At 71.8% G+C, this 55,399-nt stretch carries 54 protein-coding genes and 4 pseudogenes (1 of these 58 cut by a window edge); 35 read left to right on the top strand and 23 right to left on the bottom strand.

The window, feature by feature from the left end; all coding sequences use genetic code 11:
- The 3 genes from polX to ACWDX7_RS25365 all read right to left on the bottom strand — a co-directional run.
- On the bottom strand, positions 1-888 hold the 5' portion of the coding sequence (gene polX, locus ACWDX7_RS25375) for a DNA polymerase/3'-5' exonuclease PolX (RefSeq protein WP_451492091.1). 840 nt of this gene lie to the left of the window's left edge; the window shows 888 of its 1,728 coding nt (coding positions 1-888); it begins with the start codon at positions 886-888; the stop codon falls past the left edge of the window.
- A gap of 115 nt (positions 889-1,003) precedes the next feature.
- A complete protein-coding gene (locus ACWDX7_RS25370) occupies positions 1,004-2,137 on the bottom strand; it encodes an amidinotransferase (protein ID WP_451492090.1) in 1,134 nt (377 codons plus the stop codon).
- Positions 2,138-2,375: 238 nt separating this feature from the next.
- Entirely contained in the window at positions 2,376-3,053 is a 678-nt protein-coding gene (locus ACWDX7_RS25365; protein WP_451492089.1) for an adenosylcobinamide amidohydrolase, read from the bottom strand.
- 221 nt (positions 3,054-3,274) lie between these two features.
- On the opposite strand from ACWDX7_RS25365, the gene ACWDX7_RS25360 reads away from it, so the two are divergent.
- The 3 genes from ACWDX7_RS25360 to ACWDX7_RS25350 all read left to right on the top strand — a co-directional run bounded on the left by ACWDX7_RS25360 (position 3,275) and on the right by ACWDX7_RS25350 (position 5,564).
- Positions 3,275-4,219, top strand: a complete 945-nt coding sequence (locus ACWDX7_RS25360; RefSeq protein ID WP_451492088.1) for a hypothetical protein — start codon at positions 3,275-3,277, stop codon at positions 4,217-4,219.
- 163 nt (positions 4,220-4,382) lie between these two features.
- On the top strand, positions 4,383-5,204 hold the full coding sequence (locus tag ACWDX7_RS25355; protein ID WP_451492087.1) for a rhomboid family intramembrane serine protease: 822 nt from the start codon (positions 4,383-4,385) through the stop codon (positions 5,202-5,204).
- Positions 5,205-5,348: 144 nt separating this feature from the next.
- Entirely contained in the window at positions 5,349-5,564 is a 216-nt protein-coding gene (locus ACWDX7_RS25350) for a hypothetical protein (protein WP_451492086.1), read from the top strand.
- A gap of 107 nt (positions 5,565-5,671) precedes the next feature.
- Here the strand turns inward: ACWDX7_RS25350 and ACWDX7_RS25345 are convergent, their stop codons facing one another.
- Both ACWDX7_RS25345 and ACWDX7_RS25340 read right to left on the bottom strand, forming a co-directional pair.
- Positions 5,672-6,880: a PP2C family protein-serine/threonine phosphatase gene (locus tag ACWDX7_RS25345; RefSeq protein ID WP_451492085.1), complete on the bottom strand. Its 1,209-nt coding sequence runs from the start codon at positions 6,878-6,880 to the stop codon at positions 5,672-5,674.
- An 80-nt stretch (positions 6,881-6,960) separates the two neighbouring features.
- Positions 6,961-7,332, bottom strand: a complete 372-nt coding sequence (locus ACWDX7_RS25340; protein WP_451492084.1) for an STAS domain-containing protein — start codon at positions 7,330-7,332, stop codon at positions 6,961-6,963.
- A gap of 242 nt (positions 7,333-7,574) precedes the next feature.
- Between ACWDX7_RS25340 and ACWDX7_RS25335 the strand changes: the two genes are divergently transcribed.
- Positions 7,575-7,961, top strand: coding sequence for a hypothetical protein (locus ACWDX7_RS25335; protein ID WP_451492083.1), 387 nt, complete (start codon positions 7,575-7,577; stop codon positions 7,959-7,961).
- Positions 7,962-8,134: 173 nt separating this feature from the next.
- A complete protein-coding gene (locus ACWDX7_RS25330; RefSeq protein ID WP_451492082.1) occupies positions 8,135-8,500 on the top strand; it encodes a hypothetical protein in 366 nt (121 codons plus the stop codon).
- Between the two features lie 248 nt (positions 8,501-8,748).
- Here ACWDX7_RS25330 and ACWDX7_RS25325 read toward each other — a convergent pair whose 3' ends face one another.
- A complete protein-coding gene (locus ACWDX7_RS25325) occupies positions 8,749-9,024 on the bottom strand; it encodes a DUF3072 domain-containing protein (protein WP_451492081.1) in 276 nt (91 codons plus the stop codon).
- Positions 9,025-9,130: 106 nt separating this feature from the next.
- Between ACWDX7_RS25325 and ACWDX7_RS25320 the strand changes: the two genes are divergently transcribed.
- From ACWDX7_RS25320 to ctaD, 4 genes are all read left to right on the top strand, one after another.
- Positions 9,131-11,035, top strand: coding sequence for a glycoside hydrolase family 15 protein (locus tag ACWDX7_RS25320; RefSeq protein WP_451492080.1), 1,905 nt, complete (start codon positions 9,131-9,133; stop codon positions 11,033-11,035).
- 48 nt (positions 11,036-11,083) lie between these two features.
- Complete coding sequence (locus ACWDX7_RS25315) at positions 11,084-11,695, top strand: hypothetical protein (protein ID WP_451492079.1); 612 nt, start codon at positions 11,084-11,086, stop codon at positions 11,693-11,695.
- Between the two features lie 152 nt (positions 11,696-11,847).
- Positions 11,848-12,687 (top strand): class I SAM-dependent methyltransferase, encoded by an 840-nt coding sequence (locus tag ACWDX7_RS25310; RefSeq protein ID WP_451492078.1) that lies wholly within the window; start codon positions 11,848-11,850, stop codon positions 12,685-12,687.
- Between the two features lie 227 nt (positions 12,688-12,914).
- The gene (gene ctaD, locus ACWDX7_RS25305) at positions 12,915-14,672 is read left to right on the top strand and encodes an aa3-type cytochrome oxidase subunit I (protein ID WP_451492077.1); all 1,758 of its coding nucleotides are present in this window, start codon (positions 12,915-12,917) and stop codon (positions 14,670-14,672) included.
- A gap of 22 nt (positions 14,673-14,694) precedes the next feature.
- Here the strand turns inward: ctaD and ACWDX7_RS25300 are convergent, their stop codons facing one another.
- The 3 genes from ACWDX7_RS25300 to ACWDX7_RS25290 form a co-directional block, all read right to left on the bottom strand.
- Complete coding sequence (locus ACWDX7_RS25300; RefSeq protein WP_451492076.1) at positions 14,695-14,889, bottom strand: hypothetical protein; 195 nt, start codon at positions 14,887-14,889, stop codon at positions 14,695-14,697.
- 92 nt (positions 14,890-14,981) lie between these two features.
- The gene (locus tag ACWDX7_RS25295) at positions 14,982-17,171 is read right to left on the bottom strand and encodes a S9 family peptidase (RefSeq protein WP_451492075.1); all 2,190 of its coding nucleotides are present in this window, start codon (positions 17,169-17,171) and stop codon (positions 14,982-14,984) included.
- Between the two features lie 49 nt (positions 17,172-17,220).
- Positions 17,221-19,002, bottom strand: a complete 1,782-nt coding sequence (locus ACWDX7_RS25290) for an N-acetylglutaminylglutamine amidotransferase (protein ID WP_451492074.1) — start codon at positions 19,000-19,002, stop codon at positions 17,221-17,223.
- 398 nt (positions 19,003-19,400) lie between these two features.
- Between ACWDX7_RS25290 and ACWDX7_RS25285 the strand changes: the two genes are divergently transcribed.
- The 6 genes from ACWDX7_RS25285 (at position 19,401) to ACWDX7_RS25260 (ending at position 29,945) form a co-directional block, all read left to right on the top strand.
- Entirely contained in the window at positions 19,401-20,495 is a 1,095-nt protein-coding gene (locus ACWDX7_RS25285) for a carboxylate-amine ligase (protein ID WP_451492096.1), read from the top strand.
- 148 nt (positions 20,496-20,643) lie between these two features.
- Positions 20,644-21,114: a DUF1360 domain-containing protein gene (locus tag ACWDX7_RS25280; RefSeq protein WP_451492073.1), complete on the top strand. Its 471-nt coding sequence runs from the start codon at positions 20,644-20,646 to the stop codon at positions 21,112-21,114.
- Between the two features lie 172 nt (positions 21,115-21,286).
- Complete coding sequence (locus ACWDX7_RS25275; RefSeq protein WP_451492072.1) at positions 21,287-22,126, top strand: Rieske 2Fe-2S domain-containing protein; 840 nt, start codon at positions 21,287-21,289, stop codon at positions 22,124-22,126.
- 317 nt (positions 22,127-22,443) lie between these two features.
- Positions 22,444-25,074: a SpoIIE family protein phosphatase gene (locus ACWDX7_RS25270; RefSeq protein ID WP_451492071.1), complete on the top strand. Its 2,631-nt coding sequence runs from the start codon at positions 22,444-22,446 to the stop codon at positions 25,072-25,074.
- A gap of 240 nt (positions 25,075-25,314) precedes the next feature.
- Positions 25,315-25,716, top strand: coding sequence for a CU044_2847 family protein (locus ACWDX7_RS25265; protein WP_451492070.1), 402 nt, complete (start codon positions 25,315-25,317; stop codon positions 25,714-25,716).
- On the top strand, positions 25,713-29,945 hold the full coding sequence (locus ACWDX7_RS25260) for an nSTAND1 domain-containing NTPase (RefSeq protein WP_451492069.1): 4,233 nt from the start codon (positions 25,713-25,715) through the stop codon (positions 29,943-29,945). The genes ACWDX7_RS25265 and ACWDX7_RS25260 overlap by 4 nt, the downstream gene beginning before the upstream one ends.
- A 21-nt stretch (positions 29,946-29,966) precedes the next feature.
- Here ACWDX7_RS25260 and ACWDX7_RS25255 read toward each other — a convergent pair whose 3' ends face one another.
- Entirely contained in the window at positions 29,967-32,039 is a 2,073-nt protein-coding gene (locus ACWDX7_RS25255) for a discoidin domain-containing protein (protein WP_451492068.1), read from the bottom strand.
- Positions 32,040-32,449: 410 nt separating this feature from the next.
- Between ACWDX7_RS25255 and ACWDX7_RS25250 the strand changes: the two genes are divergently transcribed.
- Both ACWDX7_RS25250 and nadE read left to right on the top strand, forming a co-directional pair.
- A complete protein-coding gene (locus ACWDX7_RS25250; RefSeq protein WP_451492095.1) occupies positions 32,450-33,076 on the top strand; it encodes an endonuclease in 627 nt (208 codons plus the stop codon).
- 94 nt (positions 33,077-33,170) lie between these two features.
- Positions 33,171-34,001, top strand: a complete 831-nt coding sequence (gene nadE / locus ACWDX7_RS25245) for an ammonia-dependent NAD(+) synthetase (protein ID WP_451492067.1) — start codon at positions 33,171-33,173, stop codon at positions 33,999-34,001.
- Positions 34,002-34,007: 6 nt separating this feature from the next.
- On the opposite strand, the gene ACWDX7_RS25240 is transcribed toward nadE, so the two are convergent.
- The 4 genes from ACWDX7_RS25240 to ACWDX7_RS25225 form a co-directional block, all read right to left on the bottom strand.
- Complete coding sequence (locus ACWDX7_RS25240; protein WP_451492066.1) at positions 34,008-34,769, bottom strand: VOC family protein; 762 nt, start codon at positions 34,767-34,769, stop codon at positions 34,008-34,010.
- A gap of 157 nt (positions 34,770-34,926) precedes the next feature.
- Entirely contained in the window at positions 34,927-35,166 is a 240-nt protein-coding gene (locus ACWDX7_RS25235) for a DUF6213 family protein (protein ID WP_451492065.1), read from the bottom strand.
- A 187-nt stretch (positions 35,167-35,353) separates the two neighbouring features.
- Positions 35,354-36,892 carry an FAD-dependent oxidoreductase gene (locus ACWDX7_RS25230; protein ID WP_451492064.1) on the bottom strand — a complete coding sequence of 513 codons (1,539 nt, stop codon included), beginning with the start codon at positions 36,890-36,892 and terminating at the stop codon, positions 35,354-35,356.
- A gap of 75 nt (positions 36,893-36,967) precedes the next feature.
- Positions 36,968-37,891, bottom strand: coding sequence for an SDR family oxidoreductase (locus ACWDX7_RS25225; RefSeq protein ID WP_451492063.1), 924 nt, complete (start codon positions 37,889-37,891; stop codon positions 36,968-36,970).
- A gap of 218 nt (positions 37,892-38,109) precedes the next feature.
- Here ACWDX7_RS25225 and ACWDX7_RS25220 point away from each other — a divergent pair, with 218 nt between their 5' ends.
- Both ACWDX7_RS25220 and ACWDX7_RS25215 read left to right on the top strand, forming a co-directional pair.
- Positions 38,110-38,706 carry a DUF6328 family protein gene (locus tag ACWDX7_RS25220; protein ID WP_451492062.1) on the top strand — a complete coding sequence of 199 codons (597 nt, stop codon included), beginning with the start codon at positions 38,110-38,112 and terminating at the stop codon, positions 38,704-38,706.
- A 55-nt stretch (positions 38,707-38,761) separates the two neighbouring features.
- Complete coding sequence (locus tag ACWDX7_RS25215; RefSeq protein ID WP_451492061.1) at positions 38,762-38,992, top strand: DUF6480 family protein; 231 nt, start codon at positions 38,762-38,764, stop codon at positions 38,990-38,992.
- 288 nt (positions 38,993-39,280) lie between these two features.
- Here the strand turns inward: ACWDX7_RS25215 and ACWDX7_RS25210 are convergent, their stop codons facing one another.
- The 3 genes from ACWDX7_RS25210 to htpX all read right to left on the bottom strand — a co-directional run bounded on the left by ACWDX7_RS25210 (position 39,281) and on the right by htpX (position 41,354).
- Positions 39,281-39,580, bottom strand: a complete 300-nt coding sequence (locus tag ACWDX7_RS25210; RefSeq protein ID WP_451492060.1) for a hypothetical protein — start codon at positions 39,578-39,580, stop codon at positions 39,281-39,283.
- Between the two features lie 159 nt (positions 39,581-39,739).
- Positions 39,740-40,336 carry a PspA-associated protein PspAB gene (gene pspAB, locus ACWDX7_RS25205; protein ID WP_451492059.1) on the bottom strand — a complete coding sequence of 199 codons (597 nt, stop codon included), beginning with the start codon at positions 40,334-40,336 and terminating at the stop codon, positions 39,740-39,742.
- A gap of 103 nt (positions 40,337-40,439) precedes the next feature.
- Entirely contained in the window at positions 40,440-41,354 is a 915-nt protein-coding gene (gene htpX, locus ACWDX7_RS25200) for a zinc metalloprotease HtpX (protein WP_451492058.1), read from the bottom strand.
- Positions 41,355-41,478: 124 nt separating this feature from the next.
- Here htpX and ACWDX7_RS25195 point away from each other — a divergent pair, with 124 nt between their 5' ends.
- Complete coding sequence (locus ACWDX7_RS25195; protein WP_451492057.1) at positions 41,479-42,369, top strand: DUF72 domain-containing protein; 891 nt, start codon at positions 41,479-41,481, stop codon at positions 42,367-42,369.
- Here ACWDX7_RS25195 and ACWDX7_RS25190 read toward each other — a convergent pair.
- Together ACWDX7_RS25190 and ACWDX7_RS25185 are read right to left on the bottom strand one after the other, a co-directional pair.
- Positions 42,286-43,431 (bottom strand): CapA family protein, encoded by a 1,146-nt coding sequence (locus ACWDX7_RS25190; protein WP_451492056.1) that lies wholly within the window; start codon positions 43,429-43,431, stop codon positions 42,286-42,288. The genes ACWDX7_RS25195 and ACWDX7_RS25190 overlap by 84 nt on opposite strands.
- Before the next feature lie 32 nt (positions 43,432-43,463).
- A complete protein-coding gene (locus ACWDX7_RS25185) occupies positions 43,464-43,607 on the bottom strand; it encodes a hypothetical protein (RefSeq protein ID WP_451492055.1) in 144 nt (47 codons plus the stop codon).
- Here ACWDX7_RS25185 and ACWDX7_RS25180 point away from each other — a divergent pair.
- Entirely contained in the window at positions 43,585-43,992 is a 408-nt protein-coding gene (locus tag ACWDX7_RS25180) for a four-helix bundle copper-binding protein (RefSeq protein WP_451492054.1), read from the top strand. The genes ACWDX7_RS25185 and ACWDX7_RS25180 overlap by 23 nt on opposite strands.
- A 103-nt stretch (positions 43,993-44,095) precedes the next feature.
- A complete protein-coding gene (locus ACWDX7_RS25175; protein ID WP_451492053.1) occupies positions 44,096-44,374 on the top strand; it encodes a hypothetical protein in 279 nt (92 codons plus the stop codon).
- A 91-nt stretch (positions 44,375-44,465) separates the two neighbouring features.
- Here the strand turns inward: ACWDX7_RS25175 and ACWDX7_RS25170 are convergent, their stop codons facing one another.
- Positions 44,466-45,515, bottom strand: coding sequence for a glycoside hydrolase family 5 protein (locus tag ACWDX7_RS25170; RefSeq protein WP_451492052.1), 1,050 nt, complete (start codon positions 45,513-45,515; stop codon positions 44,466-44,468).
- 160 nt (positions 45,516-45,675) lie between these two features.
- On the bottom strand, positions 45,676-46,068 hold the full coding sequence (locus ACWDX7_RS25165; RefSeq protein ID WP_451492051.1) for an ArsR/SmtB family transcription factor: 393 nt from the start codon (positions 46,066-46,068) through the stop codon (positions 45,676-45,678).
- Between the two features lie 95 nt (positions 46,069-46,163).
- Between ACWDX7_RS25165 and ACWDX7_RS25160 the strand changes: the two genes are divergently transcribed.
- The gene (locus ACWDX7_RS25160) at positions 46,164-48,164 is read left to right on the top strand and encodes a heavy metal translocating P-type ATPase (protein WP_451492050.1); all 2,001 of its coding nucleotides are present in this window, start codon (positions 46,164-46,166) and stop codon (positions 48,162-48,164) included.
- A 131-nt stretch (positions 48,165-48,295) separates the two neighbouring features.
- Here the strand turns inward: ACWDX7_RS25160 and ACWDX7_RS25155 are convergent, their stop codons facing one another.
- Entirely contained in the window at positions 48,296-48,634 is a 339-nt protein-coding gene (locus ACWDX7_RS25155; RefSeq protein WP_451492049.1) for a hypothetical protein, read from the bottom strand.
- A 693-nt stretch (positions 48,635-49,327) separates the two neighbouring features.
- On the opposite strand from ACWDX7_RS25155, the gene ACWDX7_RS25150 reads away from it, so the two are divergent.
- From ACWDX7_RS25150 to ACWDX7_RS25105, 10 genes and pseudogenes are all read left to right on the top strand, one after another.
- The gene (locus ACWDX7_RS25150) at positions 49,328-49,741 is read left to right on the top strand and encodes a hypothetical protein (RefSeq protein WP_451492048.1); all 414 of its coding nucleotides are present in this window, start codon (positions 49,328-49,330) and stop codon (positions 49,739-49,741) included.
- 131 nt (positions 49,742-49,872) lie between these two features.
- A pseudogene (locus ACWDX7_RS25145) lies at positions 49,873-50,050 on the top strand (IS5/IS1182 family transposase); the annotation flags it as partial.
- Positions 50,051-50,274: 224 nt separating this feature from the next.
- Positions 50,275-51,303 (top strand): YihY/virulence factor BrkB family protein, encoded by a 1,029-nt coding sequence (locus ACWDX7_RS25140; RefSeq protein ID WP_451492047.1) that lies wholly within the window; start codon positions 50,275-50,277, stop codon positions 51,301-51,303.
- Positions 51,278-51,892 (top strand): phosphatase PAP2 family protein, encoded by a 615-nt coding sequence (locus ACWDX7_RS25135; protein ID WP_451492046.1) that lies wholly within the window; start codon positions 51,278-51,280, stop codon positions 51,890-51,892. The genes ACWDX7_RS25140 and ACWDX7_RS25135 overlap by 26 nt, the downstream gene beginning before the upstream one ends.
- An 87-nt stretch (positions 51,893-51,979) precedes the next feature.
- A complete protein-coding gene (locus tag ACWDX7_RS25130; protein WP_451492045.1) occupies positions 51,980-52,174 on the top strand; it encodes a YegP family protein in 195 nt (64 codons plus the stop codon).
- 88 nt (positions 52,175-52,262) lie between these two features.
- Positions 52,263-52,682, top strand: coding sequence for a phage holin family protein (locus ACWDX7_RS25125; protein ID WP_451492044.1), 420 nt, complete (start codon positions 52,263-52,265; stop codon positions 52,680-52,682).
- Positions 52,679-53,152 (top strand): DUF3618 domain-containing protein, encoded by a 474-nt coding sequence (locus ACWDX7_RS25120; RefSeq protein ID WP_451492043.1) that lies wholly within the window; start codon positions 52,679-52,681, stop codon positions 53,150-53,152. Before ACWDX7_RS25125 ends, ACWDX7_RS25120 begins: the two co-directional genes overlap by 4 nt.
- Positions 53,149-53,414, top strand: a pseudogene (locus ACWDX7_RS25115) (DUF4235 domain-containing protein). Before ACWDX7_RS25120 ends, ACWDX7_RS25115 begins: the two are co-directional and overlap by 4 nt.
- 84 nt (positions 53,415-53,498) lie before the next feature.
- Positions 53,499-53,801, top strand: coding sequence for a hypothetical protein (locus ACWDX7_RS25110; protein WP_451492042.1), 303 nt, complete (start codon positions 53,499-53,501; stop codon positions 53,799-53,801).
- Positions 53,802-53,934: 133 nt separating this feature from the next.
- Positions 53,935-54,450 (top strand): GNAT family N-acetyltransferase, encoded by a 516-nt coding sequence (locus ACWDX7_RS25105; RefSeq protein WP_451492041.1) that lies wholly within the window; start codon positions 53,935-53,937, stop codon positions 54,448-54,450.
- A gap of 98 nt (positions 54,451-54,548) precedes the next feature.
- On the opposite strand, the gene ACWDX7_RS25100 is transcribed toward ACWDX7_RS25105, so the two are convergent.
- Positions 54,549-54,752, bottom strand: a complete 204-nt coding sequence (locus tag ACWDX7_RS25100; protein ID WP_451492040.1) for a hypothetical protein — start codon at positions 54,750-54,752, stop codon at positions 54,549-54,551.
- Positions 54,753-54,811: 59 nt separating this feature from the next.
- Between ACWDX7_RS25100 and ACWDX7_RS25095 the strand changes: the two are divergent.
- A pseudogene (locus tag ACWDX7_RS25095) lies at positions 54,812-55,021 on the top strand (winged helix-turn-helix transcriptional regulator); the annotation flags it as partial.
- Between the two features lie 7 nt (positions 55,022-55,028).
- Positions 55,029-55,399, top strand: a pseudogene (locus ACWDX7_RS25090) (glycosyltransferase); the annotation flags it as partial.

The following is a 55,399-nucleotide window of genomic DNA, read 5'->3' as shown; positions in this document are numbered from 1 at the left end:
GGAGGTGACGCTCTCGCCGCTCTCCACCTCGAAGAGCCCGTACTCCGACAGCTTCAGGCCCTGGCGCACGGCGAGTTCGCGGGTGCGGATGTTGTGCGCCTTGGATCCGGTGAAGTACTGGAGCCCCGCCCCCCAGGAGGCCGGGGGCAGGACCCGCAGGTCCACCTGGAGACCCGTGGTCGTCCGTACGGAGGTCTTCTTCTCTCCCCGCGCGATGACCTCGGCGGTCTGCGGGAGGGAGGTGAGGGCGTCCATGAACGGGGCGGAGCGGCGCGCCGCCACCAGGATGTCGACATCGCCGATGGTCTCCTTCATCCGGCGCAGGGACCCGGCGTACGTGCACCGGGCACAGCCGGGGACGCTCGACAGCTCCCCGACGAGCTGCTCGGCGACGTCCATGGCGGCGCTGAGGAGGATCCGGCCCTCGCCGGCCTTCTGCAGCAGGGAGATGCCGTGCAGGATGTTGGCCTCGGTCCGCTCCCCGAAGCCCTTCAGATCACGCAGTCGTTCCTGGTGGACGGCGTCGAGCAGCTGATCGACGGAGGTGACGCCCAGCTCCTCGTAGAGGACCATGGCCTTGCGGGGCCCCAGCCCGGGAATCGTGATCAGCTCACGCACTCCGACCGGCACGGAGGTCCTTGCCTCATCGACGGCGGACATGCGGCCGTGCCGCAGGAACTCCAGGATCTTCTCGGCGACCGACTTGCCGACGTTGGGGATCTCGCACAGTCCCTTGGCATCGAGAGTCGAAACGTCCTTCGGACAGCCCCCGACGGAACGGGCGGCCTTCTCGTAGGCGCGCGCTTTGAAGGCCTCGCCGCCCCGGATCGCGATGAGGTCGGCGTACTCCTGGAGCAGCGCCTCGACCTGGTCGTTGGCTCGGGCCATGCCTCCAGGGTGCCCCGCGCGCCCCGGGTGGGCATGCCGGGGCCGGAAGAACCCGTCCGAGTCGGCACGGCAGCGGTCGGCAGCCGACAGCCGCCGAAGGCTCCATCGGGGCCGGTCAGTCGAAGTACGACTCAAGCGTGCCGCGACGCCGGATGTCGAGGGTCGCGCAGTGGAATGAGCCGCCGAAGGGCGCGTAGTGCAGCAGGTCGCACGGAATCGGCTCGAAGCCCCATTTTTCGAGCGCGCGCAGCATGCCGGTGTGGTGCCGCTCGGCGATCACCCGTTTGTCGTCGATCATGAGCATGTTCATGCTGAGCCACTTGCCGCACAACGACGTCAGCTTGAGCAGGCGCTCGTCGATCGGGTCGGGCTCGGGGGCGATGAGGACCTCCCAGGAGCTCAAGACCTCGGGCAGCCGGTCGACGTCGATGTACTCCGGATTGACCAGCACCTTGCCCGGGGCGAGCGGGAGGAACGTCGTATCGATGTGCATGGGCGTGCGGCAGCGGCTCTCGACCTCGTGAATGCGATAGCCGGGCCCCAGATGGCGGCGCAGCCACTCGATGCCCATCCGGTTGGTGACATTGCTCCGCGTCACGAACAGGTCGCGTCCCGCGCGCACGAAATCCGCCGCGTCGAACACCGGCTCGAACTCGGTGAGGATGTAGCGCATGGGTTCCCCGGCCCCGGGGATACGGAAATCCGGCTCGAACAGCTCGTCGGTGAGCTGCGGCCTCGGCGCCGCCGTCCATCGCGCGCCGCGCCGGAAGTAGTCCTTGAGGATCGGGCGATAGGAGTGGGTCTCGAAATACCGGCACGGCCATGCCATCGGGGTCTCGATGATCTCGTCGCCGATCACGAGCATGCTGTCCCGGGGGCAGGTGTTGCAGAAACCGCGCGAGGACCAGTCGGGGGTGCTGAACCGCTGCCGGTGGTCGGCCGCGTCCGGACGCCTGACCGTGACGCCGAGGGACCGCAGGAGACCGATGAACTGGTCGAGCTCCTGCTGCGCCCGCTCCAGCAGCACCCGCGGGTACTTGTAGCCGGCGGCCAGCCCCTGCAACCGCGCCGCCCAGGGAGGGATATTGCAGGACACGACCGGATGGTTGGAGGGGATCGTCGCGCCGTCGAGCCGCCCGACGATGATCTCTTCCAGCGGATCCCACTCGTTGTGGGAACTCACCGGAGAGACGACGGGCTCCGCGGCCTCGGCCGCCTCGGCGGTCGTGGCCGGTTGCGTCGCCGTCATGCGGGGACCACGGCCCGCGCGAGGGCCTCGTCGCGCGCTGCCGCCGTCGGAATACCGGGCCTTTCCGCTGCCGTCATACTCAACCCCTCGCGATCGCAGAAGTCAGTGACTCAACATATCCACCAGGTTACCCAAAGTGAATGCCGAGGGCCGGGCGGCGCCACCACGGGCGAAGCGCCATCGGCACGGTCGGTAGGGGAGCCGCAAGCGGTGCCCGACGCTGCTGGTGCGCCCCGGTTCACGGCACCGGTATGGCCCGGTAGGTGGCCTGGTACACGGCGCGGGCCAGGCGGGCGCCCCACAGCGAGCGGGGCCCGGCGAAGGCGTGGAGCTCCTCGCCGGAGCGCGGCGTGCGTGCGGCGACGCACACCGCGTCGGTCGGGGTGCCGGAACAGTCGTATCCGGCGTCGAGCAGGGCCTGAACCTTGGCTTCCGTGGCGGTGGCCACCGCGTTGACCAGCGCGGCGTCGGTGAGTGCCACCGGGAGAACGGCGATGATGTTGATCGTTCCGGGCCCGGCCGGCGCGGCCGCGCCCTCCGCCGCGGAGGCGGCCCAGCCGCGCACGCTGACACCCGCCGTCGCGACTGCCTCCGCCCCGCCGTCGTGGGCATGGGCGTGGGCACGGACGTCGGCCGCCGTCATGAGACCCACGCCGGAACCCTCGGCTCCCGCCGTCCGGGCGAGCTCGGCGAGGTGCCGGGCCGGGTCGGTGCGCCGGTAGCCGTGGGACACCTGGGCGTTGAGGACCCAGGACCGCTCCGCCAGCCCGCCGCCGAGCACGGCGCTGCTGATCATCCGCCAGCCCGGACCCGCTGCCCAGAACAGGGCGTGCAGCCGCTCGCCGTCCTCGTCGCGGGTCAAGCGCCGCACGGACAGCAGACCGGCCGTGCGCGGTGGCGGGATGAGGGTGCTCACGTACGAAGCTCCTTGCGGACGGGGACGGGACGGGACGGGGACGGGGGATGGGCGGATGGCCGGAGGCGTGATCGGGTGCCGGCGCCCGCGTCAGTATCCCCGCCTGCCGGCCGACCGCCAGCGGCCGGGTCCGGGGGCCGCCGGCCTTCGCGCGGCGGCGCTCGGACATGTTCCCTGCCGGAGCTTGCCGGGGATGTTGGCAGGGGGGAGGTGGTCCGGTCATGAGTGGACCGATCTTGATCAGAGTGGGAAGTGACGGGCGCCCGGGCTCGGCCGTGGACCCGGATGTCGTGCACCCGTCCTTCTACGTGGACGAGTTCAGCAGCCGGCACGGCGAACCGCTGGGCCGGGACCTCGTGGAGGGCACCAAGGAGGAACGGCTGCGGTGGCAGGCCGCGGGGCGGGCGTACCGCAAGCAGGTCGGCGAGGCCTCGGCGAAGCTGCACCGGGCGCGCGGGCGCACCTGGTTACGGCGGCTGCCGGGAGGGCGGCGCAGGGCGGAGAGGGCCGAGGCGGAGTACCGCAAGCGGACCGCCGCCGCCACCGAGGTGTACCGGCCCGTGTACGAGGAGATCGCGCGCCGTCTGGAAGCCGGACGCGCGGAGCGCGGGCGCCGCACCGAGGAGTGGCAGCGGCAGCGGCGGCGGGAGGAGCTGAGGAAGCGGGCGGTGCGGGAGCGGTACGCGGAGCTGGGCGAGAAGGCGGTGTGGGGCTGGTTCGTGACGGAGGGGCCGAAGCGGCAGGCGGCCACGGCGCGGGTGTTCCGCCATGACGTTCCGGCCCTTCGGGCGCTGCCGTCGAGCGCGCGGCGGTCCGGGCAGCCGTTGACCGCTCAGGCCCTGGAAGAGGCGCTGCTCGGTCTGTCGCAGGACGGTGTGGCGGTGGTCGAGTGGGAGGCGGCCTCCTGCAAGGCGGTGGTGGACGAGTGCTCCGTGCCGGGCACCCGTGCTTCGTTCGCCCAGTGGTGGTCGGCCGTCACCTCGGGGCAGTGGCCCAGCCCGCACGAGCCGCCCCGGCTGCCACGCCAGCGGCCCGGCGGATCCGGGGCGCCCGCCGGATCCTCCCACCACGGCGGCCGGGAGAGCCACGGCGACGCGGGGGGCGGTGGCCCGGGCGAAGGCGGGTACGGGGGGAGCGGCGGTTGCACCTGCGCGGGCGGCTGCTGAAATCTTCCGGTGGCGTGGTCACCGCGCCACCGCGCCACCGCGCCACCGCGCCACCGCGGCACCGTACGGCGCAGAATGGCCAGTACTCGTACCTGTGGGGCCGTGGACTGTGGCGGGTGGCCCGCGTCAAGGCCGTTCGAGCTGGTGAGGGAGGGACCGTCCCGTGGTCATTCCGGTTCATGACGTCAATCCGGCGCGGCGCGTGCCATGGGTGGTCTACGCCCTGCTGACCGTGAACCTCCTCGCCTTCCTCCGTACGCCCGGCCTGGCCGGCTCGGTGGCGGGGGAGGCCTCGCTCGCCCAGGCGTGCGAGCTCCAGGCGTTCCTGGAGCGGTGGGCGGCGATTCCGCGGGAACTGATCGAACAGCGCCTGCCCCGGCTGGTGCCGACGGGTGAGGCGGCCGTGGGTCCGGCCGGCCCGGGCTGCGTGGTCGGTCCACCGGCGTACGAGAAGAGCCCGCCGCTGTCCGTGCTGACGGCGACGTTCCTGCACGGAAGCTGGGTCCACCTGCTCGGGAACCTGCTCTTCCTGTGGATCTTCGGAAACAACGTCGAGGACCGGATGGGCCACCTCCGGTTCACGCTGTTCTACCTCGTGTGCGGGTACGTCGCCGCATACGGCTTCGCCCTGGCCAACGCTTCGTCGGCCACTCCGCTGATCGGCGCCTCGGGCGCGATCGCGGGAGTACTGGGCGCCTACATCGTGCTGTATCCGACGGCCAGGGTGTGGGTGCTCGTGCCCTTCCTGGTCTTCCTGCCGCTGAGGCTGCCGGCCTGGGTGGTGCTGGGGATGTGGTTCGTCCTCCAGGCCCTCTATTCCTACGGCGGAGTCGTCGCCGAGGTCGGCACGGTGGCCTACCTGGCGCACGTGGCCGGATTCGTCACCGGGATGCTGCTGGCCCTCCCGCTGCGGCCGGGCACCACGCCGCCTCCTGAGCCGCCGGGCACGACGTGGGGCGGACGCAGGTCGTCCCCCTGGCGGTGAAGCCGGCGGGGGAAGTGGGTAGACGAGACAGAGGCGGGCGGCCGGGCCGGCCACCCCGTGCCCGTGCTGTGCGTTCGTTGAGCCGTATTCGTTGAGTTGTAATCGTTGAGCTGCATGTGTCGAAGGGATGAAGAGGAAACGGTCATGGAAGACATCGAACTCGGTGATCCGCGGGTGCTCACCCTTGCCAAGGCGCACCAGCAGGTCCTCCACGAGTCCGTGTGGCACATAGGCGCCGCCCGTTCCTGGGAGGCGCTGACCGAGGCGCAGAAGAAGCAGGCCGTCATGGATGCCCGGGAGTGGCTGCGCGCCGCTGACCGGGCAGGGCTCCTCGGGCCGGCTGCCCGAGCGGCTGGGTGACGGAGCGACAGGGGTGACCGGTCGGCGGACGGACGAGGCCGGGGGACCGGCCTGGTCCGTCGTGGCGACGCCGGTCCCTTTGGTAGGCGTTGGCGGGTGGAGAGGGCTCAGGGATCGGCGAGGGGCCGAAGCGTTTCCGCGAGGGGCGGGCCCTCATGGCCGTGCCATTCGCAGAGCAGCACGGTGGCGTCGTCGCCGAGCTGTCCGTCGTGGTGGTCGAGGACGGCGCGGACGAGGCGGCGCAGGGTTTCCGGGACGGGCAGGGCACCGGCCTGGTGGCGGATGACGAACTGGACGAAGCGGTCGAGGCCGAACTCGCGGCCGGTGCGGTCGCGGGCTTCGGTGATGCCGTCGGTGTAGAGGACGAGGCGGTCGCCCGGTTCGAGCTGCTCGCGGTAGACCTCTGCGGGCAGGCCGAGGTCAGTGCCCAGCGGATGGGTGGGCGGGCGGTCCAGCGCGGTGATCCAGCGCCCGGACCGGATGAGGATGGGCGGCGGGTGGCCGCAGTTGATCCAGGACAGCACTCCGGTCACCATGTCGAGATCGGCGAGGACCGCGGTCGCGTAGCGGTCGAGGGTGAATTGCTCGATGAGCATGGCTTCGATGCCGTCGCGGGCCTCGCTGAGGCCCATGCCCTGGCGGCGCTGGTTGCGGCAGGTGGCCATGGCGAGGTTCGCGGTCAGTCCGGCGGCCGTGTCGTGGCCCATCGCGTCGAAGACGGCCAGGTGCACGGTGTCGGCTGCCAGGGCGTAGTCGAAGGCGTCGCCGGCGGTGGCGTAGGCGGGTTCCATCGCGGCCGCGATGGTGACGCGGGGGCCGGCGAAGGTGCGCGGCGGCATCAGGGTCCACTGCATCTCCGCTGACACGGACATCGGTTGCACACGGGTGAGGCGGGCGTAGGAGTCGCTGTGGGACCGGGTCGCGACCACGAGCATGCCGACCAGTGAGGCGAGGTCGTTCATGGCTTCCCGGGCTTCCTGGTCCGGCTCCTGCCGGGTGCCCACGGACATGACGCCCAGGCGTTCGGTGCCGTCCAGCAGCGGCAGCCACTGCAACGGCTGGCCGCCGGTGGTTCCGCTCAGTCCGTGCATGCTCTGGAAGACACGGCCGGCAAGGGTGGCGTCGATGCGCAGTTCCTGGCCTCCGCGCCCGGCGTCGATTCCCCGGCCGGTGATTTCACGCAGCGTGTCCTCGCGCAGGTCGGACAGGTACAAGCGGACGGGGGCGAAGCCGGCCCGTGCGGCGTGCTCCGCCACCAGAGCGGGGAGCTGCTCGAAGGTGGCGAGGTGGCTCGCCCTGAGCAGGTTCCTGAGCATGCCGGCGTAGTCCGGAGCCGAGGGGGTCCGGCCCCCGCCCGGGTCCGCGGAAGGGGATGCGTTCGGATCTCCGCCGGTCGTCATGGGCGGGCCGCGTCCTGTGCCAGGCCGGAGCCGGGGCGGGGTTTCGCGAGGATCGCCTGGGCGGTGGACGCGTAGACCCTGGGCGTCGACCGGCTGCCGCCGATTCCCAGCAGACGCCGCGATTCGTCCGTCGACGTGACCACGGCCAGCGAGGCGCCGACAGCGGTGCAGAGCCGGTACGCACGGTGGACCACACTGATCGCGGCGACCGACGGGGGGCCCGCCGCCAGCTCCAGGACCACGTAGTCGGCGCGGTGGGCGTGCACGAGGCTCTCGATCGACAGCGCCACGGCGGCACGGTTGCCGATGTCGATCGGACCGTGGAGGGAGATGACCAGAACGCCCTGGTCTACGGCGTAGGTGAGCAATGGCGGTCCTCGATGACATGTGGGCCGGTGGTGCAGCCCATCCCAGCCGATATCTGCCCGGTCCTCCGTACGCCACACTCACCCTACGCCGTTCGCCGCCGGACGGCCGGAGCGGCGTGGCACGGGAGGCGCCGCCCCGGACGTCGCCGCTACCGGGCGCAGGGGACCGCAGATAATCTGGAAGAGACATTCCGCAGCGGAAAAGCCTGGGAAAGAGACGTCCCGCGGTCCCGGAGGCGGTCATGGCCCGTACCCGTCGCTTCCACGTCGATCTGGAGGGCCACTCCGTCACGGTTCTCCTCGAATGGCCCGGGCACGAGATCGAGGTCCTGGTCGACGGGAAGGTCGTGGCCTACCGCCGTAAGCCCGAGCGGCACGGCACGGTGCTGCACGCGGAGCTGCCCACCGATCCGCCGCAGCCCCTCACCATCCTCGTCGAGGACATGGGGCACACCCCTTTCTGCTCCCTGGTGACCCCCGACGCCCGATACCGCCGCTTCCTGATGCCCGAGGAGCCGCTGACGACCCACGACAGCCACGGGTGGCGGCCTGGGCACGCGGTGCGAAGACTGGTCCGGCAAGTGCTGCGGCGCCTGCGCCGCTTCCTGCGCCGCCTGCGCGGGCGATGACCGGACCGGGTTCACGGCGCCCGCCCCGTACGGCGCCCGCCCCCGTACGGCGCCCGCCCCCGTACGGCGCCGGCCCCTCACGGAGTCGCCCCCGGGCGGGGTCGAGACCGTGGCGGAGCAGCTGGCCGCGGCGCGTGAGCGCCCGAAGATTCCCCGTCGAAGGGAGCCGAGCCATGGCACGGGTAGTGGTGCGGGAGCCCTACATCGTGGTGCGTCTGTCCTGGTGGGAGAAAATCCTCGCGCGCCGCCGTGAGGTGACGGTCCCGCTGCACGCCCTGCGTCGGGTGTACATCCAGCCCGACTGGTGGCGTGTGCTGAGGGGTTCTTGCGGCAGAGGGGTCTGGATCCCAGCACGGCGATGCATCGGTGTCCGCCACCTGGGGGAGGTGAAGGACTTCGTCGCCGTCCGCGCCGACACGCCGGTGCTGTGCGTCGAACTGGGCGCCACCGCTCCGTTCAGCCGCCTGGCCGTCTCCGACCCGCAGCCGCAGGAGCCACTGCGCGCCCTGGCGCCCCGCATACCGCACAGCCTCGTATGACTCGGTTCCGCCCGGGCGCCCGGACGGAGCCGTCGACCGCAGGTACGCCGTGACACCTGCGCGCGGGGCCGGATGGCGGCCAGCCATGCGATGGCGCCGTACGGACCCGCGCGGTCAGCCGGGACACCTCCGCACGGCGCGCCGCCCCCGTACCGCGCACGGCTGCCGCCCGTACGTACGGCAGCCGTCAGGCGCGGGCTCCACGGGCAGGGCCACGCCGAGGCGCACCCCCTGTCCGCGGTGCTGCTCTACCGCCCGGTCTCGTCCGAGGCGTCGGGGCCCTTCCCGGGGGCGTCCGGGGAACCGCCCGTGCGCGGCGATGCCTGCTGCAGGCGGTCGATCATCCGCGATGCCTCGGCCTTGGTGAGATCCGGGGGGACCTCTTCGCTCGCTTCCCTGGCCAAGGTGTGCAGGTAACTCAGCTGTGGTCCGGTGGCCGGCTCGTCTCCGGTCACCCAGTCCGCCACGTCCTTGCTCGGGTTCTGCTCGCTCTGGTTCTGCTCGCTCTGGTTCTGCTCGCTCATGCTGTCCGGCTACCCACTTTTCGCCGCGGATCTCCTACCGCCAAGGGCTGGGCGTTTCGGGGGCCCCTTCCCGAGTCGGGGGAGGGCAGCAGGGTAGAGGCCGGGCATGAGCGAGTGGCGGCCGCCGGCCTACCGGCAGGGGTACCTGCCGATCGAAGACCACAGCCTCGTCGGTGACGGATCCACCTGCGCCGTAGTGGGGCTCGACGGCACGGTGGGCTTCTTGTGCCTGCCGCGGTTCGACTCGCCGCCGCTGGTGTGCGCCCTGCTCGACCGCAACCGGGGCGGCGAGATGGTCCTGGCCCCCGACGGCCTTCGGGAGGCCCGCCAGCACTACATACCCGACACGGGCGTGCTGGTGACCGACATGCGGTCGGCCGAGGGAGCCGTGCAGGTGACCGACGCCTTCCTGCTGCGGCCCGGGGCGGTTCTTGAGGACGACACTCCCGCGGGAACGGGCACGTTCCTGCGTCAGGTCGAGGTCGTGCAGGGCAAGGTGGAACTGCGGGTGACCCTCCAGCCGCGCGGCGGAGCCACCGTCCGCGCCGGCGGCGATCCGCTGGCCGTACGGCTCACCTGCCCGCTCCAGGGCGTGACGGTGACCCTGCGGTCCTCACGGCCGCTGCCCGGGCCGACCGGCACGCTGAGCCTCTCGGCAGGCGAGCGCTTCCACCTCTCCCTCCACTGGGACGAGACGTTCCTGGGGAAGGACGCACCTCAGGGAGAGACCGCGATGCGGGGGAACGAGGCCACGGCCCCCGCACCGGTGCCCGCGGCGAACGACCCCTTCCGGGAGACGGTGCGCGCCTGGCGGCGCTGGACGCAGCACCTGCTCGACGACGTCCCGCAGCGCGCCCTCGTCCGGCGGTCGGCCATCACGCTGAAGATGCTGGACCACGTGGCGAACGGCGCCATCGTCGCGGCTGCCACCTCGTCACTGCCCGAGCGGATCGGCGGAAACAGGAACTGGGATTACCGCTACGCGTGGATACGCGACGCCGCCTACACCGTCTTCGCACTGCGCCGGATCGGGCTCCCGGTGGAGGCCGGAGGCTTCGTCACCTGGGTACTGGACGCCGTCCACTCCTCCGGCGGCCCCAGAGTCGTCTACGACATCGACGGCCGACCGCCTCCCGCCGAGGTGACGGACCCGCTCCTGGAGGGCTACCGCCACTCGGCGCCGGTGCGCTGGGGCAACGCCGCCTCCGAACAGGTCCAGCACGATGCCTACGGGGAGATCCTGGACTGCGCCTTCCAGTGGGCGGCCACCGGGGGCACTCTCCCGCCCGGGCTGTGGGAGCGGCTGTGTGACCTGACCGAGCGGGCCGGCTCGGCCTGGGCCCGCCCCGACCACGGCATCTGGGAAGTGCGGGCCGCCCCCAGGCCCTTCACCTACTCGGCGGCCATGTGCCAAGTGGCCCTCCACCGCGCCGCGCGCCTGGCCCGCCGCCTGTCCCTGCCGGGCAGGCCCGAGGTCTGGGAAAGCCGGGCGCGGCACATCACCGACCGCATCCTGACCGATGCCTGGGACCCGCGGCAGGAAGCCCTGACCGAACACCTCGGCCCCGGCGGCGGTCTGGACGCCTCCCTGCTCGCCCTGCCGCTACGACGCGTCGTGGCGGCCGACCACCCCAAGATGGCCGCGACCTGCCGGGCCGTCGCCGAGCGCCTGGACGCCGGCGGAGGCCTGCTCTACCGCTACCTGCCGGAGGTCTCCCCCGACGGCATCGGCGGCCCCGAAGGTGCCTTCCTGCTGTGCAGCTTCTGGCTCGTGGACAATCTGGTCGGCCAGGGACGCGTCGAGGAGGCCGGTCTCCTCTTCGAGCGCCTGTGCTCCTACGCCGGGCCCACGGGGCTCCTGCCCGAGCAGATCCAGCCCGGTGACCACACCTTCCTCGGCAATTTCCCGCAGGGCCTGAGCCATGTGGGTCTGATCTCCTCAGCCGTCGTACTGGGCCGCGTCGAGCGGGGGATACGCCCCGAACTGTCGACCCACGCGTGGTTCGGCTAGCGCGTTTCCCTCGGCTCTTGCCGGCTCGGGGGCAACCGGGACGGGACGGTGGCCGTCTTTCCCGCCGGGGTGGTGTCGTTGTCGGAGACGGAGCCGCAGAGGCGGCCGTTCGGCTGGGCCGTACCGCTCGTCGCCGTGGCGGCCCTGTTCGGCTGGGCCCACTGGTACTACGCCGGCTCCTCGCCGCCGTCGGCCGCGGTCGCCGTGGCGGGCGGAGCGGTCCTGGTCGTGGTGGCCTGCGCGGGGTACTACATCCACATCGGCGGCAGCGGCGGCTTCTTCGGGGCGCTCTTCCTCGGGTTGGGGCTGCTGGTGACGGTGGTGGCCGTGGACCAGGCGGCGGCGCGCGGCGAAGTCGCCACCTGTGTCGTACGCGAGGTCCAGACCAAGACGCAGCCTTCCTTCGGGGAGGGCGCTCCCCCCGAGAAGACCCTGTACCGCTTCCTGCTGCGCTGCCCGGGCGGTTATCCCACCGAGCTCAAGGACGACCGGGCCATCGCCGCCGAGGGTGAGGAAGTGCGGGTGGCCTACGACCCCGAGGGCCGGGTGTCCCCGGCGGCGGAGGGCGGGACCACGCCGACGAGGGCCGCTCTGTATGCCGCGGTCCTGCTCCTCCTCAGCACGACGATCGCTCTGGGCAGGCGCGCCCCGGATCAGTAGGACCGGATCAGTAAGGACCGGATGCGGTAGGGACAGGCTCAGTAGGCACCCGATCGGTGCGGGCTTGGGCGAGACGCCCGCCACGCGCCGTCCGGGGGGCCACACTTGTGCCACCGGCGGCAAGGCGCCCCGGTGTCCCGGGAGGTGGCGCGTTGGCAAGCGAAGCTCGCAGGCCCGTCCAGACCATGCGGCCCGCGGTGGAGAAGACGTACGGGCCCGACGACCTCAGCGCGGTGCCCGTCTTCGCCGGCGGGTTCATCAACTTCGGCTACTGGCGCGGTATCGGCCTCGACGGATCCCTTTCGCACGACGACCGGGTCCGCAGCCAGCAGGACCTCTACCGGCACGTCCTGGACACCGCCGGGGCCGTGGAGGGCCGCCGCGTACTCGAAGTGGGCTGCGGGCTGGGCATCGGCTGCGCGCTCGCCCTGGAGGAGTACGGACCCGAGCACGTCACCGGCATGGACATCCATCCGCAGCAGCTCCAGCGGGCCCGGCAGGCCAACGCCCGCCTGCTGGACGCGCGGCCGCAGCGGCTCGCCTTCGTCCAGGGCGCGGCCGAGGATCTGCCCTTCGGCGACGGGGAGTTCGACTGCCTCTACAGCGTCGAGGCGGCCCAGCACTTCCCGGACCTCACGGCCTTCGCCCGCGAGGCGGCGCGCGTGCTGCGCCCCGGAGGGCGCGCGGTGATCGCCAGCTTCTTCACCGTGGACGACGCCCCGGAGCGCGCCGAGCGGCTCGCGGAACTGCTCGACTCCTACGCCAGCGGGCTGGACATCGCCCGCCCCGCCGCCGGCCTCACGGACGCCCTCACCGGGGCCGGACTGACCCGGGTACGCGCCGCCTCCATCGGACCGGACGTCTGGGAGGGCTGGGACCGCTGGCTGGCGCGCCTGTGGCAGCCGGGCACCTGGCCCCGCAACTTCCTCCGCGCCTACCGGGAGGGCGTCCTCGACTACTACGTCATCTCCGCCGACCAACCGCCGAGCTGACGGCCCGCCGGGCCGGCGCAGCCCGGTACCACCGAGCGCGGCCGGTGTGCGGCACGAGAGATCACCCGTACGCGACCGCGGGGTGAGCGGGATTCCCGCAGGGCCGGAGGTAGACAGGGAGGCAGACAGGAAGGCCGGCGGAAGACGGGAGGGGGCGAGGGCCGTCCGGGAAGAGACCTGCTCCCGCATCCACCGGGTACCACCGGGCTTCGCACAAGGGACCGTACATGGTGACGTCGACTGAACCCGTGACCCCCATTCCGGTGCGGGGGCGCGGGTGGGGGACCGTGCTGGTCTCCTGGATCACGACCACCGACCACAAGAAGATCGGGCACCTGTATCTGATCGCGTCGTTCGCGTTCTTCGTGTTCGGCGGGGTACTGGCTCTCCTGCTCCGGGCGGAGCTGGCCCGTCCCGGACTCCAGATGCTCTCCAACGAGCAGTACAACCAGGTCTTCACGCTGCACGGCACGGTGATGCTGCTGCTGTTCGCGACGCCCACCTTCGCCGGTTTCGCCAACGCGATCATGCCGTTGCAGATCGGCGCGCCGGATGTGGCCTTTCCCCGGCTGAACATGCTGTCGTTCTGGCTGTTCCTCTTCGGCGGCCTGATCGTGGTCGCCGGTCTGGTCACGTCCCAGGGCACCGCCGACTTCGGCTGGACGGCCTACACCCCGCTGAGCAGTGTGGAGCGCAGTCCGAGCGTCGGCTCGGACATGTGGATCATGGGGCTGGCGCTGGCGGGGTTCGGCACGATCCTGGGGTCGGTGAACTTCGTGACGACCATCATCTGCCTGCGGGGACCGGGGATGACGATGTTCCGGATGCCGATCTTCACCTGGAACGTCCTGCTCACCTCGGTGCTGGTGCTCTTCGCGTTCCCGGTGCTCGCGGCGGCGCTGCTGGTCCTGGAGTCGGACCGGCGCTTCGGCTCGCAGGTCTTCTCGCCCTCCAACGGCGGGGCCTTGCTGTGGCAGCACCTGTTCTGGTTCTTCGGGCATCCCGAGGTCTACATCATCGCGCTGCCGTTCTTCGGGATCATCACGGAGATCATCCCGGTGTTCTCGCGCAAGCCGATCTTCGGGTACATCGGCCTGGTCGGCGCCACGCTGGCCATCGCGGGGCTTTCGCTGACGGTGTGGGCGCACCACATGTTCGCCACGCAGGCCGTGCTGCTGCCGTTCTTCTCCTTCATGACCTTCCTGATCGCGGTGCCCACCGGGGTGAAGTTCTTCAACTGGATCGGCACGATGTGGAAGGGGTCGCTGTCCTTCGAGACACCGATGCTGTGGTCGATCGGCTTCCTGGTCACCTTCCTCTTCGGCGGGCTGACGGGCATCATCCTGGCCTCGCCGCCGATGGACTTCCACGTCACCGACTCGTACTTCGTGGTGGCCCACTTCCACTACGTGGTCTTCGGGACGGTCGTCTTCGCCATGTTCGCCGGGTTCTACTTCTGGTGGCCGAAGATGACCGGCACCCTGCTGGACGAACGGCTGGGGAAGATCCATTTCTGGACGCTGTTCATCGGCTTCCACCTGACCTTCCTCGTCCAGCACTGGCTGGGCGCGGAGGGCATGCCGCGCCGCTACGCGGACTACCTGCACGCGGACGGTTTCACCCTGCTGAACACCCTTTCCTCGATCGGGGCGTTCCTGCTGGGGGCCTCGACGCTGCCGTTCTTCTACAACGTGTGGAAGACCGCGAAGTTCGCCCCGCGGGTGGAGGTGGACGACCCGTGGGGCTTCGGCCGCTCCCTGGAGTGGGCGACCTCCTGCCCGCCGCCGCGGCACAACTTCGTCACCCTGCCCCGGGTGCGCTCGGAGTCACCGGCCTTCGACCTGCACTACCCCGAGATCGCGGCCCTCGACTGGGGCAAAGCGGACAAGCGCGACGTCATCGACCAGGACGACGCGTCCGCGCCCGGAGGCTCGGTATCCGGCTCGGGGCCGGACCGCCCCTCCGGGCCGGAGCAGCCGCAGTAGGCGCTCGGTTCAACCGGACAGTTCAACCGGATGCCGGGTCCTGCGATTGCGGTCCCGGGCTGCCGACTTCCGGGTCGGTGCCACGGCGGCCCCGTTCTCCTTGCGGGTGCTGTCCGCTCTCCTGGGCCTTCTCCTCCTGCGGGGGTACGTCCTTCTCGCCGGTGACCCGTTCGAGAGGCGATTCCATGTCGGGGCGCCGTTCCGTGGGCTCGTTCATCGCTCCGCTCCTTCGCTCCTGAGGGACATGCTGCGGGAGCCGATGGGCGCCTGCCCGCAGCGCGGGGAGGAAAACTCGTACGGCGGCGGCCCTCAGCCCGGCGGCCGGTGCGCGGGACCGCTGCCGAGGTGATGTTCCAGCCAGTCGGCGGCGGCCTTGCGGTAGAGGCGGCGGTTGTCCGCCCGCAGGAACTCGTGCCCCTCGTTCCTGAGGGTGAGCATGCTGGACGGTACGCCGCGTTCGCGGGCCGCGCGTACCACCTGCTCGGATTCGGTCGGCGGCACATTGGTGTCGTGCTCGCCGTGAACGGTCAGCAGGGGTACGCGCAGCTGGTCGATGCGGCTCATCGGCGAGAGCATGCGCAGCAGGTCCCGGTCCGTCTCCGGATGGCCGTACTTGGCGGCGGCCGACTGGGCGATCCAGGGCTCGGTGCCGGCGAAGAAGGTGGCGAAGTCGGAGATGCCGCAGACCGCGACACCCGTACGGAACAGTTCCGGATGCCACACCAGCGAGGCCAGGACGAGATAGCCGCCGTACGAACGTCCCATGACCGCGAGCCGCAGCGGATCCGCGTATCCCTCGGCAACGGCGTGCGCCGCGCAGTCCGCGACGTCATCGATCGCGGCGAACCGGCCGGCGCCCAGGTCGGCGTCCACGAAGGAGCGCCCCCATCCGGACGAGCCCCGGACGTCGGGGGCGAAGACGTCCAATCCGCGGCCCAGCAACTCGTGGTAGAGGGGATTGAACACCGGTCGCTCCTGCTCCTCCGGCCCGCCGTGGAGGTGGATCACACACGGGGCCGCCCCGCCCGGCTCGCGCTCCGGCGCCTTGTAGTACCAGCCGCCGAGCGTCAGCCCGTCGCGGGCGCGGCAGCGCAGTGGAAAGGGACGCACGGGCGGGTGTCCGGGCGGCGCCGCCTCCTCGTCCCGGGCGGTCCAGCCGGTGCGCGCGGGGAGCGCCCCGTCCTCCAACCGCCAGACGCCGGGCCTGCGCTGCGAACCCGACACGGCCGCGAACAGGCCGCCGCCCCCCACCGGCGCGATGCGGGTGACGACCTCGTGCGGCAAGGGCAGCCGGTGCGCGGAGGCGGCAGCCGCGTCCTGGCCGTCGCCGGCGGCCAGGGTGACCCGCTCCAGCTCGCTCGCGCCGTGCGTGTTCCAGGCGAGGAACGCCCACTGCCCGTGACCCGGAAGACTGAGCAGGTCGAGGGCCGCCGCCTCGCGCTCGGCGACCACGGACACGGACCGGACCTCGCCGTCCTCGCCGAGGCGGGCCGCGAGGAGCGCCGCGAACTCGCGGCCCGCGTCGCTCCGCAGCCACACGGTGGAGGAGTCCGCGGAGAACCGGCCGATCCACGGGTCCCCGTCGGCCACCGGGAGGGCGAAGGCCGTGCGCCCCAGGGCGGTGTCCCGTACGAGGGCCTCCCGCCGGCCGCGCGGCCCTCGGCGCACGAGCGCGAACCGGCCCTCCGCGCTCAGGTCGCACACGCGCAGGGAGGCCGCGCCCGCTTCGTCGAACAGCAGGACGGGCGCGTTCCTGCCGTCCGGGTCGACCAGGTAGGCGGCCAGGCCGCCGCCGCGCGCCTCATCGGCCGCGGGAGGCTCCTGCGGCGGAACGGTCAGCCGCGGGCGCGGACCGAGACGACTGGGCGCTCCCGGGTCGCCGGGCGCGGCGCCCAGCAGCGTGGCGTGCCCGTCCCGCTCGGCCCACAGGCCGCCCGGGATCGCGGCAGCGGGCTGCTCGCCCGGCTGCGCGCCCAGGTGGCCCGCCCCTCGGTGGGCTCGGGCGGAGGCGGACGACTGGGCGACGGTGACGGCCAGCGCCGACCCGTCGCGGGACCAGCAGCCCAGGTGGGCCGAGCCGTTCGGTTCGCTGCCCGCGAGGATCCGGCGTCCGGTCCCGTCGGGGCGCACCACCAGCACCCGCGTGTGCTCGCCGCCGCCGGGAGCCGAGGTGTACGCGATCCAGCGCCCGTCCGGCGACCAGGACGCCTCGGTCACCGGGTCGGGGTCGGAGTCCAGGATGTGCGCCCCGGCCCCGGCGGCGGGCCCCGCCCACAGCTGGGGAACGCCCGCCCGGTCGCAGATGAAGGCCACGTGCTCGCCCGTGGGGTCGGCCGAGGGGTACCAGCATCCGTGGACGGTCAGGACGGTCGGCGGATCGGCTCCGCCGGTATCGGGCACCCGCACGGGCAGCGGAGCGGGCGCGATCGCGGAACCGGCGGGAGCAGCGGTCCGCCAGGGCGCCGGTGCCCCCGCCGACCGGGGGTGTTCGAACGGCATATCGGGCATTCTCCGGGTGTCTCCCACCGGTCCGGGTTTTTCCCACCGGTCAGTCGATGCCGTGGGCCTGCAGCCACATCTCCAGCGAGGCCACCTGCCACAGCGTGTTGGCGCCGCGCTTCGTACGGTGGACGTCGGGCGCCGCGAGCAACCGGGCCACGTACGCCTGGTCGAAGATCCCGCGCCGGCGGGCCTCGGGAGCCGACAGGGCCTCGCGGACCCGCGCCAGGACCGGGCCGGCCATGTGCCGGATCGCCGGAACCGGGAAGTACCCCTTGGGCCGGTCCACGACCTGCCGGGGAAGGATCCGGCGGCCCACGCTCTTCAGCACCCCCTTGCCCCCGTCGGCGAGTTTCAGTTCCGGCGGGCAGGCGGCGGCCAGCTCGATGAGCTCGTGGTCCAGGAACGGCACCCTGGCTTCCAGACCCCAGTCCATCGTCATGTTGTCGACCCGCTTGACGGGATCGTCGATCATCATCGCGTGGACGTCCAGGCGCAGCGCCGCGTCGAGGGCACTTTCGGCGCCCGGGGCCGCCATGTGGGCCCGGACGAACTCCTTCGAGGTGTCGCGGTCCGGCGCCGCCCCCGGCCGCAGCATGCGGGTGAGATCGGCGTGCGGGCGGTCGAAGTACACGTCCGCGTAGGCGTCGGACGCGCCGCCGCGCTCCGCGGCGGCTATCCCGGGATACCAGTGGTACCCGGCGAACACCTCGTCGGCGCCCTGCCCGCACAGGACCACCTTGACCTTCTTGGAGACCTGCTCGGACAGCATGTGGAAGGCCACGGTGTCGTGGCTGATCATCGGCTCGCTCATCGCCCCGATGGCCCCTTCCAGGGCCGCCGAAAGCCGGTCCGACGGGATCATGAACTGGTGGTGGGCGGTCGAGAAGTGCCGGGCGACGAGGTCCGAGTACGCGAATTCGTCGCCGTCCTCGCCGCTCTCGGACTCGAAACCCATGGCGAAGGTGGCCAGCTCGCCCTGCCCCGCTTCGGCGAGCAGGGCCACGAGCAGGCTGGAGTCGAGACCGCCCGACAGGAGCACGCCCACCGGAACGTCAGCGACCATCCGGCGCCGCACGGCGGTGCGCAGGGCGTCGTGCACCGCCTCGCGCCAGGCTTCCGGGTCCGAACCGAACCCCGGCCGGCGCGTGTAGGACGGCTGCCAGTAGCGGTGGTCGTGATGGGCGCCGTCGGGTGTGATGACGCGGACCGTCGCGGGAGCGAGCTTGCGCACCCCCGCCAGCACGGTGCGCGGCGCGAGGACCGTGCCGTGCCAGCTCAGGTACTGGTGCAGGGCCACCGGGTCGAGCGAGGTGTCGACCCCGCCGCCCGCCAGCAGCGCCGGCAGGGTCGAGGCGAAGCGCAGGCGGTCCCGGTCCTGCGCCAGGTACAGCGGCTTGACGCCGAGGCGGTCGCGGGCGAGGACCGTGCGCCCGCTGTCGTGCTCCACCACGGCGAAGGCGAACATTCCGTACAGGTGCTGGACGCAGTCCGTGCCCCACCGGTCGTACGCCTTGAGGAGGACCTCGGTGTCGGATCCGGAGAAGAACCGGTACCCCACGCCCTCCAGCCGGGTGCGGAGCTCGCGGTAGTTGTAGATGCAGCCGTTGAAGACTCCGGTGATGCCCAGGTGCGGATCGGTCATGGGCTGGGAGCCCCGCTCCGACAGATCAATGATCTTCAACCGGCGGTGCCCCAGCGCCACCGGCCCCTGGGACCACAGGCCTCTGCCGTCGGGCCCGCGCGGCTCCAGCCTGTCGGTCATCCGTTCGACCGCCGCGAGGTCGGGGCGGCCGCCGTCGAACCGTATCTCCCCGCTCAGACCGCACATGCGGCACCTGCCGGTCGCTCCGGACGGCAGGGCCGTGACCCGGAGTCCCAACACCGTCCGGCAATCCCGTTCCTGTTCACCATCGTCTTCACTGCTCCTCGGCGTGCGGCCCCCACTCCACTGGGGGTCTGCGTTACGCATCGTGCTCTTGGCGCCTGCCCCGAGAGGTGCGGCGTAAGCCCCTGACCGGCCCATCCGTCGTGGTGTCGATCGCGGTGCCGATCGTGGCGGCCGTTTTCGCCCCGGGCGACCGATGGCCCGTGCGGTGGCCGCGGCGGTGTGTCGCGCCGGTCCTGCGCACCCGGTGTGATGCCATCGGGCCAGTCTCGTTTGCGGCCCGCCGGCGGGGGGCAGGCGGCACGACGCCCGTACCGCACTGTCCTTGGGGCTTATAGATGATGATCACTATCGGGGTCGAAGAAGAGTATCTGCTGGTCGATCCCGTCACCGGGATACCGGTCCCGCGCATCGAGGAAGTGCGCGCGGCGGCCGGCCTGGACCCGGCCACCGACGCGGCCGAACTGCAGACCGAACTCCTGCAGGCGCAGATCGAGGTCGCCACGCCGGTGTGCAGCGACCTCGGGGAGGTGGGCGGCCACCTGCTGCGCCTGCGGCACGCGCTCGGCTCCGCCGCCGAGAAGATCGGCTGCCGCGTCGCCGCCACCGCGACCGCCCCGGTCAAGGACGCCGTGCCGGTACCCGTCACGCGCAGCACGCGCTACCTGAAGATGCAGACCTACGCCCCGCGCCTGGTCGACGAGCAACTGATCAACGGCATGCACGTACACGTCGGCGTCCCCGACCGGGCCATGGGCGTCGAGGTCCTGAACCGGGTCCGGGTGTGGCTGCCCACGCTGCTGGCGATGTCGGCGAACTCGCCCCTGTGGGAAGGCCATGACACGGGCTTCGCCAGCTGGCGGACCCTGGTGTTCGGGCGCTGGCCCGTGACCGGCCCCACGCCCGTCTTCGACGGCGTCGCGGACTACGAACGCCGGATGGAGGCCCTCCTGGAATCGGGGACGATCACCGACGCCGGGCAGCTGTACTGGCAGGCCAGGCTGTCGGAGACGTACCCGACCGTCGAGATCCGGTGCACCGACGTCCAGCTGCGGGCCGACGACGCCGTCATGTTCGCCGGCCTCATCAGGGCGCTGGTCGCCACCGCCATCCAGGAGGCCAAAGCCGGGGCGCCCGTCCCCGAGTGCTCCCAGGAGATACTGCAAGCCGCCACCTGGCAGGCCGCCCGGCACGGCATGAGCGGGCCCCTGGTCGACCCGCAGGGCAGGCGCCGGAGCGCCGGCGACGTGCTGTACATGCTCATGCAGCACATCGGGCCGGCTCTGGAGGAGGCCGGAGACACCCGTGAGGTGGCCTCCCTCGTCCACCGGCTCCTACAGGACGGGACCGCCGCCGACCGGCAGCGCCGGGCCCTGGCCGCAGGCGGTATGCGGGCACTGATCGACCTGATCACGACCCAGAGCACAGCGCCCTGACCTGAACTCGCTACCCGCGTGGTGGTGGGCCGCGCCGCAGTCAGCCGCACCGCCCCCGGGGCCGCCCTTCGGCCCGCCGGGGCGAGGTGAGGGGCGCCGTCACCGCCGCACGGCCCCCACAGTCGTCCGTACGCCGGAGAGGAAACCGATGAACACCTTACGAAGTCTGCGACCGCACGCGGGCCGGATGGCCGCGATGGCGGTGTTCGGCGGCTACACAGCCGGCTGGGCGGTGCTGGTCCGCCGCAGCGGCCGCGCCGTGCCGGTGCCCCCGGCGCCGTGGGAGCTGCTGCTCACCGCGACCGCGACCTTCCGGCTGAGCCGCCTGATCGGCAAGGCGACGATCACCCGGCCGATCCGGGCGCCCTTCACCGAGGTCGAATCACCGGGCGCGCCGGCCGAACTCAACGAAACACCGCGTCACAGCACCGGCAGGAAGACGGTGGGGGAGCTGGTCAGCTGCCCCTTCTGCCTCAGCGTGTGGATCGTGACCACCCTGACCGGCGCGCAGTTGATGTGGCCGCGGGCCACCAAGACGGCAACCGGTGCGCTCACCGCCCTGGCCGCGGCGGACGCCATGCAGTTCGGCTACTCCGCTCTCACCGCGAAGGCGGAGTGATCGCCGTACCCGCGGGCGGCCGACGGTCGCACCGGGATAGCCCATCCGTTTCATCACGACTCGTGGCGGTTACATGCGTGGAATGAAAACCTCTGGGACGCTCGGACGGATTGCCGGCGCGGCGCACCGAGCGCTGCCCTCCAGGACGGGGCCCGGCCGCGTCCTGCGGACGATGGAACGCCTTGAGGGATCTCCCAGGGCCGACCGTCTGATCGACGCCGTACGCGCGGCCGTGCGCGCCGTGCCCCTCGGCGGCGGCCGCGACGTCCTGCACGGCCGCTGGCTGGGGCACCCGGTGCATCCGCTGCTCGTTCAGCTGCCGCTCGGCACGTGGATGTCCGCCGCCGTGCTGGACCTGGTGCCCGGACAGCGCCGGGCCGCGCGCGCCCTGGTCGGCGTGGGCCTGGTGGCCGCGGTGCCCGCGGCGTGGGCCGGCTGGGCCGACTGGGCCGAGCTGCGCCGGCCGCAGATGCGGGTGGGGCTGGTGCACGCCGCGGCCAATCTGGGCGCGGTGGCGCTGTACGGGGCCTCCTTCGCGGCGAGATCGCGCGGCCGCTTCGCGCGCGGCAGGGCCTGGGGGTTCGCCGGCCTGTCGGTGGTCGGCCTCGGCGGTGCGCTGGGCGGACACCTGGCCTACCGCCTGGCCGCCGGAGCCAGCCATGCCGAGCAGGTGCCCGACCAGGTCACGCCGGGGTGGCACGGCCTCGGCCCGGTGGCCGACCTTCCGGTGGGGCGTCCCGTACGCGGCCGGGTGGACGAGGTCCCCGTCGTGATCGTCCGGGATGAGGGCGGGACCGTACGGGTACTGGCCGGCCAGTGCAGTCACATGGGCGGCCCCCTCTACGAGGGCGAGAGCGTCGACGGCTGCGTCCGCTGCCCCTGGCACGGCAGCACCTTCCGCCTGTCCGACGGCTGGAACGTGAAGGGCCCCGCCACCGCCCCCCAGCCCGCGTTCGAGACCCGCGTCAAGGACGGCCGCGTCGAGGCACGGCTGAGCTCCGGCGGTGGCTGAGAGCGGCCCGCAGCGGCCTCCAGCACCGCCCTGGCGTTCGTAGCCGCCCGTGCGCCGCCGGGATGCTTGAGGGCCCGGCGGCGGCCCCGGTGGGCCCGGGCCGGCGGCGAAGCGCCAGCAAGGGCGGTGAGACGCGTGAGCAGGGAAGGTGAGACGCGTGAGCAGGGGCGGTGTAACAGTCGGCGCGCCCGCGCGCCCGCGCCCGTCCGTAAGTGCTACAAATGGCTCGTGACCCTTCTTCCTCCGTGCCGGCCGCGTCGGTGCGGACCATAGGGAACCGATCCCGGAGCGTCGCCGGACAGGTATTCGTCCTCCAGGTGGCGGTCGTGGTGCTGCTCGCCGTCGGCACCCTCCTGGCCCTGGTGCTCCAGTCACGGCACGACATCGACCGCGAGGCCCGCAACCGGTCGGTGGCCGTCGCGGAGACCTTCGCCCACTCCCTCGGCCTCCAGGAAGCACTGCGCGGCCCCAATCCCTCCGCGACCCTGCAACCCCTGGCCGAGTCGACGCGCAAAGACGCCGGGGTGGACTTCATCGTGGTGATGGACACCCGCGGCATCCGCTACACCCACCCCCAGCCGGACCGCATCGGCAAACCCTTCGTCGGCACCATCGAGCCCTCGCTCGCCGGACGGACGCACACCGAGAGCGTGCAAGGTCCCCTCGGCAAGGAGATCCAGGCCGTCGTGCCGGTCACCTCCGCCGACGGCCGGGTCGTCGCGCTGGTCTCCGCCGGTCTGACCGTGGAGAACGTCGCGGGTGCGGTCGACCGCCAGCTCCCGGCCATCCTCCTGGTCAGCGCGTCCGGCCTCGCCCTGGCCACCGCCGGCACGGCCCTGATCAGCCGGCGGCTGCGCCGTCAGACCCACGGGCTCGGCACACAGGAGATGACCCGCATGTACGAGCACCACGACGCGGTGCTGCACGCGGTCCGCGAAGGGGTGCTGATCACCGATGGCGAAGGGCGGCTGCTGCTGGCGAACGACGAGGCCAGACGGCTGCTCGGGCTGCCGGAGGACGCCGAGGGGCGGCACATCGCGGACGTACCGGGCCTGGACCGCCGGATGGCCGACCTGCTGCTGTCCGGCCGGGAGGCCACCGACGAGGTGCTGGAGGCCGGAGAGCGGCTGCTGGTGGTCAACCAGCGGCCCACCCACCCGGGTGGCCGGCAGGAGGGGACCGCGGTCACCATCCGCGACTCCACCGAGATGCGGGTGCTGACCAGCCGCGCCGAGACGGCCCGCAGACGCCTCAAGCTGCTGTACGACGCGGGGGTCGACATCGGCACCACCCTCGATGTGAAACGCACCGCCGAGGAGCTCGCCGCCGTCGCCGTCCCCCGGTTCGCGGACTTCGTCACCGTCGACCTGGCCGACCCGGTACTCGACGGCGACGAGCCCGGCCCCGGCGCCGACATGCGGCGCACCGCGGTCAGCGGCATCCGCTCCGACCACCCCCTCTACCCCCGTGGCGAGCTGATCGACTTCCTGCCGTCGACCCCCCAGGCGCGCGGCTACGGCACCGGCGAAGCGGAGCTGGTGCCCAACCTGGCCGACGCGCCGGGCTGGCACGCCCAGGACCCGCCGCGGGCGCAGGCCATCGTCGACTACGGCATCCACTCGCTCATCGCCGCCCCGCTCAAGGCCCGGGGCGTGGTGCTCGGCGTCGTCAACTTCTGGCGGTCGGAGAAGCCCGAACCTTTCGACGAGGACGATCTGTCACTCGCCGAGGAGCTCGTCGCCCGGGCGGCGGTCAGCATGGACAACGCCCGCCGCTACACCCGCGAACACGCGCTCGCCGTCACGCTCCAGCGCAGCCTGCTGCCGCGTGCCATGCCCGAGCAGAGCGCCGTCGACGTGGCGCACTTCTACCTCCCCGCGCAGTCCGGGGTGGGCGGGGACTGGTTCGACGTGATCCCGCTGCCGGGCGGCCGGGTCGCGCTCGTCGTCGGAGACGTCGTCGGGCACGGCCTGCACGCCGCGGCCACCATGGGGCGGCTGCGCACGGCTGTGCACAACTTCTCCTCCCTGGACCTGCCGCCAGACGAGCTCCTCGCGCGGCTGGACGACCTCGTCCAGCGCATCGACCACGACGGGGAGGGCGAGGACGCCAACGGCGGCCTGCTGGGGGCGACGTGCCTCTACGCCGTCTACGACCCGGTGTCCCACCGCTGCACCGTGGCGCGGGCGGGCCACCTGCCGCCCTTGGTGGTAGCCCCCGACGGCACCACGGACATCATGGAACTGCCGGCCGGACCCCCGCTGGGACTGGGCGGCATGCCGTTCGAAACCGCCGAGGTGGAGCTGGCGGAAGGCAGCCAGCTCGTCCTGTACACGGACGGGCTGGTCGAGGAGCGGACCCGGGACATCGGCGAGGGGCTGGAGCTGCTGCGCGCCGCGCTGAGCCATCCCGGCCGCGACCCGCAGGACAGCTGCCGGGCGGTGCTCGACGTCCTGCTGCCCCTCCGGCCGAGTGACGACGTGGCGCTCCTCATCGCGCGGACGCGCACGTTGGGACCCGACCGCGTCGCCCACTGGGAGGTGCCCTGCCACCCGAGCGCCGTCGGCGCCGTACGGAGCGCCGCGGCGAAGAAGCTCGACGAGTGGGGCCTGTCGGAACTGGGTTTCGCCACCGAACTGATCCTCAGCGAACTGATCACCAACGCCCTGCGGTACGGCTGCGCGCCGGTGCGGGTGCGGCTGCTGCACGACCACACCCTGACCTGCGAGGTGTGGGACGGCACCAGCACCGCCCCGCACCTGCGGTACGCCGCCACCACCGACGAGGGAGGGCGCGGGCTGTTCCTGGTGGCCCAGCTCAGCGAGCGCTGGGGCACGCGGTACACGCGGGACGGCAAGGTCATCTGGACGGAGCAGGACCTGCCCGGCCGCTCGGACGGGACGCGGTCCGCCCTCACGGCCTTCGCGGACGCGGTCGAACCCCTCTGAGGCGGTCGAGACGGTGGAACCCCTCTGAGGCGGCGGTGCCCTGGATCCGGCACGGCACGGGCCCCGCCGGCAAAGTCCCCGGCGACCGTTGCCGATCTTCGTCGTTCGGCCCCCGGCACACATCGCGGTGCGGTACCGTTTGATTACTTTAAGTTACGCGGCGGGTGCTCCCAGCCGGGGCGCCGAGCCGCGCGCACGCAAGGGGAGCGGGGCCGCGCGCCCCGGAGGGGCGAAGAGGCGATGGCGTATCTCGTGGAGCTGCCCGTATCCGTGGGAGACGGCGCGGCAGGCGGCGCCGTACGGACGGATGTCGTGAGGGTCGAGGTCGAGCAGACCGCGGACGGCCTGGTGCAGGTGGCCCGACCTGGCCAGGTGGTGGCCCGGGCGACCCGGTCGCTGGGGGACATGCTGGCGGGTGTCCGCCCCGTCGCGCAGAACTTCGTCGAGAGCTTCCGCGGCATGGCACAGGCCCCGGACGAGATCAGCGTCGCCTTCGGGCTCTCGCTGTCCGCCGAAGCCGATGTGGTGATCACCAGCACGGCGGCCCAGGCCAACTTCACGGTCACGCTCACCTGGAACAGACCTCCCGCGGACGGTCAGGACGGAGGCGTCGCACTCTCCCCGCCGCGATCCCCGTCGTGACGTCGACGGAGCCCCGGCCCGCGGCGGGCTCCGCGCCGCAGGCGCTGGACGCGGCGGTGCTGCGCGTCTACGACCGGCGGGGGCAGGCGGTGGGCCTGGGCTTCCTCGTCTCCGCGGACGTGGCCCTCACTTGCGCCCACGTGGTCTCGGCGGCGCTCGGCACCCCGAGGGACGTCGAACCCGACGCCTCCGACCGGCTCTCGGTCGACCTGCCGCTGGTCCCCGCTCCCGAGCGGGACAGCCCGCGCGTCGCGGCGAGGGTCGAGCGCTGGACGCGGCCGCTGCCGTCGGGCGGCGGGGACGTGGCCGTCCTGCGGCTCGACGCCCCGCTGCCCGGCGCCCGGCCCGTCCGGCTGGTCGAGGCACAGGACGTCTGGGAGCACCCCGTACGGGCTTTCGGCTTCCCCGTCGGCCGTCAGGGCGGCGTCTGGCACTCCGCGGTCCTGAGAGCGCGGCAGGCCTACGGATGGGTGCAGGCCGACCTGTCCGGCCAGGGCTACGCCGTCTCCGGCGGCTTCAGCGGCGGCCCCGTATGGGACGACCGGCTGGTCGGCGTGGTCGGCATGATGGTGCAGGCCGAGGCCGGGGACCCCCCGGTGAGCTATCTGATCCCCACGGACGGCCTGCTCGCCGCCTGGCCCGGACTGCGGGACCTGGCGCTGCCCCCTTCACCGTTCCGCAGTCTGTCGCCCTTCCTGGAAGCCGACGCGGAGGTCTTCCACGGCCGGGGAGCCGAGAGCGCGCGGCTGGCCGGCACGCTCGCCACCGAGCGCTGGGTCACCATCGTGGGACCCTCCGGCTCCGGCAAGTCCTCGCTGGCCCTGGCGGGCGTCGTGCCGAGGCTCCGGGCGGCCGGCGCCTCGGTGATCGTCCTGCGGCCCGCCTCCGGGAGCGGCCCGCTGTCGGCCCTGGCCGCCGCGCTGCTGCCGCTGCTCGACCCGCAGGCGTCCGAGACGCAGCGGCTGACGCGACTGCCCGCCCTGGCCGATGTGCTCGCCGCCGGAGGCCTGGCCGATGTCGTGGCCCGCGTCCTTCAGCGCCACGGCAGCCGGCACCTGCTGGTCGTGGTCGACCAGTTCGAGGAGCTCCTCGCGCTCCAGCCCGAGGCCGTCGGCCAGTTGACCGATGTGCTCTACGAGGACTCCTTGCCGCCCGAGGTCCGCGTGCTGACCACCTTGCGGGCCGACTTCCTGGAGGCCGCGCTCGCCCACCCGCGCCTGGGGCCGGTGCTCAGCGACAGCGTGCGCGCCCTGGGCCCGCTCGGTCCGGAGCAGCTCCGCGAGGCCGTGACGGCGCCCGTGGACGCCATCCCGAGCGTGAGCTACGAACCGCACCTCGCCGACCGCATCCTGGCCGACACCGGCACGGAACCGGGCGCCCTGCCCCTGCTGGGCTTCACCCTCGACCTGCTGTGGCGACGACAGAGCGGCGGCCGGCTCACCCACCGCGCGTACGAGGAACTCGGCGGCGTCACCGGCGCGCTGGGCGCTCAAGCGGACGAGCTCTGGGCCGCACACGTCCCGGAGCGCGACGAAGCGGCGGCCCGACGCCTGTTCACGCAGCTCGTCCGGGTACCGCTCGGCTCCGCGGCCGCGACCCGCCGCATGGTGCTGCGCGGGGATGTGGGTGAAGACGAGTGGCGCATCGCCCGCACCCTGGCCACCACGCGGCTGCTGGTCACCGGACGCGACGCCGAAGGCGCCGACACCGTCGAACTCGCGCACGAGGCGCTGATCACCGGTTGGGAGAAGCTCGCTGCGTGGGCGGCTGAGGACCGGTCCTTCCTCGACTGGCGCGAGTCGCTGCGGCACGACATGGACCGCTGGGAGCGTGGCGGCCGGGCCCGCGAACTGCTGCCGGCCACGGCCGCGATGGCCGGCGCCCAGCGGTGGCTGCGCGAGCGCGGCTCCGAGCTCACCGCCGCGGAGCGCGATTACCTGGACCAGGGCCGCGACCACCACCTGGCACGCGCCCGCAGGCGCCGGGCCCTCTTCTCCGGTGTCGGAAGCGTGATCGTGCTGGCGATGCTCTTCGGAGCCTTGTCCCTGTACGCGCGGGAGCAGTCCCATACGCGCCAGAAACTGGCCAACTCCCGTGCGCTGGTACAGGTCTCCCAGGACGAGGCGACCGCCGACCCGGCCCGCGCCGTCATGCTGGCGCTGGCGGCGTTCCGTACCTCGCCGACGAGGGAGGCGCGCAACCAACTGCTGCGCCAGTACCTGGCGTACTCCGGTTCGAGCCGCTTGCTCTCCGGTCTGGCGGCGCCGGTGGGGCAGTTCGCGGTGAGCGAGGACGGCAATGTGGTCTTCGCGAGGTCGACCTCGGGCCGGGCGGTGCTCTTCGTGCACGCCACCGAGGGACGGGTGCGCAGCGAACCGGTCGAGGCGAGGCGGGTGGCCTCCGCCATGGTCTCACCGGACGGCAAGCGGGCCGCCTTCGTCTCCGAGGACGGTACGGCCGGCTGGTTCGAGGTGCACCCCGAGGCGGACCGGATCGCCGGGCCGGTGCACCGGCTGCCCCAGCTGGCGGACACGGTCCGGTTCGGGGATCCCGCCAGGGGGTTCGCGATCTCGGCCGACGGGAAGCGGGTCGTCGTCACGACGAGCGGCCGGCTGGTGTGGTGGGACCTGGACGCCGAGAGGGTGGGCGGCTCCGTGCCCGTACCGGGGGAGCCGAACGGTGACCTGTGGATCAGCCCGGACGAGCGGTCCTTGCTGGCGGGAGTCTGGAGCGGGAAGACCCTGGAAGAGGGCCAGCGGCTCCTGGCCATCGACATGGCCACGGGCCGGGCGCGCGTGGTGGTGGCTGCGGCCGACGCCTATCTGCCCTCCGGTGACCGCACCACGGTCGTCGTCTGCACCGAGCAGGGCGAGGACACCGTCCTGAGGCGCCACCGTCTCCTCGACGGAGCGCCCCAGGGGGGTGAGTACCGGACGAAGAGCCGATGCGGTCCGGGAAGCGCTGACAGGACCGGCCGCCACGTCGCCTTCAAGGAGGGGGAGCGCCTGCGGCTGATCGACCTGGGCCGCGCCGCCGTGGTCGCCGAGGCCCTGGCCCCCGGCGGGAGCTCCAGTCCCGCCCCCCGCCTCGTGTCGGCGGGCGGAAAGCTGCTCGTCGCCGACTTCGGCTTCGACGCCTCCTCGATCGTGTACACCCCTCTCCACCTGGGGCCGACCCGGCTCGACGTGAGCCGGCTGCGGCTCACCCACGACGGCACCGGGGCGATCAGTGTCCTCAAAGGCGGTTCGGGCCTGCAGTTGCGGCCCACCGGCGAGGACGGCGACCGCCTACTCGCCGAGGCTGCGCGTCCTCAGCCGCACTGGAACCACAAGAACAACCGGCTGCCATTCGACCGCGAGGGACGACTCTTCGCCGACTGGCAGGCCAAGAACGTGGTCTCCGTCCGCGAGGTCTCGACCTTGCGGGAGACCGCGCGGGTCACCACCGCCATGCCGCCGTCCGAGGAGGAGTTCACGTCCTTCTTCGACAGGGACGGGCACCTGGTGACGGTCGCCGGTACGCGGGTACAGCAGTGGCACGTCCGGACGGGCGCGCAGCTCGCGGACTTCGACGCCGCGGTCTTCCTCCCCGAGAGCCGAGGCGGGAAGGCTCCGAGCGCCAGTGTCGTCGCCCACCCGCTGCCCAACCACGTGGCTGTGCTCGTCGGGAGCCAATCAGCCGTCCGCGTCGTGGACATCACCACGGGCCGCACGGCGAAGACGATCAAGGTCAATGAGGACGCAGTCGCCGTCCAGTTCGACCGGAGCGGTCGTTTCTTCGGCCTCATGCGGAGCGGCGGAATCATCGAGTTGTGGCGCACCGGCCCCCTGCGCAAGGAGCTCGGTCCTCTGCGCAGCGTCATCGACCGCGCCGGCATGGTGTTCGTCGCGCGCTTCCTCGACGGTGACGGCCTGTTCCAGGTGGCAGCCGACAGCACCGTGCGGACGTACCGGATCGGCACCCAGGCCTATCTGGACTCCTATGACTTCGGGCTTGCCCGGGACAGGCCCGGCGCACGGCGGGTCGGCTACCAGTTCATGGACTTCTCGGCCGACGGCAAGACCGTGGTCTACGTCGATCCGGAGGGCAACGGCGGCACCCTGCGCCTCGATGCCGCACGGTGGCAGCGCGAACTGTGCGCTGTCATCGCCCATCGCGAGTTCACCGCCGAGGAGAGAAGGAGCCTGCCGGTGCACGTACCGGCGCAGCCGCTCTGTCCGGGGCGGTGACGGCCGGCGAGGCGGGTTTCGTCAGCTGCCGTAGACGCCGACCTCACGCAGGGAGTACCCCCACTGGGTGCCGCGCTGCAGCCCGTGGATCCGGATGTGGCGCGCCGGGGTGCCGGGGAACCGCGCCGTGTCCAGGCCGCCGTCACCGGAGGCCGTCGACCATACGGGCTGCCAGTTGGCGCCGTCGGTGGAGAGCTCGACGCGGTACGCCCTTCCGTAGGCGCCCTCCCAGTCCAGGGTGAGGCGCTCGACCGTCCGCGTGCTTCCCAGGTCCAGCTGAAGCCACTGGTCGTCGCTCCAGCCGCTCGCCCAGCGGGTGCCGCGGTCGCCGTCCACGGCCCGGCCGGGCGCGTAACTCGTGAACGGATTCCACTCCGACGAACTGGCGGAGGCCCCGGAGCCGGCGGCGAGGTTCACTCCCGGCCGGTGCCGCTCGGAGCCGCCCCAGGTCTTCAGATAGGACTCGGCGCCCCGCAAGAGGTCGTCCACCACGTCCTGCCCGCCGACGAGCCGTAGGTCCTCGATCCAGTCCGGTACCAGGCCGTAGTGCGCGGCGCCGTCCGTGTTCAGGTCCCAGGTCCGCTGGCCGGTGCTCTGCCGGTCGATGAGGGCGCCGCCGTCCGCGCTGCGGAAGGGATAGCGCACCGGGTTGGGAACGTCCGCACCGCGCGGGGCCGGCCAGCCGCCGACACCGTTCATGTCGGTCCCGTAGCCGTAGCCGACGTCGTACTCCTCGCGCAGCGCGTCCGTGCGCTCGGCTTCCGCACTGAACGCCTTCGCGCCGCTCATGTACTGGGCGACGAAACCGCCGAGGCGGTAGACCCGTTCCGTCCAGTCCAGGTCCATCCAGCTGTGCGAGGAGATCACGCCCGGATAGGACGCGGATTCCAGGATGTCGAAGGCCCGCCCGGCGGCCTTCACGCTCATGTGGTCGATCTCCAGCATCATCTTGCGTTCCATCATGCCCCGCAGGGCGTATTCACCGAGCTCGGTCAGGCCGCGGGTGTTGCACCGCGCGTCCGCCGCGTACGAGGGGACCGTCACGCCAGCCGGCAGGTGCTTCTGCGCGGAGGGCGCCGCCGCGCCGCCGATGGGGTTGTCGTGCTGCGGGCCGGTGCACTTCTCCGTCTTCCAGAAGGTGCCGGTCGACAGGAACTGGCCCACATTGATCGCCGTACCGAGGGCGCCCGAGTCGAACCGGACCCCGCACAGGGCGTTGTCGAACTTGTGGCACAGGAACATGCTGCGCACGCCGAGCCGGTGCAGCTCGTCCAGGCCGCGGTCGATGTCGTCCTTGCCGCACTGGGGGATGTCGAGGATCTGCTTGCAGCCGAACGGTTCGGAGGTCTCGACGCCCAGCACGACGGCCAGTTTGCCCTGCTTGATCACCTCGCGGGCCTGCGCGGAGTCGGTGACGATCCTGAACCAGCCCTTGCCCGGGCCGCCGTACATCGTGTCGATGTAGGCCTGCATCTCGTACGTCTTGTGCGCCTGCAGGCGGATCGCGGTCATCTCGTCGCAGCCGCGGTCCTTGAAGAAGTAGACGGAGCAGATGACGCCGTTGGTGACGAGGTCGTTGACGAGGACGCGCTGACCGCCGCGCCAGGCCCGTTCCACCCAGGCGTAGTAGTTCTGCTGGTGCGTCAGCGAATCGTGGGCGGGCCAGTCCTTGAAGGTGGGCCAGCCGTCCGGGTCGTGCTTGCCGTCACCGCCCTTGGTGATGAAGTCGAAGATCGCGAGGGAGCCGTCCGGATAGTGCTCGGGGCAGTCCTTGAGCGCGTCGGCGATCCCCTGCTCCGAGAACGGCTTGCCGCAGATGAGCCGCCCGCCGAAACCCTCGTTGGACAGGAGGTGGTCGTGGGCGTCCACGAAGCCGCGCACGCGCCCCTGGGCGTCGGTTCCCCTGAAGGGCTCACCCGTCACGTTGATCTCGGAGTCGGGGGCCGGCCTCGCGGTCGGATTCCACCAGCCGGGATCGGCGGCCGAGGAAGCGGGAGCGGGGCCGAGCACCACGGCCATCACGGCCAACAACAGCGACAGCACCGTGAGGGGACTGCGCCGGGGCCCGCGGTGCGGGTGTCGAGTCATGGTCATCACTCACGTCTTCGGTGGGCGGATGGCGCGGTCGAGGAGCCCCGGGGCCGTCGGAGGGTAGGGCCGCCCCCAGAAGCGGGATCGACATGTCCGCGACAACGGTGCGACGAGAATCGCGAGTGCGGGGCGCGGAGTCAAGGGGGCTGGGACGGTTGACCTGATGAGCCGTCAGGTAGAAGGCGTGTACGCCGCCCGCCGGGGCCGGAACCGGCGGGACACGCTGCGGTGGGGCGCGGCCGGTGCGCGGCGGCCGGCCGTGCGGCCGGTCCTGCCCCCGGCAGGCACGCTCGGGCCCGACCGCCGCACCGGCCGAGCGGCATGCGGCCGCCGGAGGCGGGCAGCCGCCCGGGGAAGGGGCGCGCCCGGCGGTGCCCCGGGGGCCGGAGGAGGATGCCGTGTCACAGGGAGCGATGCTCCGACGCCTGCTGGAGCAGTACGGGCAGACCTGCGCCGAGGAAGCGGGCATCCGGCTGCGGAACACGCCCGCGCCCCTCTACCAGCTGGTGACGCTCTGCGTGCTGTTCGCCGTACGCATCAAGGCGGACATCGCCGTGGCCGCGGCCCGTGAGCTCTTCGCGGCCGGGCTGCGCACACCTCGCGCCATGGCCGCGTCCTCCTGGCAGGACCGCGTCGACGCGCTCGGCCGTGCACACTACCGCCGCTACGACGAGAGCACCGCCGCAGCGCTCGGGGACGGCGCCGCATTCGTCCTGGACCGGTACCGCGGCGACCTGCGGCGGCTGCGTGAGGAGGCGGGCCGGGATCCCGGCCGGACGCGCGAGCTGCTGCGGGAGATCCCCAGGATCGGTCCGGTCGGCGCGGACATCTTCTGCCGGGAGGCGCAGGGGCTGTGGCCCGAACTGCGCCCGGCGTTCGACCGCCGCGCCCGGCAGGGGGCGGACGCGCTGGGACTGCCGACGACCCCCGAGGGCCTGGACGGGCTGGTCGGCGCGGACGACCTCCCGAGACTGGCGGCGGCCCTCATCCGCGTCGAGCTGTCCAAGGGCGCGGTGGACGACCTGCGCCAAACCGGCTGAGCCACCGGGGGCCCGGCCCACCCGTACGGTCCTGATCCGCAGGCCTGGGTAGGGTGGCGCGACAGCACATCGTGAACCGGAAGAAGGAGCAGACGTGAGTGAGCCGGCGTCCATCGCCCGCCAGCAGGAGATCGCCCGGGAACTCCAGGTCGGCGAGACCTTCGAGGCCGAGCGGGAGATCGAGCGCCGGGTGGCCTTCCTCGCCGAGCGGCTGACCTCCACCGGCCTGCGCGCCCTCGTCCTCGGCATCAGCGGCGGCGTCGATTCCACCACCACCGGCCGGCTGTGCCAGCTCGCCGTCGAGCGGGCCCGCGCCGCCGGGCACGAGGCGCGCTTCTACGCGATGCGACTGCCCTACGGGGTCCAGGCCGACGAGCACGACGCCCAGCTCGCGCTCTCCTTCATCCGGGCCGACCACGTGCTGACGGTGGACATCAAGCCCGCGAGCGACGCCGCCCTCGATGCCTCGCTGGCCGCCGGGGTCACCTTCCGCGACGCCCGCCACCAGGACTTCGTACACGGCAACATCAAGGCCCGCCAGCGCATGATCGCCCAGTACGCGGTGGCAGGCGCGCACGACGGCCTGGTCGTCGGCACCGACCACGCCGCCGAGGCGGTATCCGGCTTCTTCACCAAGTTTGGCGACGGCGCCGCCGACCTGGTCCCGCTGACCGGCCTGACCAAGCGACGGGTGCGGGCCGTGGCGGACGCGCTGGGCGCGCCCGCCGAGCTGGTGTGGAAGGTCCCGACGGCCGACCTGGAGACCCTCGACCCCGGCAAGGCCGACGAGGACGCGCTCGGGGTCACCTACGACGACATCGACGACTTCCTGGAGGGCAAGCCGGTGGACGAGCGGGCCTTCGAAACGATCGTCCGCCGCTACCGCCTCACCGACCACAAGCGCCGGCTCCCGATCGCCCCGTAGCCCTGGTCAGGAGCCGAAGGAGTCGGCGTCGGGTTCGGGCGGGGCGGCGATGCCGAAGAGCGCGCCGTCGGGATCGCGCAGGGTGATCCCCCGGCCCGGGGGATCGGATTCCGTGCCGACGAGGGCCTCGCCGCCGCGTGCGGTGGCCGCCTTCATGGCGGCCTCCAGGTCGGGGACACGGAAGTGGACGTGCCAGCGCGGGCGGACGTGCGGGTCCGGGGCCTCCGCGAAGGCCCCGCCGTGCAGGCGGGCCACCGTATGGGACCCGTGCCGCAGCAGGATGTGGTTGCCCTCCTCCTCGTAGGCGACCTCGCAGCAGCCGGGCTGGTCGCAGGCCCACTGGAGGACCTCGCCGTAGAAGATGGCGGCGTCGAAGGCGTCCCGGGTCCGCAGTTCCAGCCAGGCCGGCGCGGCGTCGCCCTCGCCCATGCCCCAGTCCGGGATGGCGCTGCCCTGCCAGACTCCGAAGACGGCCCCGTCGCGGTCGGCGGCCAGCGCCGCCCGGCCGGTGCCGAAGGACAGGGGGCCGACGGCGACGGTTCCGCTGCGTTCCAGGATGCGTGCCGCGGTGATGTCGGCGTTGTCGACCGCGAAGTACGGCAGCCAGGCCACCGGGACCGAGAGGGCCTTGGCGAGGGCGCCGATGCCCGCCACCGGCACCCCGTCGCTGAAGCCGACGCAGAAGGCGTCACCGAGGCGGGCGGGGCGGAATTCCCAGCCGAGGACCGAGTGGTAGAAGTCCTGGGCCGCGCCGAGGTCGCGGGTCATGAGGCTGACCCAGCACGGTGCGCCAAACGCTTCGTGACTTGATGTCGACACGACAGCCAACCCCATCCGCCTCACGCGTCACGGGAACCCTTCCCACAGTACTCGCCGCCGTGGATCGGGTCGGCCGGAAGCGGCCGCCACCCCTTCCGGAGCCGCCTCAGAGCTCCTCTTCCGGGATGGACGCGAACCCGATGCACTCGACGTCGATCTGATCGGCGAGTTCCGTCATGACGCCGGCCAGGTCCAGGACGGTCTGCGGGTCGGCACGCATCTCTCCGGACTCCGTCGAGTGCACCCAGTCACCCGCGAGGCGGCGGAGGAGGGCAGTGACATGGTCGGCGGGTATCAGCAGACCGCCATCGGCCGCGGGGATCAGCGGTATGGACACCTGGATCATGAAACCGCCTCCCGGAGAAGTAAGTGACCTCATCGGGCGGCTACCCCGACGGTCCGGAGGCAACCGTCCGGTGCGAGCCCGCCGGGCGAGCCGCAGCCCCCGGCCGTACGGCCACCCGTACGAGGGGCCGCACAGCGGAGCGGCCCCTCAGCGGCACCTTCGGTGGTGGCAGGGGGACCCCGATGCCTCACAGATCCTCGACGTCGCGCCGCTCCAGGGGGCGCAGCGCCGGTCCCTGGAGGACATCGCCGTCGACGCCGAAGCGGGAGCCGTGGCACGGGCACTCCCAGGTGCGTTCCGCGTCGTTGAAGGCGACCACGCACCCCATGTGGGTGCAGGTGGCCGACACCGCGTGCAGGTGCCCTTCGTCGTCGCGGTGGACGGCGCACGGCTTGCCCTGGACCCGTACGACCGCTCCGCCGCCCGGCGGCAGCTCGTCCACCGCGGGGTGGGCTCCCTCGGTCAGGGCCCCTAGGCGGTCCCCGACCAGGTGCTTGCCCGTCCGCAACTGGGCTTTGAGGAAGGCGGGCGCCTCCTTCACCACGGGCCCCAGCCGGCGCGGATCGTACAGCTCGGCCCAGTCGGGAGCCTGCCCGTCGATGAGCGCGCGCAGCAGCTGCCCCGCCATGACACCGCCGCTCATGCCCCAGCCCGAGAAGCCGGTGGCGACGTACACGTGGCTGCTCCCCGGGTGGAAGGGGCCGATCAGCGGCACGGTGTCGGTGGGCGCGTTGTCCTGCGCGGCCCAGCGGTGGGTGACCGGGACGCCGGGGAAGCGTTCGCGCAGCCACTCGGTGAGCCGCTCGTAGCGGGCCTCGACATCCCCGTCACCGGGGGTGAACGCCTCGCCGGTCAGGATGAGCAGGCGGTCGTCGCCGTACGGGGCGGTGCGCACCGAGCGCTTGCCGCCCTCGCGGGTGATGTACATGCCGTCGGGATCCCGCTCGGCGCCCAGCGGGCCGGCGATCACGATGTCCCGGTGCGGGGTCAGGCGGGTGAAGAGCATGGCCCGGTCGAAGACCGGGTAGTGCGTGGCGACCACGACGTCCCGCGCCAGTACCGTCACCCCCGCCTCCGTCGTGATCCGGCAGGGGTCCCCCTCCACGAGGTCCGTGACGCGGGAGTGCTCGTGGACGCGGCCGCCCCGCGCGATCAGGTCGTCCGCCAGCGCGCGCAGGTACTTGCGCGGGTGGAACTGCGCCTGGCCGCCGACCCGTACGGCGCCCGCCACCGGGTACGGCAGTCCGGTCTCCGTGACGAACTCGGCGTCCAGCCCGGCGTCGCGGGCGGCCTCAGCCTCGGCCCGCAGGGCGTCCACACCGTCCGGGTCCTCGCAGTACGTGTAGGCCGGCCGGCTTTCCAGCTCGCAGTCGGCCCCGAGCTGCGCGGCCACCTCGCGGACCCGCTCCAGGGCCGCGCTCTGGGACTGTGCGTACTCCCGTGCGGCCCGCCGGCCGCGGCGGCGGCGCAGGCCCTCGTACACGGTGGTGTGCAGGGCGGTGAGCTTGCCCGTGGTGTGGCCGGTGACGCCGGCCGCGATGCGCCCCGCCTCCAGGACGACCACGCTGCGGCCGGCGCGGGCGAGCTCCCATGCGGTGCTCAGCCCGGCGATGCCGCCGCCGATGACGGCGACATCCGCGACGGCGGGGTCCGTGAGGGGCGGATGGGCGGGGAAGTCGGCGGTCTGCAACCAGTGGGACCCTGCGGGGTCGGGATGATGGCTCATGGCGGTCGACTGCCCGCGATCTCCACGGAAATGCGCCCCCTGCGGGCAGGCGCCCCGCCGTCGCGGCCCGGGCGGTCACGGCAGGGGGGTGCCGCCCGTCGCGTTCATCACCTCCGCCGTGAGATAGCCGGCGTCGGAGGAGGCGAGGAAGACGTACGCCGGGGCCAGTTCGGCGGGCTGGGCGGGCCGCCCCAGGGGCGACTGCTTCCCGAACTCGGCCGCATCGGGCATGGTGGCCGGGATCAGCGGGGTCCATACGGGGCCGGGGGCCACCGCGTTGACCCGGATGCCGTCCTGGGCCACCATCTGCGCCAGCCCCTGGGTGAAGGTGACGATGGCGCCCTTGGTCATGGCGTAGTCGAGCAGCGGCGGGCTGGGCTTGTACGCCTGCACGGACGTGGTGTTGATGATGCTGCTACCGGGAGCCATGTGCGGAAGGGACATCTTCGACAGCCAGAACATGCCGTACAGGTTCGTCCGCATCACCCGGTCGAACTGCTCGGTGGTGATGGCCGAGATCCCGTCGGGCTGGGCCATCTGGTAGGCCGCGTTGTTGACCAGGACGTCGATGCGGCCGAATTCGGCGACGGCGCGTTCCACCAGCGCCCGGCACTGCTCCTCCTCCCGGATGTCGCAGACGATGGGGACCGCCTTGCGCCCGGCCTCCTCCACGAGGCGCGTGGTCTGCTCGGCCTCCTCGCCCTCCTCGGGCAGATGGGTGAACAGGACATCGGCTCCCTCGCGGGCATAGGCGATGGCGACCGCCCGGCCGATTCCCGAGTCGCCACCGGTGATGATCGTCTTGCGGTCCTGGAGCCGCCCGGTGCCGCGGTAGGAGCCCTCACCGTGATCCGGGGCCGGGTCCATCTGCCCCGTCCATCCGGGATGCTCCTGCTCCTGCTGCGGGAAGTCGGGCCGCGGATAGGCGCTCCTCGGGTCCGCCGCCGGCCCGCCCTGCTTCCCCTGCTCCTGCGCGCCCTGCTCCTTGTGCTGTTCCACGTGCTGCTTCACCTCTTCTGTGTCCTCGGGGGATCCCCCCCTCGGGACGGCTGCCCCCTTCCGGGGGGATCATCCGCGGCGGTCGTCTGAGTTGCTCCGAAGGGGGTAGGCGCTTGGACGTACAGCTCGAAGGGACGTACAGCTCGAAGAGACGGATGCGGAGGGACGAACCGGCGTTCGGGAACCGGCTGAGTCACCGCGGACGGACGGAGGGCGCCGTGAACGCCAGAGGTGTCGGTCCCGGCGACCGGCGAGAAAGCGTCGACGAGAGGGCCGACCGCCTGTGGTGCGAGCTGCTCCACGAGGTACGGGTCACGCTCACCGGCGTGCAGCTCCTGCTGGCCTTCCTGCTGGCGGCGGCCTTCGCCCCCGGCTTCGAACGGCTCGGCCGGGCTGATCACTACATGTACGTGGCGTGCGTCCTGCTGGGCGCCGCGGCGACGGGCGCGCTGACGGCCCCGGTGTGCGTCCACCGGCTCGTGACCGGCCTCGGGCTGAAGCCGGAGACGGTGACGTGGGCGGCACGGTTCACGGCGGTCGGTCTGTGCCTGCTGCTGGGCATGGTGGCGCTGGGACTGCTGATCGTGCTGCGGATGGTGCTGAGCGGGCCCGCCGCGCTCGTGCTGGACGCCCTCCTGGTGCTGTGGTTCGCCGTCTGCTGGCTGGTTCCGGGGCTGCTGTTGCGCCGGACGGCGGTCCAGCGGATGCGGTCCGGAGACATCAGTGTCCGCGCCAACGGCCATGTCCGTGCCCCGGCGGACGGCGGTCGCTCCACGCGGAACGTGGCAGGGGGCGAACCGTGGCCGAGGGTGTGAACGGGGCAGGCGCCCGGCGCGCGGACTGGAACATCGTCGGAGGCGAGGACTCACCATGAAGGCGAACAATCCCGACCCGGATCCCCGCAACACACCGGGACTCGAACCGGGCGGCGGCGTCCCGGCGGGGGAGACCCCGCCCGGCGAGTCGAGCACCAGCTCGGGCGCGGGCCCGTACCGGCCCCTCAAGCGGGGCTGGTCCAAGGGGCCGATCGTCGTCATCTGCTTCGTGGCGGTCGTCTGCGCGCTCTTCTTCCTGGCCTACGCCATCGCGCTCAACATGTGAGCGGGAGCGCCGAACGGCCGCCGGAGTGTCGCAAAGGCCGACCGCCGCCCCGCTGTGGTGCGGGAGCGGCGGTCAGGCGCGTGCGTTGTCGCAAAGGCGGGCTCTGGGCGCCAATCTGTGGTTCTTGACGTCTGTGGTGCTCTGGTGCTCTGGTGTGCCGCGGCGGGCCGCCCGTAGAAGGCTCGCGGCCTCGGTCTCCCTCCGCACAGATGCGGAACCGCGGCACACCGAGCGAATTTCCATATGAGCGCGTTCTTAAACCGAGACGGGGCACGGGCGCCCGCCCCACTACGGCTTGAGCTTGCTGAAGCCCACCTCGAAATGTTCGACCGAGACGATCCGCTGGCCTTCCCGCCGGGCGCTCTCCTCGCGGATCCGGGTGGCCTTCTCCTCGCTCGCTGCCATGGTCTCCGCGTCCTCCCACAGGGTCAGCGACAGGGCTTTCCCGGAGGCCCGGTCGACGAGGTAGTAGACCCCCCGGAAACCGGGAACGTCCTGAACCTGCGCGACGATGGCCTCCGAATTCGCGCTCACGTCCCCCTCGGCGGGAACCGGTGATCCCTGGTAGGTGCTCAGCCTCGCGAACATCCCTGGCAGTCCTTTCCTGGCCGCGCTGCCGGTCGGCGGACGGGCAGCTTCAGCACCAGCGTGCTCCGGCGGGCCGCAGGCCGCATGCCGAGGCCGCCGCGCCGCCGGAGCACGGGGATGGGGATGGGGGAGGCGGGGACGCCTTCGCCCGGGTGCGCGTCACTTCGTGCCGAGCCCCGGCGCGCCCCACACCGGGAACCAGCGGCCCAGGTCCGGCTCGATACGGAGATCATCCGCCAGCAGGGACCTGGCCTGGAGCTCCAGAGCACCGTCACGCTTCTCGGCCGCCCCAGGCAGCGGGGCGAAGGGGTAGAAGGTGCCGCGCTTGTAGAGGTAGACCAGCGCCAGCGCCCGGTCCTCCGAGGCCTTGCGAAAGCTCATCAGCGAGCAGAGCAACTGCGGGCCGAAGCCCGCCTCCTCCAGGAGCGTGTTGACGGCGTGCAGGTCGTTGACCAGCGACGCCGTGTCCTCCGCCGGTTGGCGGGCGAGGATCCAGGTGTAGCCGTACGCGTCCCGGCTGAACTCGACGGGCGTACCGCCGCGGCCGGTGTCCGCGTCGAGGAGCGCCCGTACGTCGTCCTGAAGGCGTGCGAAGGCGCCGCCCTCCACGCTGGCGAAGCACACCGAGCCGAGGCCCGTCGGGGCGAAGCCCGCCCCCGCCTCAAGGGTGATCGCGGCGCCCGGCAGGGCGAAGAGCTGGTCGAGATCGGGGCGTACCGGCTTGCTGCGGCCGAGGATGGTGTCGAGGATTCCCACGGGAGACCTCCGGTCCTGGGTGGCTGGCCTGATAGATGGCGGGCGGCGGTGCGGCGGGCTACGGCGTACGGGGCGGGCGTAAGGGTCCCGGCAGGCATACGGGTCACGGCCGGCCGAGCTGCGCCGAGATCCGGGCCAGCTGGTCGAGCCGCTGCTCCAGCGTCGGGTGGGAGGAGAACAGCCGGCCCAGGCTCACCTCGGAGGAGAAGGCGGGCGCGAACCAGAAGGCGTTGAACGATTCCGCCTTCCGCAGGTCCCGCGTGGGGATCCGCGCCATCTGGCCCGTCACCTTGGTGAGCGCGGAGGCGAGCGCCGACGGACGGCCCGTCAGCAGCGCGGCGGCGCGGTCGGCGGACAGCTCGCGGTAGCGGGACAGCAGCCGTGTCAGCAGGAAGCTGATCACATAGACCACGGCGCTGACCAGCGGAATCACCAGCACGGCGATGGCGGTCCCGCTGTCGCGGCCATGGCGGCCGAGGCCCCCGTAGAGCGCGACACGCGTCATCACGCCCGCCAGCACACCGAGGAAGGAGGCGATGGTCATCACCGCGACGTCGCGATGGGCGACGTGCGACAGCTCGTGCGCCAGGACGCCTTCCAACTCCTCCGGCTCCAGCCGCCGCAGCAGGCCCGTGGTGACGCAGACCAGGGCGGTGCTCTGATTGCGGCCGGTGGCGAAGGCGTTCGGTACGTCGCTGTCGGAGATCGCCACCCGGGGCTTGGGCATGTCGGCGAGGGCGCAGATGCGGTCCACGGCGCCGTGCAGCTCCGGGGCCTGCTGGGGAGTGACCTCCTGGGCGCCCATGCCGAAGGCCGCGATCCGGTCGCTGAACCAGAACTGCGCGACGAACAGAACGCCCGCGATCAGCAGGACGAGCGGCCACGAGTCGCGCAGGAGCGCCAGCAGGACTCCGACGAAGACCACGTAGAGCAGTCCGATCAGGAACATGGTGATCACCATGCGGGTGGTGAGCCCCTTGTCCTGCGCATAGCGGGAATGAGAACCGGGACGAGGCATCTGACCCACCCTCCAACCGGACCACCGGACCACCGGAGCGCTCACACCGCGCTCCTCTCCCTCGATTGTGCCGCTTGCAGCTCTTTGGCCGGATATCTTCACTCTCCATGGGCAGAGGCCGGACATGCCGATGCTCGTCGGAACCTCCGGGTGGCAGTACAAGGACTGGCGGGGGCTCGTCTATCCGGCCGACCAGCCGCTGCGGCTGTGGCTGGAGGAGTACACCCGGCGGTTCGCCACCGTCGAGAACAACAACGCCTTCTACCGCCTGCCCGGCAGGGAGACCTTCGCCTCCTGGCGGGAGCGGACGCCCGAGGGCTTCGTCATGGCGGTCAAGGCCAGCCGCTATCTGACCCACATCAAGCGGCTGCGCGAACCCGAGGAGCCCGTGGCCCGGCTGCTGGACCGCGCCGAAGGCCTCGGCGACCGGCTGGGGCCCGTCCTCCTGCAGTTGCCGCCCACCTACCGGGAGAACACCGCGGCGCTGGACGCGTGTCTGCGCTGCTTCCCCGCCCACATCCCGGTGGCCGTCGAACTGCGGCACGCCTCGTGGTGGGACGCGGAGCGCGAGCTGCGCGCGGTGCTGGAACGCCACGGCAGCGCACTGTGCTGGGCGGACCGGGGCTCCCGTCCCGTGGCGCCGCTGTGGCGTACCGCGTCCTGGGGCTACGTCCGCTTCCACGGCGGCACGGCCGAGCCGTGGCCGCACTACGGCAGACGGGCGTTGACCTCCTGGGCCGGGCGCATCGCGGCGGCCTGGCCGGACGAGGCCGAGGTCTACGTGTACTTCAACAACGACCCGGGTGGCGCGGCCGTGGCCGACGCCGCGCACTTCGCCCGGCTGGCGGCCGCACTGGGCCGGACGGTGAGCCGTACGCCGCCGTACCCCGTGACGCGGCCCGCGGCGCAATCGGCGGCCGGACCCGCCGTCTCAGGGCGGGGACGGGGGCGGCGACTGCCGCCCGTGGCCGAAGGCGAGGGTGAGCGTGCCGTCCCGCTCCACGGCGATGGGTGAACCGAGGCCGCGGCTGATCCGGCCCAGGGCCCCTTGGAGCCACCGGCAGTCTTCCGGCGGTGCGCGCCACAGCCGCATCCTGCGGGCGCGCAGCGGGCTGATCCGCAGGGCGCCGAGCCGGCCGGTGTCCGGGTCGAGGGCGGGGAAGTAGAGGAGTCGCAAGTCGTCGCGGTACTGCTCGTAGCCGGTGATGCCCTCGTAGTCGTTGACCAGGTCGCCGCAGCCGTAGGCGATGAGCTTTCCCCGGTACACCTCCAGTGGGCGGGGGTGGTGCGAGGAATGGCCGTGGACGAGGTCGGCGCCGCCGTCCACGAGGGTGTGCGCGAAGCGGACCTGGTCGCGGGGGACCTCGTAGCCCCAGTTGGAGCCCCAGTGGACCGACGCGACGACGATGTCACCGGGCCGCTTCACCCGCCGGATACGGCTGACGACCGCGGCCGCCGCGGTGTGCGAGGCCCCGGCCACGAAGTCGACCCCGCTGCGGTCCGCCGACGCGGCCCAGCTCGGTGTGACCCCGCTGGACGGCATGGCGAAGGAGAGGACCAGGATCCGGCGGCCGCTGTCGAGCGGGACGCTCGCGGGGCGGCGGGCCTCGTCCGCATCGCGTCCCGCCCCCGCCGTGCGCAAGCCGGCGCCGGCCAGGGAGCCGAGGGTCTCTGCGAGGCCGCGGCGGCCGAAGTCGAGGACGTGGTTGTTCGCCAGTACGCAGACATCGGGACGGGCGGCGGCCAGACAGGGCAGGTTGTCCGGGTGCATGCGGTAGTGGATGCCCTTGCCCGGCGCGAAGTCGTCGCTGCGGGTGACACCCGTCTCCAGGTTGAGTACGAACGCGTCGGGCGCGGCCCGGTGGATGATCTTCAGGGCGTCACCCCAGGGCCAGTCGAAATCGGCGGGCCGGGGGATCGGTCCGTTGGCCGCCTCCGCCAGCTCGACGTAGGAGCGGGCGTCCTTGACGTACGCCTCCGCCAGCGCCGGATCACCGGGATGCGGAAGTATCTGGTCGACCCCCCGGCCGAGCATCACATCGCCGGCCAGGCACAGCGTGATCGCACCGCCCCGCACCGGTCCAGCCTAGAACCGGGGGACCGGGGATGTCACGGCTGGGCGCCGTGTGCGGTCCGCGCCGACGGGTAGTGGCCCCTTGTGCCGTCGGCGTTCTGGGACGGGTCGCCCGATCCGCCGCGCCACCGGCCGGGGAAGAGGGAGGCGAGCACCGTGACCGCATCGGTGAAGGACATGCTGGACACCTATCCGGCCGATCTGGGCGGCGTGGACGCCGAGGCCATGGCGAAGTGCATCGAGGCGTGCATCGCCTGCGCCCAGGCCTGTACCGCTTGCGCGGACGCCTGCCTGTCGGAGGGCATGGTGGGCGAACTGACCAAGTGCATCCGCACGGACATGGACTGCGCCGACATCTGCACCGCCACCGCCGCCGTCCTGTCCCGCCACACCGGCTACGACGCCGACGTCACCCGGGCGATCCTGCGGGCGTGCGTCGCGGCCTGCAAGGCGTGCGGGGACGAGTGCGCGAGCCACGCGGACATGGACCACTGCCGGATGTGCGCGGAGAGCTGCCGCCGCTGCGAGGAGGCGTGCACCGCGCTGCTGGACTCCCTCGGCTGACCGGGTCGGCACCGCGCGCTGCTGGGCTGCCTCGGCCGGCCGGGTCAGCGCGTCACCGACCCTAGGCTTGAGAGGGGTTTCGCGAGTCCGGGGAGGCGGCCTGATGAAGCGGCGCCATCACTTCCACATCGACCACGAGGGGCACTCGGTCACCGCGACCGTGGAGACCGGCCCCACCATCGTGGTCGAGGTGCTCGTCGACGGGAAGGAGACGGGGTTCGCCACGGCGGACGGCGACCACCTCACCACGGTCTCCGTCGAGCTGCCCACGGATCCGCCCACCCCGGTCCACATACGCGTGACGCCGGGGCCCGGTATCCCGCGCTGCCTGTTCGAGGCGCCGGACGCCGAGCCGCAAGTCATGTCCCCGCACCCCTACTGACGGGGCGCGGTGACGGCGCGGGCCCACGCCGCCCCCGGCCGCGCCCGCGCCCGCCCGCGTGGCGGACGGGGGCGGCCGGTCAGCCGGCCCGTCAGCCGGTGGGAAACACGTCGGCAGTCCGGATGCGGTCGCGGATCCAGACCCCGGCCTGCTTGAGCGACCCGGTGCCGGCGAAGGGCCCGCCCGCGTCGCAGGTACCCGGCTTGAACACCGCGCCGGAACGCCCGTCGTCGGAGAAGTTCCAGTTCACCCAGCTGATCTTCTTCGCCGCCATCAGGTCGAGGTACTTCTGCGCCTGCGTGAAGTCGTCGGCCCCCTCACCCGCGTAGTTCTGGGTGCCGAACTCGGTGACGAAGACGGGGATGCGGTCGGCCGCTCGGGACAGCGCGGCCAGGTACTCCGCCTGGTGCGAGGCGGCGTAGAAGTGGAACGTGTACATGATGTTGGACGCGTTCACCTGATGGTCGATCACCTCGGACTCGTCGCCGCCCTCCGAGACCCCGAGGGAGGACCAGGCGCGGGTACCGACGAGGACCGGCGCGTCGGAGTCGATGTTCCGGATGACCGGGATGGTCTGCTCGGCGTAACTCTTGATCGCGGACCAGCTGACACCACTGGGTTCGTTGGCGATCTCGTAGAGGACGTTGTTCTTGTCCTTGTGGCGGCTCGCGATCTCGGTGAAGAAGGTCCTGGCGTGGGCGGCGTTGTACCGGGGGTCGCCCGGGTCGAGCATGTGCCAGTCGACGATCACGTACATGCCGCGCTTGCTCGCCTCCTCGATGAACCGGTGGGCGAGATCGGTGAACTTGCGCGGGTCCGAGGCGTAGCCGCCCTCCTGGACGTACGTCGATATGCGCAGGACATCGGCCTTCCAGTCCTTCGCGAGGGCGTCGAGGGAGCCGCCGGTCACGCACTGGGCGTACCACTGGGTGCCGTGGGTGCTCATGCCGCGCAGCTGGACCGGTTTGCCGTACTGGTTGCACAGCTTGGTGCCGCAGACGGTGAGCTGGCCGTTGACGGCGACCGGCGTGGCCGCGTCCGCGGTCTCGCCGGTCGCCGGGGTGGTGAGGCCGAGGAGCAGGGCGCCGGCGAGGGTCGCGGCTGCGGTGAGCGAGCGCAGCCGTAGACGTGGGGATCGCAAGGTGAGGTGACTCCATCCCGTTGACGATCGGAGGACCGTAAGGAAACTTTCCTATCGGCATGGAATAGCAGCGTCCGGCCGGACCGCACAAGGCTTCAGGTGCAATGCGCGTAGGCGGAAGGCGAATTGACGCCGAGACGGCCTTCCGCTTCGGCGGCGCTCAGTGGCGGGAGGAGGACGGCCGGGCCGTCTCGGTGACGGGTGCGTCGTGGAGCCCCAGGCGCAGGTGCTCGACGTGGAAGAGTGCCTGGTCGAGGAGTTGGGCCACGTGGTGGTCGTAGAGGGAGTAGACGATCGAGCGGCCCTGCCGCTCGCCCGCGACCAGGCCCAGGTTGCGCAGCAGCCGTAGCTGGTGGGAGCAGGCGGACGGTTCCATCCCGACCGCCTGCGCCAAATCGCCGACCGCGCACGGCCCTTCCTGCAGGCGGGCGAGGATGTGCAGCCGCGAGGGGGTGGCCAGGGCCTGGAGGGTCGCGGCGACATCCGCGGTCCCCACGGCGTCCAGACGTTCGCGCGTGGTGGCGGTGTTCTTGTCGTCGGCTGCGTGACCCATGGCGTCCATCCTACCGACGACATCTGAAGATGTGTTCAGGTGTTCCTGTAAGGTGGATGTGTCGCCGTCCCCTGCCCGTGAAGGGTTGCCGCTTCATGCCTTCTCTCCTGCTCCAGCGCCCGCCCCACGCGGCGCCCGGCGGCTCCGCCAGCGCCCCGCGGCGCCGTACGCGGGTGCTCGCCCTGGCCGAGGCCCGCTGGGCGGCGGCCGCGCTGCTGCTGTTCCTGACCGCCCTGCCCCTGCAATGGGCCGCGGCCCCCGTCTGGACGTGGGGCCCGCTGTACGGCCTCGCCTACGTCAGCGGCGGCTGGGAGCCGGCCCTCGCCGGGCTGCGGGCCCTGCGGCACAAGACCCTGGACGTGGACCTGCTGATGATCGTCGCCGCGCTCGGGGCGGCGTCGATCGGGCAGGTGATGGACGGAGCGCTGCTGATCGTCATCTTCGCCACCTCCGGAGCCCTGGAGGCGCTGGCCACCGCCCGTACCCAGGACGCGGTGCGCGGCCTGCTCGACCTGGCCCCCGCCACCGGCACCCGCCTGACGCGCGACGGCCGCGAGGAGACGGTCGCGACTGAGGACCTGGTCGTCGGCGACACCCTCCTCGTCCGCCCCGGCGAACGCGTGGGCGCCGACGGCCGGGTCCTGGACGGCGTCAGCGAGATCGACCAGGCCACGATCACGGGCGAACCCCTGCCGGTGCTGAAGGAGACCGGTGACGAGGTGTTCGCGGGCACCCTCAACGGCACCGGAGCTTTGCGGATCACAGTGCGGCGAAACGCCTCCGAGTCCGTCATCGCCCGGATCGTGGCCATGGTCGAGGAAGCCTCCCAGACCAAGGCGCCCACCCAGCTGTTCATCGAGAAGGTCGAACAGCGCTACTCGCTCGGCATGGTCGCCGCCACCCTGGCCGTCTTCGCCGTCCCGATGGCCTTCGGCGCGGACCTCGCCGACTCCCTCCTGCGGGCCATGACCTTCATGATCGTCGCATCACCGTGCGCGGTGGTACTGGCCACCATGCCGCCGCTGCTGTCGGCCATCGCCAACGCCGGGCGCCACGGGGTGCTGGTGAAGTCCGCCGTCGTCATGGAGCGTCTCGCGGAGGTGGACGCGGTCGCCCTCGACAAGACCGGCACGCTGACCGAGGGCACCCCCCGCGTCACCGCGATCCGCCCCCTGCCCGGCAGCGACCTCGACGAGGACGCCCTGCTCACCCTGGCAGCCGCCGCCGAGCACGCGAGCGAGCACCCGCTCGCCCGCGCCGTCGTGGACGCCGCCCGCGTACGGCGTCTGCCGCTGCCGGTGGCCGCGGACTTCGCCTCCGCACCCGGAATCGGCGTCACGGCCACCGTGAACGGACACACCGTCACGGCCGGCGCCCCGGCCCGGCTGCTCGACGCCGTCCCGGAGCCCGCCCGCACTCAGGCCTTGGCCGTGACGGGCGAACTGGAGGACAGCGGCCGCACCGCCGTCCTCGTCCAGCGCGACGGGGTCCCGGTCGGCGTGCTGGGCCTCGCCGACCGCCTGCGCCCCGGCGCCGGCGCGGCCATCGCCTCACTCACCTCGCTGACCGGATCCGCTCCGACCCTGCTGACCGGGGACAACGCGCGCGCCGCCACCCGCCTCGCCGACGAAGTCGGGCTCACCGACGTCCGGGCCGGACTGCTGCCCCAGGACAAGGTCACCGCCGTCCGCGCGCTGGAGGCGGCCGGCCGCAAGGTGCTGGTCGTGGGCGACGGCGTCAACGACGCGCCCGCGCTGGCCGCCGCGCACACGGGCGTCGCCATGGGGAGCGTAGGCTCCGATCTCGCCCTGGAGACGGCGGACGCGGTCGTCGTCCGCGACGAACTGGCCACCGTCCCGGCGGTGATCGCGCTGTCCCGCGCCGCGCGCCGCCTCGTCGTGCAGAACCTCGTCATCGCCGGGGTCTTCATCTCCGGCTTGGTCATCTGGGATCTGGCCGGACACCTCCCCCTCCCGCTCGGTGTCCTCGGCCACGAGGGGTCCACCGTCATCGTCGGCCTCAACGGTCTTCGCCTGCTGCGCGACGCCGCCTGGGACCGGGCCGCCGCCGCACCCCGGGCGGCGGCCGCGCCCTGAGCTCGTTCTTTGTCCACCGGTGTCCGGCCCCACTGATGGTCACGTAGAGGTGTGCGCGTTCTCCGCTGGGAAGCGTGCTAGCTGCAGGACAGGAGTGGCGGACACGCCATGGCTGGCGATGAGCTTGCCGTTCAGGGCTGCTGGCCGGTGTGTCCGCACACCCAGGCAAGCGCGGCGCGGACTCCGTGAAGGTAGTCGCGGGGGATGGTGCGCTGGGTGGAATCCTCCACCTGCGCCGTCGCAGCGTCCACCTCCGCGGTCAGATCATCCGCAGTGGGTGCGCCGTCCACCGGCTGGGCGGTGATGGGCGCAGGCCCGCCGCGTCCAAGCGCCCACAGGTACCCAGCCAGGGCCCCGCGGGAGAACTGCGTCTGCTGGTCCGGTGCGGCCGCCTCGGCTTCCAGGCGCCGAAACGCCTCTTCGACCTGGGTGAAGGATCGTGCGCCGGTCTCCACTTCAGCGGAACTCATCGAGTGCATCGTCATACGGGTATGACTAACCGAGTACTTCGCCCCTACACACGAGGCACCCGGCGCTCACCCACCCAGCGGTAGCCGCCCCGGCGCACATCCCCCGGCGTGCTGCGCGTGCCCCTCGTATCGCCGCTAGGGCGACACGCGCTGCGTGCACATACAGGAGGGCCGAGGCGCAGCGAGCTACGTCGGATTCGCCTCGCTGTCGGTGACGCATTCGCCAGCATCGGCCGGGCCTCTCAGACGCGTTACGCGGACGCGGCATCAAGCACCGCATCGCCCGCAAGGGGATCGAGTCCTCCCACCGACTGGGCCGCCACCTCGGACCATCGAACGCACCATGGCGGCTCGCCGAGTTGCCGCCGTCTCCACCGCCGCTACGACCGCAAAGCCGATCATTTCCTTTGCCCAGCAGTGCATTGTGTCAGCCGCTGTAAGCCTCTGCGTCGCCTCCCTTGGATCAGGTTTCAGAGCGCGATGCCAAAGAATCTCCACGAGGGCTTTCCGTGAAGCGGACATATCGCGAATCCGGCTGATTGGGCCTCGTTTGTTCTGGCCTCAGGCGACGCCTGGGAGGCGGCGCGATTCCTTAGCTCAAGTTCTCATCAAATTCATTGCCCCCAAGATCACTGGTGTGTAAATTCCAGGTTTATGAGTGGACCGCTCATAGCCTGATCACTGGTGGGGGATATGCGAATCAAGAATATCGTGCCGGCTTCTATGGCAACGATCTGCGCAATGGCGGCACTGCTTGCAACCGGGGCGCCGGCTCACGCGGCGGACACCCAGGTGACAGACACCACCCAGTTCTGCAACCTGCCGTTCGAGAGGGCGGGAAATGGCTGCTTCTATTCGGACGGCGATAAGTTCACCGTCCAGGACATGCTCGTTGACGGGAAGCGTTCGGTTCTCGCATGGAGGACGTCGTACGGCAGGACGGGTGAATGCCATGACTCAAATGGGGCCAATAACGCTCCGACCACATGCGACTACGATCTCAGGGAAAACGAAACCCTCATATTCCAGCTGATGACGCGAGAAGGGGCGACGGGAGCCGACTCGAATCTGGGAATGCCGAACACTGCCTGGACTTCGGGCCGCTAAGGGTCATTTTGATCCAATGAGGACTTTCAACTCGGCCACAGTCGGATGACCGGACTGTGGTGGTGGACCGGGCGGAGCCCCAGGGCTGTTGAGCAAGGTATCCACCTCAACTCTTCAGCGTTGGGGCTCCATTGGTTCCCTGTCGTGCCCTCCCCGACGTCCCGCACGCACTCGTGGAGTGGGTCGCGATGCTGATCGTCACTCCCGAGGGTGCCCGCAGGTGCGAGCTGCCGCCTTCGAGCCGGGCCCTGGCCGCACTGGTCTACCTGCCTAAAAACCAACCCTCTTGCCCAGATCGCGGCTGGCTTCGTTCACGAAAACGGGTTCTGGCTCAGCTTCTGTGATCCGTGCACCGTGAGTGACGAATGAGCTCTGCGCGTCGTCTCGGGAGGTTTGCCTCAAAACGAGTAGTGGCAAGAGTGCGCCCGCCGCGACGCAGGCGGCGCTCGACGTCATCGCGAGGAGGCAACCCACTCATGTCGCCGGGCTCGCGGTCGGTGCATGGGACGGGTGTGAGTGGAAAGCCGCCGGATATGACACGTACACCTAAACAGGGCCGCGAGCCCGCTTCGGGCGGGCGCGCCAGCGTGGGTCCCGATGACCAGGTTGAGGAGCGGGCTCCGGATCAGCTGTCGCAGCTGCCCAGGCGGTCGTGGCTGGCGGTGTTGCGCGGCACGCTGAAGGAGTTCAAGGACGACGAGCTGGCCGACCGGGCCGCGGCTTTGACCTACTACGGCGTGCTGGCGCTCTTTCCTGCCCTGCTGGTCCTGGTGTCGCTGCTGGGGATTGCGGGTGAGTCGGCCACCAAGCAGGTGCTGGACAACCTGCAGAAGCTGACACCCGGCTCCGCGCGTGACGTGATCGCAGGCGCGGTCCAGCAGCTCCAGGGCAACAGCGGTGTCGGCTCCGTCCTGGCCCTCGTCGGCCTGGCGGTCGCGATCTGGTCCGCCTCGGGCTACGTGGCCGCGTTCATCCGTACCTCGAACGCCGTCTACGACATGCCCGAGGGGCGCCCCGTGTGGAAGGTGCTGCCGCTGCGCCTGGCGCTGACGATCACGCTGATGATCCTCGCGGTGGTCAGTGCTTTGATCGTGGTGTTCACCGGCGGCCTGGCCCGGCAGGCCGGGGCTGCACTCGGCATCGGTGACAGTGCGCTGACGGTGTGGTCGATCGCGAAGTGGCCGCTCCTGGTCCTGCTGGTGACGATCATGATCGCGATCTTGTACTGGGCCGCTCCGAACGCGAAGGGCCGCGGTTTCAAGTGGGTGACGCCCGGGAGTTTCCTGGCGCTGCTGATCTGGATGATCGCCTCGGCCGGCTTCGCGTTCTACGTCGCGAACTTCGGCTCCTACAACAAGACGTACGGCACCCTCGCGGGCGTGATCATCTTCCTGGTGTGGTTGTGGATCACCAACCTGGCCATCCTGCTGGGCCTGGAGTTCGACGCCGAGATGGCCCGCCAGCGCGCCATCGCCGGCGGTCACCCCGCAGACGAGGAGCCCTACGTCGAGCCCCGGGACACACGTAAGTGGAGTGATGAAGACCGCCGCCGCCTGGAGTGAACACCGTGTGACGCGGCTGCGGACGGGGAAGCGGCGAAGCATGGAAATCCTGGCGTCGCTGCGCAACGCTGATCACCGGCTGACCAAACGGATGGCTGCCTGGGATTCGGCCTGGGCCCGCGACCTGTTGCCGCCGGTGGAGGAAGCGGCCGAGCACACGAAGCTGTGGTGGACCGCCGCTGTGGTCATGGCGGCCGGCGGGGGCTGGCGAGGCCGCAGGGCTGCGGCCGCCGGGATCACAGCCATGGCTGTGGCGGAACTGTTGTCCAACGGGGTCGCCAAGCAGCTCGTCGAGCGACGTCGGCCGCCCAAGCAGTGGATCCCGCACGACGACGTCGAGGAACGGCCCAGCAGCTCTTCCTTCCCCTCCGGGCACACCGCCGCCGCGGTGGCGTTCACCGCGGCCGTCGCGCCTACCTGGCCCTGGGCCGGTGCCGCATGCGCCGTCCCCATGGCGCTGGTGGCGATCGAGCGAATCCACAGCGGCGCGCACTACCCCTCAGACGTCACCGGCGGCGCCGCGATCGGATTGGCCGCAGCCGCCCTGGTCCGGGCTACACCTCGCCTCCTTGCCCGCCACGTGGGATGACCCCAAGTCGCTGCGGGTGACCAGGAGGTTGCGGGGTAGGCGCGCCCCGATAGCAGCGTGCACATTCCGACGAGGGAGGGGTCTGCCATGGCAGCGCGTTTCGAGGTCCGGCACCAGTCCGGCAAGGGGTATCACTTCGTTCTGATCGCGACGAACGGGCAGGTGATCGCGACGAGCGAGCACTACGAGAGCCATCGCGCCTGCCTGAACGGCATCGACTCCGTCAAACGCAACGCCGACGCCCCCATCCAGGACACCAATGACACCGATCAAGCCCGCTGACCGGCGCGGCACCCGACAGGAAACACGGACAGGCGGCCATCGTGCCGAATAGCAGGACAGGCAGGAACGGAAGCAAAGTGAAGGTTCCATGAGCGCCGTTGGAAGGAACCCGGGCCACGGCAGTACCGAGGAATCGGTGGGCGATCTCGTCTCACGAGCGTCGCAGCAGATCTCGGAGCTGGTCCGTGAAGAGATGCAGCTGGCCCGGGCAGAGATGACCCGGAAGGGCAAAAACTTCGGCGTGGGCGGCGGCCTGTTCGGTGGCGCCGGCCTCGTCGGCTTCCTCGCCGCGCAGGCCCTGGTCGGCGCCGTGATCGCAGCCCTCGCCCTGCTCCTGCCGGTTTGGGCCTCGGCCGTGGTCATCGCCGCCCTGCTGGCGGCGGTCGCGGCAGTGATGGCCGCTGCCGGGAAGAAGCAGATCGCCAAGGCCGGCGCCCCCGCACCCAAGCAGGCCATCGACAGTGTCAAGGCCGACGTGGCCGAGATCAAGGAGGCAGCACACCGATGAGCACCCCCTCCCCGGGCGAAAAGGAATCCGCACCCACTCCCCAGGAGCTGCGCGAACAGGTCGAGCACACCCGCGAGGAACTCGGCCGGACCGTCGAGGCGCTGGCGGCCAAGGTCGACGTCACGGCGCAGGCCAAGGAGAAGGCGGCCGAGCTCAAGGAGCAGGCCGCCGAGAAAGCCACCTTGGTGACCCACCAGCTGCGGGACGAGGCAGCGCAAGCCGCTCAGCTGGTCAAGGACAAGACCCCCGATCCGCTCCTCGACAAGGCCGCACACGCCGCCGCCCAGGTACGCGACACCGCGGCCCGAGCCGGACAACTCGCCGCCGAGAAGACCCCCGACCCGGTCCGGCAGAAGGCCGAACAAGCCGCGACCATGGCGCGGGCCAACCGCACCCCACTGATCGCCGCGGCCGCCGCGCTCGTGGTCTTCCTGCTCCTGCGCCGCAGCCGCAGGCGCAGGCGCCGGTGAAAACGTCCAAGATCGCCTACCGGCCGGTCGGCCTGGCGCTCGGCGCCACCAGCGGCATGATCGCCGGTGCTGCGTTGAAGCAGGCGTGGAAGATGATCGGCCACGACGACGATGCCCCCGACGCCACCGACGAGCACCGCACCTGGCAAGAGATCCTGATCGCCGCAGCCCTGCAGGGGCGATGTTCGCCGTGGTCAAGGCCGCCGTTGACCGGGCCGGAGCGACCACCATCCGGCGCCTGACCGGCACCTGGCCCGGCTGATCCGGTCACAGGGTGGCGCCGGCCTACGCCCCGCCGGGGGTCGGCGCCGCCCGATCCCGTCGCACGAAACCATGGGAGGAAGTCGTGGCCGCGCACCACGGGCTGCACGCCATCGCCGCCGCCGCTCTCACCTCCACCGTGCTGCTCGTGCGGTGGTGGGCCACCCGCACGGTCCAAGACGCACACGGCGCCAGCGCCGCCAGGACACCCTGGCGACGCACAGCGCCCCAACCCACCAGTGCGGACACCGCCGGCGACAGCTTGGCCGAGCTGCATGCTTCGTTCCTGGAGCCGCCCCTGTGGGAAACCGACGCCTACCTCGAGCAGCACTGGAACAAGCTCAAGTCTCTCTACCCCCACCGCGACAGCGAACGCCGACATGGGTGAGACACCACCCGCCGTCCGTCATCACGCCGCGATCCGTGGCCGCCGCCTCCCTGACCGGACACGCATACGCCCAGGGCGGGGTGCCCGCGCGCCGGGGCGGGTATCCGTGGGCTGTCTGGGCACACGAGACGTCATGCACGGACAACATGCGCGTCCCACCAGCAGCAGTCTGTTCGGTCCGGCCCCCGCAGCGCACACCTCGCCGCCCGGTCATGCAGGTGCCAAGCACTCACGCCGCAGTCGGCTCACCGGTCGGCTCCGCCGCCGCATCCTCGCTTACCGGGCCATCGAGTTCCTGTCCACGCACATCCCGCACACGTCGGGGCCCGACGAGGAATGCCTGCTCCTGGTCCACGTCCGCCAGGTCGTCGGCCAGGTCCAGTACCGGATCTGCACTGACTGTGCCCAGGGCGTCATCACCGCCGTGGTCATCGACGAGCGCTTCCGCAGCACCGGTCTGGGGACCCGGGCGCTTTCGCACCTGCGTTCCCGCCACCCGGGCCTTGCCTGGCGCAGCACGCTGCGCAAGCGCACCACCCGTGATCTCCTGCGCCGGATGCGAATTCCCACCGTCACTTCTGCCGCGCGCTGCCCCCATGCACCCCAGATCCTGTCTGGCCCGGCTGGTCCGATACTCGCCAGCGGCTGAGCCCGCGACACGCTCAAGTGCAGCGCCCGGGGGAGAGGCACCCCTCTTGCACCAGGTGCGCCCCGGAAGCGACCCTCGGCCCACGAACGGCGGATATCCTACGCCCCGGGGTCGTGCACGGCGACGATCGCCGCGTCGTGTCCGGCCGCGAGCCGCGCCACGGCCGCTGGGTCCGTCACCTCCCCATCGGTCCGCCCTGCCGTCGTGACCTCGTGGCTCCGGCGCCGGGCCTCCGCCACGGCCGCCCGGCCGACCCGACCGCCGGCCCCGAAAAGGATGATCCTGCTGCTCTTCGCTTCCATGGACGGGAGCGTAGGCCGAGGGCTGGTTTCCGATCGGATACCGGCCTACGGTGTGGATCATGACCAAGCCGCAGGCCGCACGGACACCTCTGCATCCCCAGATGTTCGACCCCGTCTGCCCGTCCCCGCTGGTGCCCTTCCGCGTGGGCGACAAGTGGGCCACGCTGATGCTGCGATGTCTGCAGGACGGCCCGCGCCGCTTCTCGGAGCTCAAGGTCCCGCTGCGTGGCGTCACCGCCAAGTCGCTGACCCAGTCCCTGCGCAGGCTCCTGGCTGGAGACGCCGGGCCTCGATGTCGTACAGACCGGCGCGTGGGTGCTGCCCGATGAACGGCCGCTCCCGGCGGTGCTCGTCGCCTTCCTGGACGCCGGCGCGCCGCCCGTGTACGTGGGTTTCGGCAGCATGGCCGTGCGCGCAGGGCAGGACGCGGCCCGGGTGGCCATCGAGGCGGTCCGAGCGAGCGGCTGCCGAGTCCTGGTGGGGCGTGGCTGGGCGGACTTGGGCCTCATCGACGACCGGGACGACTGCTTCGCCGTCGGCGAGGTCAACCATCAGAAGTTGTTCGGACGGGTGGCCGCCGTCGTGCACCACGGCGGCGCGGGTACGACGACGACGGCCGCCCGGGCCGGCGCTCCCCAGGTGGTGGT

The sequence above is a fragment of the Streptomyces sp. NPDC003034 genome (genome assembly GCF_053591375.1).
This window is presented reverse-complemented; position numbering and strand designations above follow the sequence as displayed.

Excerpts from the sequence above, each read along its gene's own strand:
- ACWDX7_RS25370 (WP_451492090.1), bottom strand. The coding sequence starts at position 2,137 with ATGACGGCGACGCAACCGGCCACGACCGCCGAGGCGGCCGAGGCCGCG.
- ACWDX7_RS25360 (WP_451492088.1), top strand. The coding sequence starts at position 3,275 with ATGAGTGGACCGATCTTGATCAGAGTGGGAAGTGACGGGCGCCCGGGC.
- ACWDX7_RS25350 (WP_451492086.1), top strand. The coding sequence starts at position 5,349 with ATGGAAGACATCGAACTCGGTGATCCGCGGGTGCTCACCCTTGCCAAG.
- ACWDX7_RS25345 (WP_451492085.1), bottom strand. The coding sequence starts at position 6,880 with ATGCTCAGGAACCTGCTCAGGGCGAGCCACCTCGCCACCTTCGAGCAG.
- ACWDX7_RS25335 (WP_451492083.1), top strand. The coding sequence starts at position 7,575 with ATGGCCCGTACCCGTCGCTTCCACGTCGATCTGGAGGGCCACTCCGTC.
- ACWDX7_RS25330 (WP_451492082.1), top strand. The coding sequence starts at position 8,135 with ATGGCACGGGTAGTGGTGCGGGAGCCCTACATCGTGGTGCGTCTGTCC.
- ACWDX7_RS25325 (WP_451492081.1), bottom strand. The coding sequence starts at position 9,024 with ATGAGCGAGCAGAACCAGAGCGAGCAGAACCAGAGCGAGCAGAACCCG.
- ACWDX7_RS25320 (WP_451492080.1), top strand. The coding sequence starts at position 9,131 with ATGAGCGAGTGGCGGCCGCCGGCCTACCGGCAGGGGTACCTGCCGATC.
- ctaD (WP_451492077.1), top strand. The coding sequence starts at position 12,915 with ATGGTGACGTCGACTGAACCCGTGACCCCCATTCCGGTGCGGGGGCGC.
- ACWDX7_RS25300 (WP_451492076.1), bottom strand. The coding sequence starts at position 14,889 with ATGAACGAGCCCACGGAACGGCGCCCCGACATGGAATCGCCTCTCGAA.
- ACWDX7_RS25295 (WP_451492075.1), bottom strand. The coding sequence starts at position 17,171 with ATGCCGTTCGAACACCCCCGGTCGGCGGGGGCACCGGCGCCCTGGCGG.
- ACWDX7_RS25290 (WP_451492074.1), bottom strand. The coding sequence starts at position 19,002 with ATGTGCGGTCTGAGCGGGGAGATACGGTTCGACGGCGGCCGCCCCGAC.
- ACWDX7_RS25285 (WP_451492096.1), top strand. The coding sequence starts at position 19,401 with ATGATCACTATCGGGGTCGAAGAAGAGTATCTGCTGGTCGATCCCGTC.
- ACWDX7_RS25280 (WP_451492073.1), top strand. The coding sequence starts at position 20,644 with ATGAACACCTTACGAAGTCTGCGACCGCACGCGGGCCGGATGGCCGCG.
- ACWDX7_RS25275 (WP_451492072.1), top strand. The coding sequence starts at position 21,287 with ATGGAACGCCTTGAGGGATCTCCCAGGGCCGACCGTCTGATCGACGCC.
- ACWDX7_RS25265 (WP_451492070.1), top strand. The coding sequence starts at position 25,315 with ATGGCGTATCTCGTGGAGCTGCCCGTATCCGTGGGAGACGGCGCGGCA.
- ACWDX7_RS25255 (WP_451492068.1), bottom strand. The coding sequence starts at position 32,039 with ATGACCATGACTCGACACCCGCACCGCGGGCCCCGGCGCAGTCCCCTC.
- ACWDX7_RS25250 (WP_451492095.1), top strand. The coding sequence starts at position 32,450 with ATGCTCCGACGCCTGCTGGAGCAGTACGGGCAGACCTGCGCCGAGGAA.
- ACWDX7_RS25240 (WP_451492066.1), bottom strand. The coding sequence starts at position 34,769 with ATGACCCGCGACCTCGGCGCGGCCCAGGACTTCTACCACTCGGTCCTC.
- ACWDX7_RS25235 (WP_451492065.1), bottom strand. The coding sequence starts at position 35,166 with ATGATCCAGGTGTCCATACCGCTGATCCCCGCGGCCGATGGCGGTCTG.
- ACWDX7_RS25230 (WP_451492064.1), bottom strand. The coding sequence starts at position 36,892 with ATGAGCCATCATCCCGACCCCGCAGGGTCCCACTGGTTGCAGACCGCC.
- ACWDX7_RS25215 (WP_451492061.1), top strand. The coding sequence starts at position 38,762 with ATGAAGGCGAACAATCCCGACCCGGATCCCCGCAACACACCGGGACTC.
- ACWDX7_RS25210 (WP_451492060.1), bottom strand. The coding sequence starts at position 39,580 with ATGTTCGCGAGGCTGAGCACCTACCAGGGATCACCGGTTCCCGCCGAG.
- htpX (WP_451492058.1), bottom strand. The coding sequence starts at position 41,354 with ATGCCTCGTCCCGGTTCTCATTCCCGCTATGCGCAGGACAAGGGGCTC.
- ACWDX7_RS25195 (WP_451492057.1), top strand. The coding sequence starts at position 41,479 with ATGCCGATGCTCGTCGGAACCTCCGGGTGGCAGTACAAGGACTGGCGG.
- ACWDX7_RS25185 (WP_451492055.1), bottom strand. The coding sequence starts at position 43,607 with ATGTCCTTCACCGATGCGGTCACGGTGCTCGCCTCCCTCTTCCCCGGC.
- ACWDX7_RS25175 (WP_451492053.1), top strand. The coding sequence starts at position 44,096 with ATGAAGCGGCGCCATCACTTCCACATCGACCACGAGGGGCACTCGGTC.
- ACWDX7_RS25165 (WP_451492051.1), bottom strand. The coding sequence starts at position 46,068 with ATGGGTCACGCAGCCGACGACAAGAACACCGCCACCACGCGCGAACGT.
- ACWDX7_RS25160 (WP_451492050.1), top strand. The coding sequence starts at position 46,164 with ATGCCTTCTCTCCTGCTCCAGCGCCCGCCCCACGCGGCGCCCGGCGGC.
- ACWDX7_RS25155 (WP_451492049.1), bottom strand. The coding sequence starts at position 48,634 with ATGAGTTCCGCTGAAGTGGAGACCGGCGCACGATCCTTCACCCAGGTC.
- ACWDX7_RS25150 (WP_451492048.1), top strand. The coding sequence starts at position 49,328 with ATGCGAATCAAGAATATCGTGCCGGCTTCTATGGCAACGATCTGCGCA.
- ACWDX7_RS25140 (WP_451492047.1), top strand. The coding sequence starts at position 50,275 with ATGACACGTACACCTAAACAGGGCCGCGAGCCCGCTTCGGGCGGGCGC.
- ACWDX7_RS25135 (WP_451492046.1), top strand. The coding sequence starts at position 51,278 with ATGAAGACCGCCGCCGCCTGGAGTGAACACCGTGTGACGCGGCTGCGG.
- ACWDX7_RS25130 (WP_451492045.1), top strand. The coding sequence starts at position 51,980 with ATGGCAGCGCGTTTCGAGGTCCGGCACCAGTCCGGCAAGGGGTATCAC.
- ACWDX7_RS25125 (WP_451492044.1), top strand. The coding sequence starts at position 52,263 with ATGAGCGCCGTTGGAAGGAACCCGGGCCACGGCAGTACCGAGGAATCG.
- ACWDX7_RS25120 (WP_451492043.1), top strand. The coding sequence starts at position 52,679 with ATGAGCACCCCCTCCCCGGGCGAAAAGGAATCCGCACCCACTCCCCAG.
- ACWDX7_RS25105 (WP_451492041.1), top strand. The coding sequence starts at position 53,935 with ATGCACGGACAACATGCGCGTCCCACCAGCAGCAGTCTGTTCGGTCCG.
- ACWDX7_RS25100 (WP_451492040.1), bottom strand. The coding sequence starts at position 54,752 with ATGGAAGCGAAGAGCAGCAGGATCATCCTTTTCGGGGCCGGCGGTCGG.